This is a genomic window from Thermomonas fusca DSM 15424, assembly GCF_000423885.1.
In the GTDB taxonomy this organism is placed as follows: Bacteria; Pseudomonadota; Gammaproteobacteria; order Xanthomonadales; family Xanthomonadaceae; genus Thermomonas; species Thermomonas fusca.
The window spans coordinates 1-56,835 of sequence record NZ_KE384102.1; the positions used below are offsets into that span (position 1 = coordinate 1).

Annotated in this window: 47 protein-coding genes and 2 pseudogenes (1 of these 49 only partly in view); 24 read left to right on the forward strand and 25 right to left on the reverse strand. The window is 69.9% G+C overall.

The annotated features are described in order from the left end of the window. From G582_RS18365 to G582_RS0114250, 3 genes and pseudogenes are all read right to left on the reverse strand, one after another. Positions 1–203: pseudogene (locus G582_RS18365) on the reverse strand (IS1595-like element ISPels1 family transposase); the annotation flags it as partial. A 59-nt stretch (positions 204–262) separates the two neighbouring features. Next, positions 263–2,713: a sensor domain-containing diguanylate cyclase gene (locus tag G582_RS0114245; protein ID WP_028840391.1), complete on the reverse strand. Its 2,451-nt coding sequence runs from the start codon at positions 2,711–2,713 to the stop codon at positions 263–265. Further along, on the reverse strand, positions 2,710–3,519 hold the full coding sequence (locus G582_RS0114250; protein ID WP_028840392.1) for an alpha/beta fold hydrolase: 810 nt from the start codon (positions 3,517–3,519) through the stop codon (positions 2,710–2,712). Before G582_RS0114250 ends, G582_RS0114245 begins: the two co-directional genes overlap by 4 nt. Before the next feature lie 219 nt (positions 3,520–3,738). Between G582_RS0114250 and G582_RS16905 the strand changes: the two genes are divergently transcribed. Continuing rightward, positions 3,739–4,110 (forward strand): hypothetical protein, encoded by a 372-nt coding sequence (locus G582_RS16905; RefSeq protein WP_038054468.1) that lies wholly within the window; start codon positions 3,739–3,741, stop codon positions 4,108–4,110. Between the two features lie 145 nt (positions 4,111–4,255). On the opposite strand, the gene G582_RS16910 is transcribed toward G582_RS16905, so the two are convergent. Both G582_RS16910 and G582_RS0114265 read right to left on the reverse strand, forming a co-directional pair. Further along, positions 4,256–4,870, reverse strand: coding sequence for an exonuclease domain-containing protein (locus tag G582_RS16910; protein ID WP_051247324.1), 615 nt, complete (start codon positions 4,868–4,870; stop codon positions 4,256–4,258). Between the two features lies 1 nt (position 4,871). After that, positions 4,872–6,689 (reverse strand): putative nucleotidyltransferase substrate binding domain-containing protein, encoded by a 1,818-nt coding sequence (locus G582_RS0114265; RefSeq protein ID WP_051247326.1) that lies wholly within the window; start codon positions 6,687–6,689, stop codon positions 4,872–4,874. A 154-nt stretch (positions 6,690–6,843) separates the two neighbouring features. On the opposite strand from G582_RS0114265, the gene G582_RS0114270 reads away from it, so the two are divergent. Continuing rightward, positions 6,844–8,961 carry a M13 family metallopeptidase gene (locus G582_RS0114270; RefSeq protein WP_028840394.1) on the forward strand — a complete coding sequence of 706 codons (2,118 nt, stop codon included), beginning with the start codon at positions 6,844–6,846 and terminating at the stop codon, positions 8,959–8,961. Positions 8,962–9,103: 142 nt separating this feature from the next. Here G582_RS0114270 and G582_RS0114275 read toward each other — a convergent pair whose 3' ends face one another. From G582_RS0114275 to G582_RS0114285, 3 genes are all read right to left on the reverse strand, one after another. Then, entirely contained in the window at positions 9,104–9,316 is a 213-nt protein-coding gene (locus tag G582_RS0114275; protein WP_028840395.1) for a cold-shock protein, read from the reverse strand. Positions 9,317–9,545: 229 nt separating this feature from the next. Further along, the gene (locus tag G582_RS0114280; protein ID WP_051247364.1) at positions 9,546–9,836 is read right to left on the reverse strand and encodes an EF-hand domain-containing protein; all 291 of its coding nucleotides are present in this window, start codon (positions 9,834–9,836) and stop codon (positions 9,546–9,548) included. Between the two features lie 82 nt (positions 9,837–9,918). After that, positions 9,919–11,121 (reverse strand): DesA family fatty acid desaturase, encoded by a 1,203-nt coding sequence (locus G582_RS0114285; RefSeq protein WP_028840397.1) that lies wholly within the window; start codon positions 11,119–11,121, stop codon positions 9,919–9,921. A 92-nt stretch (positions 11,122–11,213) separates the two neighbouring features. Here G582_RS0114285 and mutM point away from each other — a divergent pair, with 92 nt between their 5' ends. The 3 genes from mutM to G582_RS0114300 are packed head-to-tail and all read left to right on the forward strand — an operon-like array spanning position 11,214 to position 15,534. Next, complete coding sequence (gene mutM, locus G582_RS0114290) at positions 11,214–12,041, forward strand: bifunctional DNA-formamidopyrimidine glycosylase/DNA-(apurinic or apyrimidinic site) lyase (RefSeq protein ID WP_028840398.1); 828 nt, start codon at positions 11,214–11,216, stop codon at positions 12,039–12,041. 52 nt (positions 12,042–12,093) lie between these two features. Further along, a complete protein-coding gene (locus G582_RS0114295) occupies positions 12,094–12,675 on the forward strand; it encodes an ECF-type sigma factor (protein ID WP_038054472.1) in 582 nt (193 codons plus the stop codon). Between the two features lie 30 nt (positions 12,676–12,705). Continuing rightward, the gene (locus G582_RS0114300) at positions 12,706–15,534 is read left to right on the forward strand and encodes a serine/threonine-protein kinase (protein ID WP_028840400.1); all 2,829 of its coding nucleotides are present in this window, start codon (positions 12,706–12,708) and stop codon (positions 15,532–15,534) included. Between the two features lie 21 nt (positions 15,535–15,555). On the opposite strand, the gene G582_RS0114305 is transcribed toward G582_RS0114300, so the two are convergent. The 9 genes from G582_RS0114305 to G582_RS0114345 all read right to left on the reverse strand — a co-directional run bounded on the left by G582_RS0114305 (position 15,556) and on the right by G582_RS0114345 (position 25,981). Then, positions 15,556–16,167, reverse strand: coding sequence for a YbhB/YbcL family Raf kinase inhibitor-like protein (locus G582_RS0114305; RefSeq protein WP_028840401.1), 612 nt, complete (start codon positions 16,165–16,167; stop codon positions 15,556–15,558). Positions 16,168–16,198: 31 nt separating this feature from the next. Further along, positions 16,199–17,230 (reverse strand): YheT family hydrolase, encoded by a 1,032-nt coding sequence (locus G582_RS16915; RefSeq protein ID WP_051247328.1) that lies wholly within the window; start codon positions 17,228–17,230, stop codon positions 16,199–16,201. Positions 17,231–17,239: 9 nt separating this feature from the next. After that, a complete protein-coding gene (locus G582_RS0114315; protein WP_028840402.1) occupies positions 17,240–17,977 on the reverse strand; it encodes a lysophospholipid acyltransferase family protein in 738 nt (245 codons plus the stop codon). Positions 17,978–18,109: 132 nt separating this feature from the next. After that, positions 18,110–18,553: a hotdog fold thioesterase gene (locus G582_RS0114320; protein WP_051247329.1), complete on the reverse strand. Its 444-nt coding sequence runs from the start codon at positions 18,551–18,553 to the stop codon at positions 18,110–18,112. A gap of 5 nt (positions 18,554–18,558) precedes the next feature. Continuing rightward, positions 18,559–19,167 carry a YkvA family protein gene (locus tag G582_RS16920; RefSeq protein WP_051247332.1) on the reverse strand — a complete coding sequence of 203 codons (609 nt, stop codon included), beginning with the start codon at positions 19,165–19,167 and terminating at the stop codon, positions 18,559–18,561. Between the two features lie 94 nt (positions 19,168–19,261). Then, positions 19,262–21,247: a phospholipase D family protein gene (locus G582_RS0114330; RefSeq protein ID WP_051247334.1), complete on the reverse strand. Its 1,986-nt coding sequence runs from the start codon at positions 21,245–21,247 to the stop codon at positions 19,262–19,264. A gap of 24 nt (positions 21,248–21,271) precedes the next feature. Further along, positions 21,272–21,745, reverse strand: coding sequence for a SixA phosphatase family protein (locus tag G582_RS0114335; protein ID WP_028840405.1), 474 nt, complete (start codon positions 21,743–21,745; stop codon positions 21,272–21,274). Between the two features lie 72 nt (positions 21,746–21,817). After that, positions 21,818–24,739, reverse strand: coding sequence for an ATP-binding protein (locus tag G582_RS17330; RefSeq protein WP_051247336.1), 2,922 nt, complete (start codon positions 24,737–24,739; stop codon positions 21,818–21,820). Between the two features lie 45 nt (positions 24,740–24,784). Then, positions 24,785–25,981, reverse strand: coding sequence for an EAL domain-containing response regulator (locus G582_RS0114345; protein ID WP_028840406.1), 1,197 nt, complete (start codon positions 25,979–25,981; stop codon positions 24,785–24,787). 101 nt (positions 25,982–26,082) lie between these two features. On the opposite strand from G582_RS0114345, the gene xerC reads away from it, so the two are divergent. Beyond that, positions 26,083–26,949: a tyrosine recombinase XerC gene (gene xerC / locus G582_RS0114350; protein WP_051247338.1), complete on the forward strand. Its 867-nt coding sequence runs from the start codon at positions 26,083–26,085 to the stop codon at positions 26,947–26,949. 20 nt (positions 26,950–26,969) lie between these two features. On the opposite strand, the gene G582_RS16930 is transcribed toward xerC, so the two are convergent. Both G582_RS16930 and G582_RS0114360 read right to left on the reverse strand, forming a co-directional pair. After that, positions 26,970–27,725 carry a glycosyltransferase family protein gene (locus tag G582_RS16930; RefSeq protein ID WP_051247340.1) on the reverse strand — a complete coding sequence of 252 codons (756 nt, stop codon included), beginning with the start codon at positions 27,723–27,725 and terminating at the stop codon, positions 26,970–26,972. After that, on the reverse strand, positions 27,722–28,504 hold the full coding sequence (locus G582_RS0114360; protein WP_028840408.1) for a glycosyltransferase: 783 nt from the start codon (positions 28,502–28,504) through the stop codon (positions 27,722–27,724). The genes G582_RS16930 and G582_RS0114360 overlap by 4 nt, the downstream gene beginning before the upstream one ends. 65 nt (positions 28,505–28,569) lie before the next feature. Between G582_RS0114360 and hslV the strand changes: the two genes are divergently transcribed. Next, positions 28,570–29,121, forward strand: coding sequence for an ATP-dependent protease subunit HslV (gene hslV / locus G582_RS0114365; RefSeq protein ID WP_028840409.1), 552 nt, complete (start codon positions 28,570–28,572; stop codon positions 29,119–29,121). A gap of 114 nt (positions 29,122–29,235) precedes the next feature. Next, entirely contained in the window at positions 29,236–30,609 is a 1,374-nt protein-coding gene (gene hslU / locus G582_RS0114370) for an ATP-dependent protease ATPase subunit HslU (protein ID WP_038054475.1), read from the forward strand. Positions 30,610–30,633: 24 nt separating this feature from the next. Here hslU and G582_RS0114375 read toward each other — a convergent pair whose 3' ends face one another. Next, positions 30,634–31,254 carry a thymidine kinase gene (locus G582_RS0114375; protein WP_028840411.1) on the reverse strand — a complete coding sequence of 207 codons (621 nt, stop codon included), beginning with the start codon at positions 31,252–31,254 and terminating at the stop codon, positions 30,634–30,636. A gap of 108 nt (positions 31,255–31,362) precedes the next feature. On the opposite strand from G582_RS0114375, the gene G582_RS0114380 reads away from it, so the two are divergent. The 6 genes from G582_RS0114380 to plsB all read left to right on the forward strand — a co-directional run bounded on the left by G582_RS0114380 (position 31,363) and on the right by plsB (position 44,738). After that, positions 31,363–33,357: a UvrD-helicase domain-containing protein gene (locus tag G582_RS0114380; RefSeq protein WP_028840412.1), complete on the forward strand. Its 1,995-nt coding sequence runs from the start codon at positions 31,363–31,365 to the stop codon at positions 33,355–33,357. An 80-nt stretch (positions 33,358–33,437) separates the two neighbouring features. Continuing rightward, positions 33,438–34,355, forward strand: coding sequence for a 5'-nucleotidase, lipoprotein e(P4) family (locus tag G582_RS0114385; RefSeq protein WP_028840413.1), 918 nt, complete (start codon positions 33,438–33,440; stop codon positions 34,353–34,355). A 227-nt stretch (positions 34,356–34,582) separates the two neighbouring features. Beyond that, positions 34,583–35,506: a hypothetical protein gene (locus G582_RS16935; protein ID WP_051247342.1), complete on the forward strand. Its 924-nt coding sequence runs from the start codon at positions 34,583–34,585 to the stop codon at positions 35,504–35,506. Positions 35,507–35,757: 251 nt separating this feature from the next. Next, positions 35,758–38,751: a TonB-dependent receptor plug domain-containing protein gene (locus G582_RS0114395; protein ID WP_028840414.1), complete on the forward strand. Its 2,994-nt coding sequence runs from the start codon at positions 35,758–35,760 to the stop codon at positions 38,749–38,751. Between the two features lie 215 nt (positions 38,752–38,966). Further along, positions 38,967–41,948 carry a GGDEF and EAL domain-containing protein gene (locus G582_RS16940; protein ID WP_051247345.1) on the forward strand — a complete coding sequence of 994 codons (2,982 nt, stop codon included), beginning with the start codon at positions 38,967–38,969 and terminating at the stop codon, positions 41,946–41,948. Positions 41,949–42,014: 66 nt separating this feature from the next. After that, positions 42,015–44,738, forward strand: a complete 2,724-nt coding sequence (gene plsB, locus G582_RS16945; RefSeq protein WP_083961239.1) for a glycerol-3-phosphate 1-O-acyltransferase PlsB — start codon at positions 42,015–42,017, stop codon at positions 44,736–44,738. Positions 44,739–44,759: 21 nt separating this feature from the next. On the opposite strand, the gene G582_RS0114410 is transcribed toward plsB, so the two are convergent. Continuing rightward, entirely contained in the window at positions 44,760–44,978 is a 219-nt protein-coding gene (locus G582_RS0114410) for a YdcH family protein (protein ID WP_028840415.1), read from the reverse strand. Positions 44,979–45,033: 55 nt separating this feature from the next. Here G582_RS0114410 and ttcA point away from each other — a divergent pair, with 55 nt between their 5' ends. The 4 genes from ttcA to G582_RS0114430 all read left to right on the forward strand — a co-directional run bounded on the left by ttcA (position 45,034) and on the right by G582_RS0114430 (position 48,433). Further along, positions 45,034–45,975 (forward strand): tRNA 2-thiocytidine(32) synthetase TtcA, encoded by a 942-nt coding sequence (gene ttcA, locus G582_RS16950; RefSeq protein ID WP_051247347.1) that lies wholly within the window; start codon positions 45,034–45,036, stop codon positions 45,973–45,975. A gap of 75 nt (positions 45,976–46,050) precedes the next feature. Next, positions 46,051–46,953, forward strand: coding sequence for a recombination-associated protein RdgC (locus G582_RS0114420; RefSeq protein ID WP_028840416.1), 903 nt, complete (start codon positions 46,051–46,053; stop codon positions 46,951–46,953). A 120-nt stretch (positions 46,954–47,073) separates the two neighbouring features. Then, positions 47,074–47,871 carry a M48 family metallopeptidase gene (locus tag G582_RS0114425; protein WP_083961240.1) on the forward strand — a complete coding sequence of 266 codons (798 nt, stop codon included), beginning with the start codon at positions 47,074–47,076 and terminating at the stop codon, positions 47,869–47,871. Positions 47,872–47,917: 46 nt separating this feature from the next. Next, entirely contained in the window at positions 47,918–48,433 is a 516-nt protein-coding gene (locus G582_RS0114430; protein WP_028840418.1) for a hypothetical protein, read from the forward strand. Positions 48,434–48,547: 114 nt separating this feature from the next. On the opposite strand, the gene G582_RS0114435 is transcribed toward G582_RS0114430, so the two are convergent. Then, complete coding sequence (locus tag G582_RS0114435; protein WP_028840419.1) at positions 48,548–49,405, reverse strand: alpha/beta fold hydrolase; 858 nt, start codon at positions 49,403–49,405, stop codon at positions 48,548–48,550. Continuing rightward, a complete protein-coding gene (gene hemH, locus G582_RS0114440) occupies positions 49,405–50,373 on the reverse strand; it encodes a ferrochelatase (RefSeq protein WP_028840420.1) in 969 nt (322 codons plus the stop codon). Before hemH ends, G582_RS0114435 begins: the two co-directional genes overlap by 1 nt. Before the next feature lie 133 nt (positions 50,374–50,506). On the opposite strand from hemH, the pseudogene G582_RS16955 reads away from it, so the two are divergent. From G582_RS16955 to tatC, 4 genes and pseudogenes are all read left to right on the forward strand, one after another. Then, a pseudogene (locus G582_RS16955) lies at positions 50,507–51,322 on the forward strand (lipid-binding SYLF domain-containing protein); the annotation flags it as partial. A gap of 43 nt (positions 51,323–51,365) precedes the next feature. Continuing rightward, positions 51,366–51,590 carry a Sec-independent protein translocase subunit TatA gene (gene tatA, locus G582_RS0114450; RefSeq protein WP_028840421.1) on the forward strand — a complete coding sequence of 75 codons (225 nt, stop codon included), beginning with the start codon at positions 51,366–51,368 and terminating at the stop codon, positions 51,588–51,590. An 18-nt stretch (positions 51,591–51,608) separates the two neighbouring features. Further along, complete coding sequence (gene tatB / locus G582_RS16960; RefSeq protein WP_051247351.1) at positions 51,609–51,926, forward strand: Sec-independent protein translocase protein TatB; 318 nt, start codon at positions 51,609–51,611, stop codon at positions 51,924–51,926. After that, positions 51,916–52,659 carry a twin-arginine translocase subunit TatC gene (gene tatC, locus G582_RS0114460; protein WP_028840422.1) on the forward strand — a complete coding sequence of 248 codons (744 nt, stop codon included), beginning with the start codon at positions 51,916–51,918 and terminating at the stop codon, positions 52,657–52,659. The genes tatB and tatC overlap by 11 nt, the downstream gene beginning before the upstream one ends. A gap of 25 nt (positions 52,660–52,684) precedes the next feature. Here tatC and G582_RS0114465 read toward each other — a convergent pair whose 3' ends face one another. Both G582_RS0114465 and G582_RS0114470 read right to left on the reverse strand, forming a co-directional pair. Continuing rightward, positions 52,685–53,611, reverse strand: a complete 927-nt coding sequence (locus G582_RS0114465) for a DUF2189 domain-containing protein (RefSeq protein ID WP_038054479.1) — start codon at positions 53,609–53,611, stop codon at positions 52,685–52,687. Positions 53,612–53,653: 42 nt separating this feature from the next. Next, positions 53,654–54,367 carry a glutamine amidotransferase gene (locus G582_RS0114470; RefSeq protein ID WP_028840424.1) on the reverse strand — a complete coding sequence of 238 codons (714 nt, stop codon included), beginning with the start codon at positions 54,365–54,367 and terminating at the stop codon, positions 53,654–53,656. Positions 54,368–54,449: 82 nt separating this feature from the next. On the opposite strand from G582_RS0114470, the gene glyQ reads away from it, so the two are divergent. Then, on the forward strand, positions 54,450–55,373 hold the full coding sequence (gene glyQ, locus G582_RS0114475) for a glycine--tRNA ligase subunit alpha (RefSeq protein ID WP_028840425.1): 924 nt from the start codon (positions 54,450–54,452) through the stop codon (positions 55,371–55,373). Positions 55,374–55,375: 2 nt separating this feature from the next. Then, on the forward strand, positions 55,376–56,835 hold the 5' portion of the coding sequence (gene glyS / locus G582_RS0114480; RefSeq protein ID WP_425476556.1) for a glycine--tRNA ligase subunit beta. It continues 700 nt past the right edge of the window; only the first 1,460 of its 2,160 coding nucleotides appear in the window; its start codon is at positions 55,376–55,378; its stop codon lies beyond the right edge, outside the window.

Genomic DNA, 56,835 nt, shown 5'->3' on the forward strand with positions numbered 1-56,835 from the left:
CGCTGAACGCCAGCGACTTGACCATGACGAACGATACGAGTGTCCGAGCAATGCGGGCACTTCGTCGGGACGCGATCGGACAGCAAACGCGCCACCAGCCCCTGAGACCGCTGGCCCTGCAGCTTTGCCAGAACCTGCTCCTGCTGGGCCGGTGTCAGCCGTTCCGCTTCTGCCAGCCAACGCTTGAGTTCACGTGCGCGCATCCCGGTCTCCCGCCGCCCGAAACCTTCGAGCCGTGACGAAACCATGCAGGTAGGCAGGCTCACAGATTGAGACGATCAACAATCAACGCGAACAGCGCCTTCTTCTTGGCCTCGTACATCGCCGCGTCGGCGCGCGCCATGACCTCGTCGAAGGATTCGCCCGCCTTTGCCAGCGCAACCCCGATGCTCAATGACGCGATGACCTGGCCACCGTCCCCCAGCGGGATCGGACGCTCGGCATCGACGCGGATCTTCTCCGCGATCTCACTGGCCTCGTGGAGTTCGCGGATACCGTCGAGGATGACCAGCAGTTCGTCCCCGCCCATGCGTGCACAGATGTCGCTGCTGCGGACGCAGGCACGGATGCGGTTGGCGAGCACCTGCAGGGTCAGGTCGCCCGCGGCATGGCCATGGACATCATTGACCGCCTTGAACCGGTCGACGTCACAGAACAGGACGGCACTGTCACCTCCCGAGCGGCGCTCGCCTGATCGCCGTTCGGCGAAGCGGTGCAATGCCTCGTTGCGATTGGCCAATCCAGTGAGCGCATCGAAACGCGCAAGCCGCGCAACGGCCGCCTCGGCCGCCACCTCCGCATCGATCGTCCGGAAACTGGCGACCTGCCCATCTCGCCTGCCATCCGTATCGATGTGGAGATTGGCATGCACTTCCGCCCAGTGGTAATGCCCCGACTGCGCCAGGACGCGCAACCGGAGCACGCGCGCGCCGGCCGCCTCGATGGCCGCCACCGCGGCTTTGGCCAGCGGCCGATCGTCCGGATGCACGAAATCGAGATAGGGACGGCCGATCCACTGCGCAGGCTCCCAGCCCAGCATCCGGCTCAACGACGGGGACACCCATTCGATGCCCCCCTCACGGATGAGGATGACGACGTTGGCCGAATTTTCCGCCAGCAAGCGGAAGTGCTGCTCCGACTTTGCGATGCGCTGGCGGGTCTCGAACCGGTCGGTGGTGTCCCGCCAGGTCAACGTCAGCTCGTCACCCATCCGTGAGCCGCGGATGTCGTACCGACGCACCAGGCCAAGCACTTCGTTCGCGTAGAGGAAATCGTCCAGGACCAGGGGCTCGCCGCGCTCCATCGTGCTGACGTACATCGCAAGCAAGCCGCAGTCCTTGATCCCCGGCATCGTCTCTATCAGCGAGCTGCCGATCAGCGTATCCGCGCTGCGGGACAGGTATTCGGTGGTGGCCCGGTTCACGTCCAGATAGACGAAATCGACGATCGAGCCCGCTGCGTCCCGTCGCGGTGCGAGCAGGGCCTGCGGATCGAGCATGCCGTCGACGCTGGCCCGGAGGCGGCGCTGCGACAACGCCAGGGCCTGCTGGGCCTCGATCTGCTCGTGCACGTCGCGGGCACTGCCGATCCACGCCGAAACGCGACCGGACGCATCAGGGACGGTGCGGATGCTCACTTCCAGCCAGCGACAGGTGCCGTCCTTGCGCACGAAGCGCGCGCGATACAGGAACCGCTCCCTGGCCCCGGTGCCGCCGTCGAGGCTCCGATCCGCCCTGCGCACAAGGCCCTGGTCGTCGGGATGGACGAAGGCCTCGAGCGGGCGGCCGACCATCTCGTCGTGCGTCCAGCCCAGTGCCGTCATCACCGAATCGGAAACCCATTCGAGTGTTCCGCGGGGCGACTGGCGGAACACGACGTCATCCGCGTTCTCCGCCAGCATGCGGTACTTGGCGCGAGCTTCCTCGGCCGCCTCCAGGGCGATCATCTGCACGGAGATGTCATCGAATACCCAGATCCGGCCCCGCGTCCCGGCACCGTCCAGGGGCGCGGTGGTGACCCGCACGTGGGTGGGGGCCCGGGCGAAATGCCAGACCACGCCCGATACCGTTGCATCGGGCTCGCGCGCAAGCCTGCCGGCGACAGCGGCCACCTCCGCTTGGTTCAGCGCACCGTCCTGGAACCTTCGCAGCGCTTCCGAGACGACCTTCGCCGGCAAGGCGCGGGCCGGCACGCCCAGCAGACGCTCTGCGGCCGGGTTGATCGTGGCTTCCTGGCGCAGGCTGTCGATGCTGACGATGGCCTGCTCAAGCAGGCCCCATATCGTCTGCAGACGGTCGTTCTCCATGCCCAGTCGCTGGCGCAACGTGAACTCGATCGCCGCCAGCCGCAGGCGATCGTCGATCAACGCCGCCAAGGCACGCGTCAGGTCTTCCGCCGGCGGCTGCGACCATGCCAACGTGACCTTCAGCAAGGAATCGGTCAGGCCCTGGGTCCATGCGTGCGTTGCCGGTGTCGGCAGCGCGAGCCGCAGCGCAACAGGCAGCTGGAAGGCCAGGCGCGCGGGGTCGGATTCAAGGACCGGCGCGCAGGCATCGTGGGGCGGGAGCGGTGTCCCCAGCCCCACCAGGCCCACAGGGGCGACGGCCAAGATGAAGGTCGATTCGCCGCTCGATGCCGTTTCGCTCAGGAGCACCGCGGCAGCGCCCGCAAGGAGGCGAACCTCTTCGAGCGCGCGCTCGATCCGGTCGCTCATGTGTCGTTTCCGAGTACGAACGGGGCGATCGCGGCGATCACCTCCTGCGGATCGACGACGTGCGGGAAATGTCCGTGGGCGCGCAAGGGCTGCAGGTGCGCGTCCGGCAGGGCTTCCGCGAACCATTGCGCGGTCGCCATCGGGACGGCGGGATCTTCGCGGCTCTGCAGGACGCGCACGGGTGGGCGGACGCGGGCAAGGAACGGGCGGATGTCGGCGCCGAACGCGGCGCGGAAGACGGTGGACGCGACCTCCGGGGAGTACCGGCGCAGCGAGGTGATGAAGTCGTCGGCGAAGCGCGGCGTCGAATCGTTGCCCATCAGCAACCGCCCGAACCCGCCGGCCCACAGCGCGAAGTCGGCATCAATGGCCTCGAACGCGTCGTCGATCTGCGCCCGGGTAAAGCCACCCACGTAGCCAGATTCGGGCTCGTCGACGTAACAGGGGCTGCCATTGAGCAACACCATCCTCGAGAACAGGCCGGGATCGGCAGCGGCCGCAAGCGCCCCGGCCATCGCCGACACCGAGTGGCCGACATAGACGATGTCGCGGACGCCCAGGGCCCCGCACAGCAGCGCGATGTCGTCGGAAAACCCCACGACCGACTGGTGCCGAAGCGGCGAAAACAGGGCAGGGTCGGCATCCGGCGAGCCGGCGATGGAAAACGTGATGCACTGGGCCCGCGGCGACAGCGCCGCCACGAGGGGATCCCAGTGGCTTTGGTTACCGCCCAGTCCGTGGGCGAAAAGCACGGTCGGACCGTCGTTCCCGACGATGCGCACCCGATGGGCACTGATTCTGTCCATGCGTATGGAGTCGGACTGGCTTGGTGTCGGAAATTTCTCGCGAGCCTAAGGGGATTCGACGAAAAAACCCACCCCCCGCGCACCCGGCGGGACCACGTCGGCTATCGGCCATACACGCGCATGCAGCCCGCCATCCCTGCCGCTGCCGCCATCTTCGCGCGCCATTGACATCGCAGGCCTATCCTCAACTCGCCGATAGGCATCAACCCGGAGACTGTTATGACGATCAAACTCGCAATTGTGGCCGTGGCGCTGGGTCTCAGCCTGACCGCGTGCAACCGCGACCAGGCCGCCGACTCGGCCAACGAAGCCCAGGCCTCCGCTACGGAAGCCCAGGAAGCGGCGAACAACGCCGCCACCACCGGCGACACTGCAGCAGCGGCGACCGCGCAGGCCGCGGCGGATGCAGCGGCGGCTTCGGCCGACGCAGCGGCCACTGCTGCAGGCAATGTCGCAGGCAGTGACATGACCCGTCGCGAAGACATGGCCGACGCTGCCGAGAAGGCGGCCGACGCCGCCGAGCAGGCACAGGACGCCGCGGAAGAAGCCAACGCTTCGGCGGACGGCAAGAACAACACCGACGGCAAGTAATCCCCGCAAGGGGTACCAGGCAGCGCCGCTGGGTACTCGTCGTGCCAGCGCGCGCTGCCTGGATTTTTCGCATCACCAGATGGATGGCTTCATGGCGTTGCGGCCACACGCTGCGATGGACCAGCAGCTGTCCCACAACCGGCTGCTATCCCGCCGGCCACCCGCGCGCCTGCAGCGCCAACCAGCACAACCCCACCGTGGTCGCATCGCCCAGCGCGCTGTGCCGCTCCACCATCGGCACGCCCAGCGTTTGCGCGATGTAGGCGAAGTCGAGGTTGACCGGCGCGTTCGGGCGCTGGCGGCGCTGCTGCCGCGCGACCTCATCGCCCAGGTCCACCACCGCGTTCGGCAGGTCGAAGCCGGTCAGCGTGCGCACGTGCGGGCGCAGCATGTCGAGGTCGAAGCCGAGGTAGTAGCCCAGCAGACGGCGGCTGCCCAGCCAGTGCAGGAAATCGCGCGCCACCTCCGTCACCTGCTCGCCTTCGCTGGCTTCATCGGGGGTGATGCGGTGGTGGCGGATGGATTCGATGCCGAACGCGCGCGCGGTGTGGACGCGGCGTTCGAAACGCTCCGACAGACAGACGCGGCCGCGCTGCACGGGCACCGCGGCCAGGCTGAGGATGTGATCGCTGGTGGGGTCCAGGCCGGTGGTTTCCAGGTCCAGGCTGACCCATTCGTCGGCCGGCGGCGGTTGCCACAGCGCAGCCCATTCGCCGCCGGCATGGCGCCTGCGCAACCACCAGCGGGTCAGCGGCACCATCTCAGTCGCCCAGGTGGAAGGCGATGCGCAGGTGCTGCTGGAACGCCTTGACCACGCGCAGCGCGTCGCGCAGCAGGTCGCGGTCGAGCCGGCGCAGCGTTTCGGGGCGCAGGTGGTTGCCCGGCGTTTCGCCGGCGTCCAGCGCGGCCAGCTGCGCGTCCAGCCGCATCCGCTGCAGCACCGACAGGGTCTGGGCAACGTCACGCCCCAGCGGCGCGTCCAGTGCGCCCGCCTGCACCAGCGCCTCGCAGCGGGCGAAGCTGTTGCGCTGGCCGATGCCGTGCTGCAGCGCCAGGCAGCGCAGCCCGTGCACGATCGGAAAGATGCCGCCGCGCTTGATGTCCAGCCCGCGCTCGTCCTGCCGCAGCTGGCCGAAGAACGATAGCGGGTTGTCGAACTGCAGCACCGCGCGCGCCATCGCGTGCAGCAGGCGCTCGTCGCCGCCCAGTGCCTGCAGCTGCGCGTCCAGCGGCGCGAACAGCGCGGCATCCCCGGCCACCGGTCGCGCATCGAGGGTGATCGACAGCGCCATCGTCGCCTGCGCGTCGTAGTTAGACCGCCAGCCCTGCAGGCGCGCGCGCCATTGCGCCGCGCTCATGCGCCAGCGCGGGTTGGACACCATCACCCCGCCGGGACAGGGCGGATAGCCGATCTCGCCCAGCACAAGGCTGAAGCCAGCCATCGCCGATTCCAGCGCCGCGCTGTCGCAGCCGTCGGCCAGCACCAGCGCGTTGTCCTGGTCGGTGCGTAGAAGCTGCTCGCGGCGGCCCTCGCTGCCCAGCACCAGCAGGCAGGCCTGGCGCTGCAGCGCCGGCGGCAGCAGCAGTTCGTACAGGCGCGCCATGATCCGGCTGTTGAGCGCGCTGACCAGCTCCATCAGCGCCGGCATGCGCACGCCCTGCGCGTGCAGGGTGCGCACCAGCCGGTGGATGCCGCGCGCGGCTTCGGCCACTTCCGCAACGCTGCGCGCGCGCGCCAGCCGCAGGGTGATGAGATGGGAATGACTGGCGTAGTGCGCCAGCACCTCGGCCATGCCGAGGGTGCCGACGATGGCCTCGCCGTCACGCACGGCGACGCGTTCGATGCGGCTTTCGGCCATCGTGGTCAGCGCCTGGAACAGCACGTCGGTGGTCTGCTGGGCCACCAGCGGCCGGCTGGCCAGCGAGCCGACCGGCGCGTCCAGCGGCGCGCGCGCGCGGGTCAGCGCGTCCAGCAGGTCGGTGCGGGTGACCACGCCGGGCTCGGGATGCGCGGGATCGTCCACCAGCAGGCAGTCCACCCGCTCCTCGCGCAGCCGCGCGCTGGCATCCGCGATACTCATCGTTGCCGGCACCCGCACCGCCGGCGCCAGTTCCGCGGCGCCGACCGGGGTGACCATCAGCTCGGCCAGTTCGGAATCGCGGCCGCGCCGCGCCAGCTGGCCCTTCACTGCCAGCCCTTCCTGGAACCACGCGGCGAACGCGGGATAGTCGGCCAGCAGCTGGCGGAACACCGGCGCCGGGATCAGGTAGCTGACCACGTCGGTGTCGGCGCGATAGCTGTGGCGCGCGCGTCCGGCCATCACCGCCCACGCGCCGAACAGGTCGCCGCTGCCATAGCCGGCGAAACGCTGCTCGTGGCCGGCGGCGTCCAGGTCGAAGGCCTGCACCCGCCCCTTGAGGATCACCACCACCCGTTCGGACGGCGTGCCGCCGCTGATGATGGTCTCGCCACGCGGGTGGAAGCCCATGTCCACCCTGGCGGCCAGACGCTGGCGGCCGGCCTCGTCCAGCAGGTCGAACGGCGGCTGGCTCAGGTCCAGCCCGGGCAGGCTCTCCATGCTGGCGCCTCCTCGCGCGGCGGCATCCTTCGGATCATGGCAGCGCCGCGCGCACGCTACAACGCGACCTTCGGCGCAGCCGGCTGACTTCCTGCACATGCCCGCCGGGCCGATTGGCGCAGGATAGCCGGGCATTTCCACCGAGGTTCCGCCCATGCACACCCGTTCCCTCCGTCGCGCGCCGCTGGCGCTGGCCCTTCTGTGCGCCTTCGCCGGCGCCACCCTTTCCGCCTGCAAGCCGGCCGACGATGGCGCCCCGAAGGCCGCGGCGCCCCCCGCCAGCGCGCCGGCCGCCGCCGGCGTCGGCATCGACCTGGCCGGCATCGACAAGTCGGTGCAGCCGGGCGACGACTTCTACGCCTACGCCAACGGCAACTGGCAGAAGACCACCGAGATCCCCGCCGACCGGGCCAGCACCGGCGTGTTCTACACCGTGTTCGAAAAGGCGGAGAAGCGCCTGGCCGACCTGGTGCAGTCGTTGCGCAAGCAGAACCCGGCCGCGGGCACCGACGCGCGGCGGATCGCCGACTACTACGCCGCCTGGATGGACGAGGCCGGCATCGAAACGCGCGGCCTGGCGCCGCTGCAGCCGACGCTGGACAAGGTGGAGGCAATTGCCGATGGCAAGGCGCTGTCGGCCTACCTGGGCGCCGGCCTGCGCGCCGACGTCGACCCGGTCAACGCCACCAACTACTACACCGAGCACCTGTTCGGCCTGTTCGTGGCGGCCGGGCTGGACGCGCCGGACAAGAACACCGGCTACCTGCTGCAGGGCGGCCTGGGCATGCCGGACCGCGAGTATTACCTGTCCGCCGACAAGGACATGGCTGCCAACCGCGCCGCCTACCAGGCCTACATCGCCGCGCTGCTCAAGCAGGCCGGCAGCGCCGACGCCGACAAGCAGGCGAAGGCGGTGTTCGACCTCGAGATGCAGATCGCCAACGCGCAGGCCAGCGTGGTCGACACCCAGGACATCCACAAGGCCAACAACCCGTGGCCGCTGGCCGAGTTCGGCAAGCGCGCACCGGGCATCGACTGGCCGGCGTTCTTCGATGCCGCCCAGCTGTCCGGCCAGCAGACGCTGATCGCGTGGCAGCCGGATGCCATCAAGAAGCTGTCGGCGCTGGTGGCCAGTGCGCCGCTGCAGACCTGGAAGGACTACCTGCGCTTCCACGCGCTCAACCGCAGCGCCGCCCTGTTGCCCAAGGCCTATGCCGACCTGCGTTTCGGCTTCTACGGCACCCAGCTGTCCGGCACCACCGCGCAGCGCGACCGCTGGAAGCGCGCGCTGGCCGCCACCGACGGCGCGCTGGGCGACGCCATCGGCCAGCTGTACGTGAAGCAGTATTTCCCGGCCAGCTCGAAGGCGCGGGTGGAGGCGATGGTGTCGAACATCCTGGCCGCATTTCGCGACGGCGTGGACCAGCTGGCGTGGATGAGCCCGGAGACCAAGCGCCTGGCCAAGCAGAAGGCCGAGACGATGAAGGTGGGCGTGGGGTATCCCGACCGCTGGCGCGACTACTCGGCGCTGGAAGTGAAAGCCGACGATGCGCTGGGCAATGCGCAGCGCGCCGAACTGGCCGAATACCGCCACCAGCTGGCCAAGCTGGGCAAGGCGCCGGACCGCGGCGAGTGGTGGATGACCCCGCAGACCGTCAACGCGGTGAACCTGCCGCTGCAGAACGCGATGAACTTCCCGGCCGCGATCCTGGAGGCGCCGTTCTTCGACGCCGGTGCCGACGATGCCGCCAACTACGGCGCCATCGGCGCGGTGATCGGCCACGAGATCAGCCACGGCTTCGACAACCTGGGCGCCGAGTTCGACGCCCAAGGCCGCCTGCACAACTGGTGGACGCCGGAGGACGCCGCCCACTTCAAGGCCGCGGCCGAACGGCTGGTCAAGCAGTACGACGCCTACGAGGCGCTGCCGGGGCTGCACATCAATGGCCGGCAGACGCTGGGCGAGAACATCGCCGACGTGTCCGGCCTGCAGGCGGCCTTTGTTGCCTACCACAAGTCGCTGGACGGCAAGCCGGCGCCGGTCATCGACGGCCTGAGCGGCGACGAGCGCTTCTTCCTCGCCTTCGCCCAGGCCTGGCGCAGCAAGGCGCGCGATGCCGCGCTGCGCTCGCAGGTGGTGGGCAACGAGCACGCCCCCGGCCAGTGGCGCGCGCTGACCGTGCGCAACATCGATGCGTGGTACGACACCTTCAAGGTGACCGAAGGCCAGAAGCTCTATCTGAAGCCGGATGAACGGGTGAAGATCTGGTAACTGCAGGAACCGGCGCAGCTCCACGGCGCCTCGCAGCAAAAACGCCGGCAATGCCGGCGTTGTTGTTGGGCCGCCCGGCGGATCGCGCGCATAAAAAAACCCGGCGCTAGGCCGGGTTTTTCGAATCACGCGTGGGCGTGGCTCAGAGCGGGCGGACCTGCTCGGCCTGCATGCCCTTCTGGCCCTTCACGGCCACGTAGGAGACCTTCTGGCCTTCCTGCAGGGACTTGAAGCCAGAGGATTCAATCGAACGGAAATGGACGAACAGATCGTCGCCACCGCCGTCCTGGGTGATGAAGCCAAAGCCCTTGGCGTCGTTGAACCACTTCACGGTGCCGGTTTCGGTCTGGGACATAGCAATACTCCTTGTAACGGATGAAATGCCGCGGATGCGGCGTTAACGCTGGCTGCAAGGAGATTGAGAAACGGGTGTAACGATGCAGGTAACTGCAACATTCAGGCCACGATTCAAGGTGACCCTTGTCATTCAGCGAGGCCACGGTAGGCCAATTCGTCGGGGAAAGCAATCCATTCGCGCAAAATCCGTTCAGCGAGCCCCGGGCGCCGGTGTCCGCGGCACCCGCTCAGCGCGGTGGCGCGGCCAGTTCTCGAACATCGAGGACTCCATCGCGGTTGGCGTCCTGCCAATGGAAGCGGGCGGCCAGCAATGCGCGATGGGCCTCGCGGGTGAGCGCCTCGCCGCGGCCACCAGGCTGCTCGGCGGCGGACAGAACGCCGTCGCGATCGCGGTCCATCCGCTCGAAGGCGTAGCTCATCCAGTCCTGATATTCATCCAGGCCGACGCGGCCGTCTCCGTTGCGGTCCATGCGCGCCAGGTAGTCGTGCGCGCGCTGGACCTGCGCCGGCAGCGCCATCGGCGCGAGCAGCAGCAGGACAAGGCCAGCGCGCCTCACGCGGTGCCCGGCGCCCGCGACGGAGCGCGGGCGGCGCGTGGCGTCAGGCCTGCGCCAGCGCATAGCCGCGCAGGCGCGCCGCGTAGTCCTGCAGCGCACGCACGCCGCTGGCCTCGGCCTCGGCACACCAGGCCTGCAGCTGGCGCAGGCGCTCGGCGGCATCGTGGCCGCGGCTTTCCAGCACGTCGGCCAGGCGCTTGCGGTGTTCGATCAGCGCCTGGATGCGCGGGCGCGCATCGATCCACGCCTGCAGCTGCGCGCGCGCCTCGGGATTCAGCCAACGGCCGTCGTCCACCATGCCCTTGCGCAGCTGGCGCGGCAGCAGCGCGCGCAGCCTGGCGCCAGCGGCAGCGGCCTCTTCCTTCAGCGCCGGCTTCAGCACGTTGCGCTGGTAGTCGGTCATCGCCTGGAAGCGGTGCGCCAGCAGCGCCCGCAGCGTCTCCGCATCCGGCATGGCGATGTTCGGACGCAGGTTCAGCGACGGCGCAACCCGCAGCACCTTGGCCAGGCGCAGCTTTTCCAGCAGCTTGATCGCCGCCCAGCCGATGTCGAACTCGAACCGGCGCAGCGCGAATTTGGCCGAGGACGGGAACGCGTGGTGGTTGTTGTGCAGTTCCTCGCCACCGATCCACACCGCCCACGGGGTGAGGTTGGTGGCGGTGTCGGTGGTCTCGAAGTTGCGGTAGCCCCACCAGTGGCCCAGTCCGTTGATGACGCCGGCGGCCCAGAACGGGATCCATGCCATCTGGATGGCCCACACGGCCACGCCCTTGGCGCCGAACAGCACCACGCTCAGCGCCAGCAGCAGCACCACGCCGGCATTGGAAAAGCGGGTATAGAGATTGCGCTCGATCCAGTCGTCCGGGCAGCCCTTGCCGTACTGCTCGATGTCGGCACGCGCCAGCCGCGCTTCGCGGTACATGTCCGCGCCCTTCCACAGCACGTTGCCGATGCCCTTGTGCATGGGGCTGTGCGGGTCTTCCGCGGTCTCGCACTTGGCGTGGTGCTTGCGATGGATCGCCGCCCACTCTTTCGTGATCATCGAGGTGGTCAGCCATGACCAGAAGCGGAAGAAGTGCGCGATCAGCGGATGGAAATCCACGCCGCGATGCGCCTGGCTGCGGTGCAGGTAGAGGGTGACGGTGAAGATCGTGATCTGGGTCACGATCAGCAGATACAGCAGCATCTGCCACCAGCCGAACTGGAGCAGGCCGCCAGCGAGGAAATCGAGCAGGGACGCGGACATCAGGTGACTCGTTCAGGAATAGGCGCGCGACAGCGCCCGCGAATGATGCCACGGCATGGCTGACTGCCGCCCCGCCGCGGCATCATGGGCGCATGCCCGAATTGCCCGAAGTCGAGACCACCCGCCGCGGCCTGCTGCCGCACGTCGTGGGCCAGCGCGTCGCGCACGTGCGGCTGCGCCGGCCCGACCTGCGCTGGCCGATCCCGCGCGAAGTGGAGGAACTGCTGCCGGAGCGGCGCATCGATGCCATCCGCCGGCGCGCCAAGTACCTGCTGCTGGACACCGACGCCGGCAGCGCGCTGCTGCACCTGGGCATGTCCGGCAGCCTGCGGGTGTTGCCGGAGGACACGCCGGTGCGTGCGCACGACCATGTCGACATCGCGCTCGAGTCCGGGCGCGTGCTGCGCTTCAACGACCCGCGCCGGTTCGGCTGCCTGCTCTGGCAGGCGCCGGGCGAGGTCCATCCGCTGCTTGCGGGATTGGGCCCGGAGCCACTGTCCGATGCGTTCGATGGCGCGGCTTTCAACGGGGACTATCTGTTCGATCTCAGCCGCGGCCGCAAGGCGCCGGTGAAGACCTTCCTGATGGACCAGTCGGTGGTGGTGGGCGTGGGCAACATCTACGCCGCCGAAGCGCTGTTCACTGCCGGCATCTCGCCGCTGCGCGCCGCCGGCAAGGTCTCGCGCGATCGCTACGCGGCGCTGGCGGAAGCGGTGAAGGCGATTCTGGGCCATGCCATCGCCCGCGGCGGCACTACCCTGCGCGACTTCATCAGCCCGGACGGCGCGCCGGGCTATTTCGAGCAGGAACTGCTGGCCTACGGCCGCGGCGGCCAGCCCTGCCCGCGCTGCGGGCGCGCGCTGAAGCAGGCCAGCATCGGCCAGCGCGCGACGGTGTGGTGCGGGTTCTGCCAGCGATGACCGGGCGCATTCGCTATAGTCCCGGCGTCCCCCGACGCCCCTGCCGATCCGAATGACCTCTGCCGGCGACATCACCGTGCTGCTGGACGCCGCCCGCGACGGCGACCGTTCGGCGCTGGACCGCGTGCTCTCCACCCTGTACCAGGAGCTGCACGGCATGGCGCGCCGACAGCTGGCCGGACAGCAGTACGGCCATACCCTGGACGCCACCGCGCTGGTGCATGAGGCCTATCTGAAGCTGGTCGGCCGCGGCAGCGGCAACGCGCAGTTCGATGACCGCGCGCACTTCTTCGCCTATGCAGCCTCGGCGATGCGCTCGGTGATCGTCGACTACGCGCGACAGCGGCTGGCGCAGAAGCGCGGCGGCGACCTGCATCGGGTCACCGAGCTGCCGGAAAACCTGGAGGGCGGGCTCAGTCTGGACGAAGACATGCTGGGCCTGGACACCGCGCTGAACCGGCTGTCGTCGGTCGATCCACGGCTGACCCAGGTGGTGGAACTGCGCTATTTCGCCGGCCTGTCGGAGCTGGAAATCGCCGCCCTGCTGCAGCGCTCCGAGCGCAGCGTGCGCCGAGACTGGCAGAAGGCGCGAATGTTCCTGCTGGCCTCGCTGCAGGAACCATCGCGCAGCTGACCGCAAGGTCGGCGGACGCGGGGGAGCCGCATGGACATCGAGCGCTGGCAACGCCTGTCCCCGCTGCTGGACGCACTGCTGGAGCTGCCCGCCGACCAGCGCGAGGAGCACCTGCGCACGCTGCACGACGAAGACCCGGCACTGGCCGCCGAACTGGCGCGCCTGCTGACCCTCGATGCCGGCGATGCCAGCTTCCTCGACAGCCCCGCGATGAGCCTGCCCGCCGGCGCCATGGCCGGCGTGCGGCTGGGCCCGTACCGGCTGGAGCGGCTGCTGGGCGAAGGCGGCATGGGCCAGGTCTGGCTGGCCGATCGCGCCGACGGCATGTACGAGCGCAAGGTCGCGCTCAAGCTGCTGCGGCCGGGGCTGGCCAACCCGCAGCTGCGCCAACGCTTCGACCGCGAACGCGACATCCTGGCGCGCTTCGCCCATCCGCACATCGCCCGCCTGCTCGACGCCGGCATCGACCACAACGGCCAGCCCTATCTGGCGCTGGAGTACGTCGAGGGCGAGCCGATCACCAGCTACTGCCAGTCGCGCCAGCTCGACATCCCGGCGCGGCTGGACCTGTTCCGCCAGGTCTGCGAAGCGGTCAGCCACGCGCATGCCAACCTGATCGTCCACCGCGACCTGAAGCCGTCGAACATCCTGGTGACGCCGGCCGGGCAGGTGCGCCTGCTCGATTTCGGCATCGCCAAGCTGCTCGACGTGCAGCCGCTGCCGGTGGAGCAGACCCGCACCGGCGTGCGCGCGTTCACCCTGCACTACGCCGCGCCGGAGCAGATCCGCGGCGAGCCGGTCACCACCATGACCGACGTGTATTCGCTGGGCGTGGTGCTGTACGAGCTGCTGACCGGCAGCAAGCCGTATCGGCTGAAGCGGCAGACCGACGCGGAATGGGAGGAAGCCATCCTCGACGGCGTCCCGCAGCGGCCCTCGCAGGCGGCGCTGCGTGCCGAGCCCGAGGCCAGCCGCCCGTATTCGCCGGCGCGGCTGGCGCGCGAACTGGCCGGCGACCTCGACAACATCGTGCTGAAGGCCTTGGCCAAATGCCCGACCCGCCGCTACGTCTCCGCCGAGGCGCTGTCGCACGATCTGCTGTGCTATCTGCGCGGGCGGCCGGTGCTGGCGCGCGGCGAAAGCTTCGGCTACCGCACGCGCAAATACCTGCAGCGCCACCGCTGGGCGATCGGCACCGCGGCGGCGATCCTGGCGGTGCTGAGCGCGGCGCTGGGCGTGGTCGGCTGGCAGGCCCAGCGCGCGCTGCGCGAGGCCGCGCGCGCGCAGGCGATGCAGCGCTTCGTCACCGAACTGTTCCAGGACGCCGGCAGTTCCTCCAACACCCCGATCGACCTGCGCAGCCTGCTGGACATGGGCATCCTGCGCGGCGAACGCAGCCTGGCCCGGCAGCCGGAGGCGCGCGCCGAGCTGTACGGCGCGGTGGCCCAGCTGCGCCTGGGTCTGGGCGACTACCGCGAGGCGCGCGAACTGCTGGCGCGCCAGTCACGGCTGCTGCCGTTGCTGCCGGATGCACCGGCCAGCCTGCGGCTGGAGTCCGCCACCCTGAACGGCAATGTGTTCCAGCAGCTGGGCGAGCCGCGCACCTGCACCGCGCGGATGCAGCCACTGGAAACCATGGCCCAGCAGGAAGAACCGCGACTGCCGCTGCAGTCCGCCGCGTTCTATGCCCAGCTCGGCCGCTGCCGGCGCGAGCTGGGCGACTTCGACGCCGCCCGCCGCCTGCACGCGCGCGCGCTGGAGCTGCGCCGGCGCGAGAAGGACGAGGCCGGGATGGCCGAAACCCGCCTCGACATGGCCAACCTGGAGTCGGCGATGGGCCAGCCGGCCGAGGCCATCCGCACGCTCGTGGACGCCCTGGCGCAGCTGCGCCGGACATTGGGCGGGCACCACCCGCAGGCCATCAACATGCTGCGCGCGTTGTGCTCGCTGGAACGCGCCACCGACACCCTGGAAGCCGCCAGCCGCGACTGCCACGCCTCCCTGCAGCTGGCCCAGGAACTGCACGGCAACAACCACCGTGCCACCGTCGATGCCAACCGCCAGCTGGCCGCGCTGTACGTGGACATGGGCCGCTTCCGGGATGCCGAAGCGATTTTCACCGAGACCACCGCATGGATGGGCGCGCGCCTGGACCCGCACCATCCGGACATGGCACGCGCCTACAACAGCATGGCGGTGGTGGCCTGGGAGCGCGGCGACATTGAGCGCGCGGTGGCCTACCAGCAGCGGGCAGTGGAGGCCTGGCGCAAGTCCGGCAATGCCGGGCTGATCGCCGCCGGCGTGTTCAACCTGGCGATGATCCTGCACGACGCCGGGCGCGACCACGAAGCGTTGCCGCTGGCACGCGAAGCGGCGGCGTTGCGTGCCCGGCAGTACGGCGCCAGCCACGCACTGGTGGGCGATGACGAACGCCTGCATGGCGAAATCCTGGCCGTGCTGGACCAGCGGGTGGCCGCGCGGGCCGCGCTGGAAAAGGCGGTGCGGCTGACCCGCGCAGGCTTCGGCCCGCGCCACTCGCATACCCGCCGCGCCGAGATCTCGCTGGCGCGGCTGCAGGCGCAGCAGGGAGATGGACTGGCGCTGGCGCGGCTGATCGCGCTGGGCGATACCCGCAGCAGCGACCTCGAGCAGCGCAAGGCGGCCTGGCTGGCACGCGCCTACGCCGCGGACCTGCAGTGCCGTGCGCGGCCGCGGGTGGCGCGGATGGCGCTGGACGCGGTGCTGGCCGACATGCGCCCGCTGCTCCCGGAAGGCGGTGCGATCCCGCGCGAAGTGCAGCGGCTGCGCGCTGGCTGCGGCAGCGGCCGACCGGCCGGCGCGACCATCGCCAGGCGCTGAGCGCCGCCGCGCCGGCGGGCGTCAGCCCGGCTGCAGGCTGTAGGTCCCGTACAGCGCCGCCTCGGCCAGCACGTGTCCCTGCATGGCGCGCAGCGCATCGCCGGCCGTGAAGCCGTCGGCGAGGCCCAGGCTGGGCACGTCGAGCGCGAACACACGGAAGAAGTAGCGATGCGTGCGCAGGTCGTGCGCCGGCGGATAGGGGCCGTCGTAACCGAAGTAGCGCCCGCCCATGGCGGCATCGCCGGCGAACCAGCCGGTGTAGTCGTTCAGCCCGCGCACGCCGCCGCCGGCGCGACCGGCCGGCTTGCCCTTCGCGGTGAATCCGTCACTGCAGCTGCCGGCAGCCATCTCGCGGACATCCGCGGGGATGTCCGCCACCGCCCAATGCACGAAGTCGCCGCGCGGATGCGCCACCGGGATCGGGGTGGCGGCATCGGCCACCAGCGCGCCGTCGGTGGGGGCATCGGTGTCGATGCACAGCAGCACGAACGAGCGGGTGCCGGCGGGCGCGTCGTCCCAGGCCAGGTGCGGATTGCGGTTGCCGCCGAAGCCGTCCTTGCCGTCGCGCGCGCCCAGCGCGAATTCGGCCGGGATCGGCTGGCGGTGCTGGAAGCTGTCGCTGTGGATGCGCATCGGGATTCCTCGCTGGCAACGTTCGCCGATTCTAGGACGGCGGCCGCGCCGGCGCCGCCTGCACAGCGTCGATGCCCGCGGCGGCAGCCAGCTTCGCGGCCACCCAGCGCTCCGCGTAGCCGTCCAGCGTCACGCCCTCGATGAAGCCGCAGTGGCCGCCGTGCGGCGCCAGCTCCAGCGCGATGTTGGGATAGCCGGCGATGCGACGGAACTCGTCGGCCGGGATCACCGGATCGTCCTCCGCCATCAGCACGTCGGCCGGCACCGGCAGCGCCTGCAGGCGGTCGCTGGCGACGGAATAGCCGTCGAAGTACGCGTCCAGATGCGGGAAGCCGGTGTTGTGCGCCACCATCCATGCGGTCAGCGCGCGCATGCGCAGGCGCAGCACCTCGTCGCCGAAGGTATGCGCTTGCGGGAAAAGCGCCCGCTTGCGCGCCAGCGAACGCCGCCATTTGTACTCGAAGTGGCGCATGTAGAACGCCGGCCCGGCTTCCATCGCATCCATGGTCCGCGCCGGGTCCAGCAGCGGACACACGGCCGCCACCCGCCGCAGCGGTACCCCTGCGGCAGGCGCATGCAGGGCCAGGCGCAGCGCGAAGTTGCCGCCCAGCGAATAGCCGGCGGCGACCAGCGGCAGCGCCGGCCAGCGGTCGGCCAGCGCGCGTGCCGCGCCCACCACCTCATCAAGGCGATTGGAATGGAACAGGCCTTCGTTGAGGTGATGGCTGTCGCCGTGGTCGCGGAAGTCCAGCCGGAACACCGCGAAGCCCGCCTGCAGCAGGCGCGCCGCGGTCAACTGCATGTAGCTGGATTCGGCGCTGCCTTCCCAGCCATGCAGCAGCAGCGCCAGCGCGCGCGGCGCCGCGGCCTCCGGCAGGCTGGCGACGCCCTGCAGGCGCACGCCGTCGCCGGCATCCAGCACCAGCGCGTCATGGCGCGCGCGAACCTGCTGCAGGCGTCGGCGCGCCCGCGCCTCCCGCAGCGGGCTGGCGGCGAGCACCGACTGCATATGCGGATTGCGCAGCCAGGCCGGCGGATCGAAGGTGGAGGGCAGCAACGGCATGCGCCCGCCTCAGGCCTCGGACATCGCGCGCAGGACGCGCTCGCGCGCCACCCGGGCGATGCCGCGGCGGCCCTCGTGTTCGCCCGGCAGGATCGGCGGCATGAAGCACACCCGCAGCGGCCGCGACGGTTCGCCGAGCAGGCGCACCAGATTGCCGATGAAATGCTCGCGCGGGGCAAACGCGACGATCGGCTGCGCCTCGCAGCGCGCGCCGTAGCACAGCGCCACCGGCTGCACCGGCGCATCGGCCTCCACCGCAGCGGTGAAGATGCGCGCATGGAAGGCGCCGAGTTCGCGGCCGTCGCGGGTGCCGCCCTCGGGGAACGCCGCCACCGCGCGGCCGGCGCGCAGGCGCTGCGCCATCTCGGCCATCACCAGCCCCAGCGAATCGCCGTTGCCGCGCTGCAGGAAGATGGTTTCGGCATGGGTGGTGACCCAGCCCACCACCGGCCAGCGGCGGATTTCCGACTTGGCGATGAAGCCCATCATGTGCTGCGAGTGCAGGGCAATGATGTCGATCCAGCTGACATGGTTGGCCACGAACAGGGTGCCGCCCGGCAGTGGCGTGCCGATGCGCTGCACACGCATGCCGAACACGCGCAGCAAGCCGCCCGCCCACCAGCGCAGGATGCCGTGCGACAGCGGCCCGCCGTTGCCGAGGGCCATCAGCAGCAGGGTGATGGGCAAGTGGATCAGGACGTGCCAGGCGAACAGCGGCAGGCGGTAGCAATAACGGAACGCGCGCATGGGCGACGGTGGGGGCGCCGGGGGAAAGGCGACAAGTGTAAGGGCGGATCCGGCAATGCCGGCATTTGCGTCAGCTGCCGGCGCGTGTCGCGGGACGGACAGCCCGCGCAGCCACCGCCCTACCGCGCACCGTTAGGCGGAAGCCGGCGGCTGCGGCAGCACCGCCAGGGTGATCCGGCTGATGCAGACCGGCCGGCCATCCTCGTCCTCGATGTGGATCTCCCACACCTGGGTGCTGCGGCCGATGTGGACGGGACGGGTGGTGCCGGTGACGGTGCCTTCGCGCACCGCGCGCAGGTGGTTGGCGTTGATCTCCAGCCCCACCACCGCGCTGCCGCCGGCCAGCAGCGCGCCGGCGCTGCTGCCCAGGGTTTCCGCCAGCGCCACCGAGGCGCCGCCGTGCAGCAGGCCGTAGGGCTGGTGGGTGCGCGCATCCACCGGCATGGTGGCGCGCAGGTAGCCGTCGCCCAGTTCGGTGAAGACGATCCCGAGCGCTTCCATCAGCGTCCCGGCGGAGCGCGCGTTCAGCACCGCAAGGGAGGTGCCATGCGGCCAGGCGAAATCACCCGCGGCCATGCGGCTCAGCGCACCGTGAACACGCCGGGGCGCCAGGCGCGGATGTAGGACTCGCGCCCGTAGCCGCTGCTGCGGCCGTAGCCTACGCCGAAGTCGCGCTCGCGGCGCGTGTGCATGCGCTCCAGCAGCTCTTCGCGGCGGCTGTCCAGCCAGTCGGTGCGTCCAAGCGTGGCCGGGTCGGTGCCGAGGCGCTTGGCTTCGCGGGCGCGGTAGTCGCAGAAGTCGTCGTAGGCATCCAGCTCGTGCGCCAGCTCGCGCACCGACAACTCGATCATCACCGCGTCGTCGAGGAAACCGAGCACCTGCACGGCGTCCGGGATGATGTCGTTCGGGTCGGCGAAATACGCCAGCGCCGACAGCACCCGCTGGCAGTCGGCGTCGGGCATCGCCCAGGCCTGGTCACGCACCATCGCGATCATGTCGTCCAGACGCAGCAGGCGCTGGCGGATGAAGTCCGGCAGTTGGGACTTCTGCGCGTCGTCCAGCAGCGCGACCGCCGCAGCCACGATTTCCTCGGCGCTCTTGCCTTCCACCGCCTTGCGGGAACGCTCGGCTGCCGCCTGGAAATGGGCCAGATCGTGGTCGTTGAGCTCGAAGTTCAGGGTGATCGACATGTGGGCCCCGGAAGGCAATGAAAATGAGTTTGGCAGACTAGGACGCGCGCGCGGGCGCGTCAATCGCCATCCGTCACGGCCGCCTGCGCCGCGCTCACAGGATCGGCGAGAGCCCCGAACCGAACGCGGTGAACGCGCGGACGCCCAGCCATTTCAGGCCGATGTCGACCTCCGGAAAATCGCCGACCGGCTGGTTGCAGCGGCGGAATTCCAGCGCGAACGGCGACGGCGGCTCCAGCTTCGGCGGGCAGTCCGGGCCCGGCACGTAGTCATAACTGGTGGCGTACTTGTACGGCCACAGGTCGAACACCGGCATCCGCTCGGACAGCTTCGACAGGTTGTATTCGATGCCGGAAAAGATCGGCGCGTCGTCGCGGCGGCCGATGGTCCACGCGTTGGCCGGGGCCATGTCGCGGCGGATGCTGGCGGCCAGCGCCGCGGCGAAGCCGGGATCGGCGATCACCACCGCGCTCTCGGTGTTCAGCCTGTCGCCGCGCGGGTCGAAGTTGTGGGTGCCGACCACGCCGACGCGGCCGTCGATCACCAGCGACTTGGCATGCATGCCCATGCGCAGGCCGGCGCGCTTGAGTCGCACCGGCAGGCCACCGGAAGAGGCGAACGGCGACGGCCGCCCGGCCTCGCTGGCCGGCTCGCTGCGCAGCCCGCGCTCGGCCAGCTGGCGTTCGCGCAGGCTGCTGGCGCGGGTACGCACCGGTACCGCCGGCGCAGGTGCGGGCAGGTCGACGTGGGCCAGGCCGGCGCCGGTGGCGCCCAGCTCGAACGGCGCATCGGCCGGGAACGGCTTGAATTCGTGGATCTCGAAACCGAAGTCGCGCAGGTAGCGGCGCTTGTACTTGTAGGACAGCGCGTAGGCGATGAAGGCGTCGGTGGAGGCCAGGCTGTTGGTCGAGACCAGCACGCGCGGCGGCTGCGGCCGCTGCCGCAGTTCGCGGAACAGCGCCTGCGCCGGCTTCGACAGCACCAGGTACGGGGTCTGCAGCAGGATTTCGCGCTCGGCGCCGGCGATCAGCCCGCGCAGGCCGTGGCTGGTATCCGACGCAGGATTGACGGCAGTCCCGGCAGCGGCATCGGCCACCGCCACGGCGCCGTCCCGGCCGTGCTTGGCGGGCAGGTCGGCAAGGAACGCCACCCCCTGCACCGGCAGCGCCGGTGCCACGAAGCGCGCGCGCAGCACATCGTCGTCCGCCACCTCGGCCAGCAGTGCGCGCACCCGCGCCGGGTTGTGAAAGACGTGGTGCGGCGCCGGCGGCGGGCCGTGCTCGCGCAGGTAGCGGGCCACGTCGCCCAGCTGCTCCGCCGGCACGCTGCGCTTCGATGCCCAGAACGCCTGGAAGTTCGCCGCCATGTCGGCCACCGCCGGCCCGGCCAGCAGCAGGTCGCGGTCGCGGAAATTGAACTCGTCGCCCCAGTCGTAATAGTCGTCCTGGTAGTTGCGCCCGCCGACGATGCCGACCGCATCGTCCACCACCAGCAGTTTGTTGTGCATGCGCCGGTTGAGTTGACCCCAGCAACAGGCCGCCGCCACCGCGTACATCGGCAGCGACAGCCGCGCGCGGTCCAGCACCGGGTTGTAGACGCGCAGCTCCAGGTTGGCGTGCAGGGAGGTCAGCGCTGCCAGCGTCTCCACCTTGCGCAGTGCCGCCAACTGGTCGATCAGGATGCGCACCTTGACGCCGCGGAACGCCGCCGCCTGCAGCTCGTCCAGCACCAGCTGGGCGGAATCGTCCTCGTCGAAGATGTAGGTCTGCAGGCCGATGCTGTGACGGGCGGCGCGGATCAGGTGGATCCGCACCAGCAGCGCGTCGGGGGCGTTGTCGAGGATCAGCGCGCGATGCCGCGGTGCCGCCGTGGTGGAGGCGGCCAGGGTGTCGCGCGCCATCGCCAGCAGTGGCGACGGCAGCGCGCAGGCGTCGGCGCGCGCGCAGTCCACCCGGGTGCTGCGCGCGCTGACCGCGACTTCGGCGGCGGCGCTGCGCTGCTGCGGCGACAGCGTGGCGCAGCCGGCCAGCAGCAGGGCCAGCAGCCCCGCCAGCGCGCGGCCGGGGCGGCGGCGACTCATCGGCTCACGGCTCTGCGGCCGGGCTCACGGCCACCAGAAGCGCGACAGCCGCGCCACGCCGGGCTCGATCGCCGCATCGACCGGGAATTCCAGCACCGCGACCCCGCCCGGCGGCATGCCGCGGTAGTCGCCGGACTGGCCGCTGTGCAGCAGCGCCGCCAGCTGTTCCAGGCCGGGGTTGTGGCCGACCAGCAGCAGCCGGCGCGCGTCGCGGTGGGCATCGGCCAGCGCGATCAGGGTACCCGGGCTGGCGTCGTAGATCGCCGCCTCCTCGCGCACGTCGGTGCAGCCCAGCTCGCCCAGCGCGGCCAGGGTCTGGCGGGTGCGCGCGGCGCTCGAACACAGCACCCGGTCGGGCTGCAGGGCATGCTCGCGCAGCCAGTCGCCGGCCGCCTGCGCCTCGACGAGACCGGCCGCCGACAGCGGGCGCTGCAGGTCGTCCTGGCCGGCTGCAGCGGCATCGGCGTGGGCATGGCGGAGCAGGATCAATTCGCGCATCTGAAGGGTCCTTCCTCGGCCGCGGCGGCCGGTTGCAGGCAGGGTACACCGCCGCCGGCCGATCGGATCGGCTTATCCGGGATACTGCCGGGCGACCTGATCGCGCAGCCGCCAGTGGGCGGCGTGCAGGGCGTCCTCCAGCGCCGCCAGCCGCTCGCGGGCACCGCCGCGCAACGCGTTTTCCAGCGCCGCAGCCGCCTCCGCCAGCTCGACCGCGCCGACCAGCCGCGCCGCGCCCTTCAGCCGATGGGCCTGGGTCGCCAGCGCCGGCAGGTCACCGGCTTCGCGCAGCCGCTCCAGCGCCTCCATGTCGTCGCGGGTGCAGCGCAGATAGTCTTCCAGCAGCGCGCGGATGTCGTCCGGGCGGTCGCCGGCCAACTCCCGCAGCACGCCCGTGGCCAGCACGGTTTCGTTCTCCTCCGCCTCGCTCGCGGCCGGCGGTGACGGCGGCGGTGCGGCATCGATCCCCGCTGCTGGCGCGACCGGCGGCAACAGCGACGCAGGCGAGCCATTGGCGGTATGTGGCAGCCAGCGCTGCAGGCAGACGCCGAGGCTGGCGATGCCCACCGGCTTGGTCAGGTAGTCGTCCATGCCCGCGCCCAGGCAGCGCTCGGCCTCGCCCTTCAGCGCCGAGGCGGTCAGTGCCACGATCGGCGTGCGCGGCAGGCCGCGGCCGAGCTCTTCGGCGCGAATCGTGCGCGCCAGCTGGTAGCCGTCAATGCGTGGCATGTGGACGTCGCTGAGCAGCAGCGCATAGCGCCCGCTGCGCCAGCGCTCCAACCCCTCGATCCCGTCTTCGGCGGTTTCCGAGGCGTAGCCCGCCAACGACAGCTGGCGCTGGATCACCAGTCGATTGGTGGCATGGTCGTCGACCAGCAGCACCAGACTGCGCTCCGCCTCCGCTTCCTCCAACGCCGGCAGCGGCCGCGGCACGAAGCCGGGCGCATGCCGACCCGGCAGGGTCAGCTCCGGCAGTTGGTCCGCCGGTGCCCGCGCCAGCTCCAGCTTCAGGCGCATGGTGGTGCCCTTGCCGGGCGCCGATTCCATTTCGATGTGGCCGCCCATCAGCTCGGCGATGCGGCGGCTGATCGCCAGCCCCAGGCCGGTGCCGCCGAACCGGCGGGTGGTGTCCACCTCCGCCTGCGAGAACGGCTTGAACAGCCGCGCCTGCGCCTGTTCGCTGATGCCGATGCCGGTGTCGGTGACGCTCAGCTCCAGCAGGTCGGTGCCCAGCGTGCCTTCGGCCGGTGCGTGGCGCAGGAGCTTCACCGCCACGGTCACCATGCCGTGATCGGTGAACTTGATCGCGTTGGACAGGAAGTTGCCCATCACCTGCCGCAGCCGCACCGGGTCGGCGCGGTGCGCCGGCGCCACCTGCGGATCGACCTGGCTGTCCAATACCAGGCCCTTGCTGGAGGCCGAGCCGGAGAAGCTGGCGGCGACGCTGCGCACCAACTCCGGCAGCGAGGTCGGCACCGGCTCGATTTCCATCTTGCCGGCCTCGATCTTGGAGAAGTCGAGGATGTCGCCAATGATCCGCAGCAGGGTTTCCGCCGAAGCCTGGATGATGCCCAGCGAACGCCGCTGTTCCGCGTCCAGGTGGGTGTGGCCGAGGATTTCGATCATCCCGGTGACGCCGATCATCGGGGTGCGGATCTCGTGGCTCATCGCCGCCAGGAACGCGCTCTTGGCGTGGCTGGCTTCGCGCGCGCGCGTCTCGCTGTCGCGCAGCGCGCGTTCCAGCCGCTTCTGCATGGTCAGGTCGGTGCCTACCGCCAGCAGCCCGACCATCGCGCCGGTGTCGTCGCGCATCGCCGACAGCGCCAGCAGCACCGGCAGGGTGCGGCCGCGCTGGTGGCGCAGGGCGAACTCGCGCGGCGGCTCGCGGTGCCGGGCCAGCTCGCGCAGCGCCGTCCAGTCCGGCGGCACGGTGCGGCCGTAGGCTTCGCTGAGCGAGCGCGCCAGCGCCCCCAGCGCCTCCGGGTCCAGCACCACGTCAAGCTTCTCGCGCCCCAGCAGCGAACCGGCCGGCCAGCCCAGCAGCTTTTCCGCGAACGGATTGACCTGCGAGAACACGCCGTCCTCATCGACCGCGATGATCGCCGTCTGCGCGGCCTCCAGCAGCAGCCGCTGGAACTGTTCGCGCCGCTCCAGCGCCACCCGCGCACGGTCGATCCGGCTCAGCTGTTCGGTCAGCTGGCCCTCGATCCGATGCACGTGGTCGCGCATGCCGAGGAAGCTGTCCATCACCTCGCCCAGCTCGCCGCGCGGCAGGTAACGCGGCTGCGCGGTGTAGTCGTTCTGGGTCATCCGCCGCGCCAGCCAGGTCAGGCTTTCGACGCCGCGGTAGCCGTCGCGCAGGATGCGGCGGCCGAACAGCAGCGCCAGCAGGAAGCAGGCCAGCGACAGCCCGATCCGCACCCGGCTGACCCAGATCCCGTGTTCCAGCGCGCTCTGCGTCAGCATGTCGGCGCGCGTCTGGCTGCGCGTGGCTATGCGCTCCAGCCGCTGCACCAACGGGTCCACCGCCGGGTACAGCTCGCGGTCGGCAAAACGGCCCAGCGCGAGGATGTCGCGCTGGTGCAGGATCGTGCGCAGGCTGGCGGCGGCCTTGTCGGCGCGCGGGCGCGCGCGCAGTGCCTGTTCCAGCAGCGCACGGCTTTCGTCGTCCAGCGGCATCGCCTGCAGCGCGCGCCACTCGCGATCCATCGTCGCCTGCGCCTGCCCGATCCGCTGCCCGGCCTGGTCCCAGTCGATCAGGTAATTGCGGGTGCGGAAGGTGACGCCCACCATCTCCGTGCCGTAGGCGTCGGCCAGCCGGCGGATCCGGCGCATGCCCACCAGCACGTCGTCGCGCATCGCCTCCATCGAACGCTGCGCGTAGTGCTGGCCGACCTCGTCCACCGTCACCACCAGCGCGCCGGTGAGCAGGAACAGCCCGAACAGCCCCAACAGCTGGTGGCGGATGCCGAGGCGGGACAGGTCCAGGCGCACGGCGTCAGCGGGCGTTCGGGCCGGAGCGGCGACCGACGGCCACAGTCACAGCACCGGGCGGCGCCAGCGCGCGATCGCCGCCGGCAACTCGCTGCCCGGCACCGGCCGCCCGATCAGCCAGCCCTGGGCGATGTTGCAGCCCAACTCGGCCAGCAGCTGCCAGTCCTCCACGGTTTCCACGCCTTCCGCCACCGTGGTCAGGTTGAGCTTGCGTGCAAGATCCAGGCTGGCCTCCACCACCGCCCGCTTGCGCGGCTGCGAATGCGCGGAAAACACGAATTCCTTGTCGACCTTGAGTTCGGTGAACGGCACCTGCGCCAGCTGCGCCAGCGAGGAATAGCCGGTGCCGAAGTCGTCGATCGACAGGCCGAAGCCCTTCAGCCGCAGCCGCGCCAGCACCCCCAGCCCGCGCGCGGCGTCGGTCATCACCGAACTCTCGGTGATTTCCAGCACCACGTCTTCCGGGCTGACCGCATGGCTTTCGACGATGGCCTGGTAGCGATCGGCAGCCGCCGGATCCGCCAGCGCCAGCGGCGAGACGTTGACCGACAGCTTCAACCGCATGCCGTCGCGGCTCCAGCGCTGCAGCCAGCGGCAACCCTCGTCCAGCATGCGTTCGGTGAGCGCGTCGGCGCGGCCTTCGCGCTCCAGCAGCGGCACGAACAGCACCGGCCGCACCACGCTGCCGTCGGGGCGTTCCCAGCGCGCCAGCGCCTCCACCCCCACCACCTTGCCGTTGCCGAACTCCACCTGCGGCTGGAACCACGGCACGATCTCGCCGTTGCCCAGCGCTTCCAGCAACGCCGGCACGGTGAAGTCCGCCTCGCTTTCGTCATGCTGTTCGCCGACGTGGTCGCCGAACCGCACCAGCACTTCCTCAAGCTTGTCGCGGGTCAGCGGCTTCTCCACGCTGCCCAGCACCCGCAGCCCGTAGGCGCGGGCCATCGTCTGCACGGTATGCAGCAGCGCCGGATCGAGCGCGCTGACCACCACCACCGCGCGCGCCAGCCGCTCCTGCGCGATCTGGCCGATGCATTCGATGCCGTCCATGCCGGGCATGTCCAGGTCCACCAGCACCACGTCGGGCGGCGCCGGCTGCCGGCGCAGCAGGTCCAGCGCATCCAGCCCGTCGGCGCCTTCCAGCGCGCGTTCGACGCCCAGCTCCGCCAGCAGGCGCAGCGCGATGCGGCGCTGGAAGCCGTGATCCTCGACCACCATCACCTGCAGTTCCGACCAGTCCATGCCCTCTCCCCGGATGCATGCGGTGAGCGGCAAGCCTACCGCAGCATGTGGGGTCTTGGGAGTGGGCGGTCGCACCAGCCCGGGGCGCTTACACTCGACCCATGGTCATCGCTGACTTCCTGGCCCATCTGGCAGTCGAACGGCAGAGTTCGGCGCACACCCTGGACGCCTACCGCCGCGACCTCGCCGCGCTGGCCGGCTGGGCGAACGGCCGCGACCTGCTGGCGCTGGATGGCAACGACCTGCGCGCCTTCGTCGCCGCCGAACACCGCCGCGGGCTGTCGCCGAAATCGCTGCAGCGGCGGCTGTCCGCCTGCCGCAGCCTGTATCGCTGGCTGCTGAAGCAGGGCCGGCTACCGGCCAGCCCGGCCGAGGGCGTGCGCGCGCCGAAGCCGCCGCGCAAGCTGCCGCAGGTGCTGGACGTGGACGAGGCGGTGCAGCTGGTGCAGCTGCCCACCGACGCGCCGCTGGGCCTGCGCGACCGCGCGCTGCTGGAGCTGTTCTATTCGTCCGGGCTGCGCCTGTCCGAGGTCTGCATGCTGCGCTGGGGCGACCTGGACTTCGAGGCCGGGCTGGTCACCGTGCTGGGCAAGGGCAGCAAGCAGCGCATCGTCCCAGTGGGTTCGCACGCGCGCCGCGCGCTGCTGGACTGGCGTGAGGCGTCGGCCGGCAGCGGCGCCGGCTTCGTGTTCCCCGGCCGCGGCGGCGCCCGGATCAGCGCGCGCGCCATCCAGCTGCGGATCAAGCAGCTGGCGCTGCGCCAGGGCATGTTCAAGCGCATCCATCCGCATCTGCTGCGGCACAGCTTCGCCAGCCACGTGCTGGAATCGTCGGGCGACCTGCGCGGCGTGCAGGAACTGCTGGGGCACGCCGACATCGCCACCACCCAGATATACACCCACCTGGATTTCCAGCACCTCGCCAAGGTCTACGACGCCGCCCATCCGCGCGCCAAGCGCAAATCCTGAACCGGCGGCTTTGATGTCGATCATTGAGCCGGCAGCGGCTGCAGGATGTGCCAGCTGTCCACCTGCAGCGCGGTGTCGTAATGCGCATCCAGCCCGCGCCGCCGTACCGCCGCGACGAAGGCCGCATAGCGCGCTTCGATACCTTCCGCCCAACGCGCCACTTCCGGCGCGGCGGCATGGATGCGGCGCAGGTACAGCGGCTGCGGCACGTGTACCACCGCACAAATTTCCGACAGCCGCAGGCACAGGTCGTAGTCGGCGGCATCGGGATGGGCGTCGGTATAGCCGCCGGCACGCCGGTAGGCGGCGGTGCGCAGCAGCCGCAGCGGCCCGGTCATCCAGTCCAGCAGCAGCGCCTCCGGCGAATACGGCAGCTCGCACAGCGGCCCGGGGCCGAGCACGCGCCCGCCTGCATCCATCAGCACGTGCCGGCTGTAGGCCATTCCCGCGTCGGGCCGCCAGGCCAGCGTGGCGTGCAAGCCGGCCAGCGCAGCCGGCGCCAATGCATCGTCGGGGTCCAGCACGCACAGGTATTCGCTGTCGATGCCATCCGCGGCCAACGCCAGCGCGGCGACTTCGCTCGCACCCGCCGGCCCGACGCAAAAGCGCGGATCCGCGGCGGCCACCCGCGCCGCCAGCGCACTGGCAGCTTCCCCCACCGGACACAACACGCCACGCCAGCCGTCGAAGGCCTGCGCCTGCAGGCTGGCCAATGCTGGGCCGAGGAAAGGCGTCGCGCTGCGCAGCGGCAGCAGTACGCTGATCGACGCGGTCACGGTGCCGGCACCGCGATGGCCTTCGGCCGCAGCACGTGGCGGGCGCGGAGGCCCAGCGACAGCGCCTGTTCCCGATCAAGACCGCGCCGCCGCAGCGCGCGCTGGGCGGCGGCGAAGCTGGCCTGCACCTGGCGCAGGCGGCTGGACTGCGAGATCGAGCCGCGGCGGATGCGGTAGCGGTACAGGGGCTGCGGCAGGTGGCCGACCGGGTAGCGCTCGGACAGGCGCAGGCACAGGTCGTAGTCCTCGGCATAGGCGGCCGCCGGGTCGAAGCCACCCACCGCGCGATAGGCGTCCGCGCGCACCAGCCGGAACTGGAAAGTCATGAACTCCACCAGCAGGCCCGCCGGCGAGTAGGGCGTCAGGCTGCGCCGGCCCGGCCCCAGCACGTTGCCTGCCTCGTCGATTTCCACGTACTGCGAATAGCCCATGCCCAGCGCCGGCTGCGCCTGCAGCAATGCCAGCATCGCCGCCAGTGCCTGCGGCTCCAGCGCGTCGTCACTGTCGAGGGTGCCGAGGTAGGCGCCGCGCGCCTGCGCCAGCGCCGTCGCCAGCGCCGCCGCCTGGCCATGGTTGCGGCCGTCGCCCAGCAGGCGGAAGCGCGGATCGCGCGCGGCGTAATCGGCGGCGATCCGGGCGCTGCCGTCGCTGCTGCCGTCGTCCCACAGCAGCGCTTCCCAGTCGCTACAGGTCTGCGCCAGCAGGCTGTCCAGCGCCGCTGGCAGGAAACGTTCGGTGTTGAAGATCGGCATCGCGATGCTGACCAGCGGTGGCGCCATGGCCCTTCCATCCTGCTTGAAGCCGGGGCGCGCGCCCCCAGATAGCCGGTTCAACGGAGAAAACGATGGATCCCAGCCAGAACCCCAACGTGTTCCACGCCACCACCATCTGTTCGGTGCGCCGCAACGGCCAGGTGGTGATTGCCGGCGACGGCCAGGTGACGCTGGGCCACACGGTGATGAAGGCCAACGCGCGCAAGGTGCGCCGGCTGGGCAAGGACGGCCGCGTGCTGGCCGGTTTCGCCGGTGCCGCGGCGGATGCGTTCACCCTGTTCGAGCTGTTCGAAGCCAAGCTGGAGAAGCATGGCCAGTTGACCCGCGCGGCGGTGGAGATGGCCAAGGATTGGCGCACCGAGCGCCGCTTCGGCAAGCTCGAGGCGCTGCTGGCGGTGGCCGATGCCGATACCTCGCTGGTGATTTCCGGCACCGGCGACGTGATCGAGCCGGAAGACGGCCTGATCGCCATCGGTTCCGGCGGTATGTACGCGCTGTCCGCGGCGCGCGCGCTGCTGGCGCACACCGAACTGGATGCAAAAACCATCGCCACCGAAGCGCTGGGCATCGCCGGCGACATCTGCATCTACACCAACCGCAACATCGTGGTCGAGACGCTGTAGCGCCTGCGATCCACTCACCCGGCGCTGTGCCGGGGGCGACCCGATCAACCAAGCGAGTATCGGGGAGCGACTTGATCGGGTCGCCCCCGGCACGGCGCAGCCAAGGAAGCACCGATGACCGACTCCTCCTCCATGACCCCGCGCGAGATCGTCGCCGAACTCGACCGCCACATCATTGGCCAGCACGCCGCCAAGCGCGCGGTGGCCATCGCCCTGCGCAACCGCTGGCGGCGCGCACAGCTCGCGCCGGAGCTGCGCAACGAAGTGATGCCGAAGAACATCCTGATGATCGGGCCCACTGGCGTCGGCAAGACAGAAATCGCGCGCCGGCTTGCGACTTTGGCCAACGCGCCGTTCGTGAAGGTGGAAGCCACCCGCTTTACCGAGGTCGGCTACGTCGGCAAGGACGTCGAGCAGATCATCCGCGACCTCGCCGACACCGCAGTCAAGCTGTACCGCGACCAGGCCAAGCAGCGCGTGCGCACGCAGGCCGAGGAACGCGCCGAAGACCGCATCCTCGATGCGCTGCTGCCGAAACGCGAAACCGCGCCGGGCTTCGGATTCAACCCGGCGCAGACCACCACCATCGACATCGGCGCCGAGCCGTCCGCGCAGGAATCGTCGACCCGGCAGAAGCTGCGCAAACAGCTGCGCGCCGGCGAACTGGATGCGCGCGAGATCGAACTCGACATCAGCATGAACATCGGCGTGGACATCATGGCGCCGCCGGGCATGGAGGAAATGGGCCAGCAGCTGCGGCAGATGTTCAGCCAGATCTCCGGCGGCAAGACCCACAAGAAGAGCATGACCATCCAGGCCGCGCGGCCGCTGCTGATCGAGGAAGAGGCCGGCAAGCTGGTCAACGAGGACGACGTGCGCGAGGCCGCCATCGAAGCCTGCGAGCAGCACGGCATCGTCTTCATCGACGAGATCGACAAGGTCGCCAAGCGCAGCGAGGGCATGGGCGCGGACGTGTCGCGCGAAGGCGTGCAGCGCGACCTGCTGCCGCTGGTGGAAGGCAGCACGGTCAGCACCAAATACGGCCCGGTCAAGACCGACCACATCCTGTTCATCGCCAGCGGCGCCTTCCATCTCGCCAAGCCGTCCGACCTGATTCCGGAAATGCAGGGCCGCTTCCCGATCCGGGTGGAACTGTCGGCGCTGGGCAAGGACGAGTTCGTCCGCATCCTGACCGAACCCAAGGCCGCGCTGACCCGGCAGTACGTGGAGCTGATGCAGACCGAAGGCTTGGCGCTGCGCTTCGAGGCCGAGGCGATCGACCGCCTTGCCGAGATCGCCGCGCACGTCAACGAGCGCCAGGAAAACATCGGCGCACGCCGCCTGCACACGGTGCTGGAGCGGCTGCTGGAAACCCTGAGCTTCGAGGCGCCGGACAAGGGCGGCAGCGTCACCGTCGACCGCGCCTACGTCGACGCCCAGCTGGGCGAACTGGCGCAGGATCCGGACCTGAGCCGCTACATCCTGTGACGCCGCCGCGCGGGCGCGCCGCCGTCAGAGCGGCAGCGGCGCCTGCAGCGGTTCGATGCTGCCTTCGCCGCGCATCACCTTCTTGAACTCCTTGCGCGACACCGAGACGTAGCGCTCGTTGCCGCCGATCTCCACCTGCGGACCGTCCTGCAGCGCGCGCCCTTGGGCGTCGATGCGCACGTTCATGGTCGCCTTGCTGCCGCTGTGGCAGATGGTCTTGATCTCGGACAGCTCGTCCGCCCACGCCAGCAGGTACTGGCTGCCCTCGAACAACTCGCCGCGGAAATCGGTGCGCAGGCCGTAGCACAGCACCGGGATACGCAGCGCGTCCACCACTTCGCTGAGCTGCCACACCTGCGGCTTGGTGAGGAACTGCGCCTCGTCCACCAGCACGCAGTGCAGCGGGCCGCGGGCGGCGATGTCGGTTTCCACGATCCGCTGCAGGTCGGCATCGCGGTCGAACGCAATGCCATCGGCCTGCAGGCCGATCCGCGAGGCCACGGTGCCGCTGCCGGCGCGGAAATCCAGCTTCGGGGTCAGGATGGCCACCCGCATGCCGCGCTCGCGGTAGTTGTACGCGGACTGCAGCAGGGTGGTGGTCTTGCCGGCGTTCATCGCCGAGTAATAGAAATAGAGCTTGGCCATCGGGCGGGGCAGTGGGATTTGGCGAATGGGTGGAATGCAGGGGCGCAGGCCGCGGACGGCGATGCCAGAATAACCGCCCGCGTCCTCGCAGCTTCCCACTTCCGCTCCATGCACGGTCTCAACCCTCCGCAACGCCAAGCCGTCCTGCACACCGAAGGCCCCCTGCTGGTGCTGGCCGGCGCGGGCAGCGGCAAGACCCGCGTCATCATCGAGAAGATCGCCCATCTGGTGCAGAGCGGGCGCTATCCGGCGCGGCGGATCGCCGCGATCACCTTCACCAACAAGTCCGCGCGCGAAATGCGCGAGCGCGTCGGCAAGCGCATCAAGGGCGATGCCGCGCAGGAACTGACCGTCAGCACCTTCCACGCGCTGGGGCTGAAGATCATGCAGATCGACCACGCCAAACTGGGGCTGCGGCGCGGGTTCTCGATCTTCGACGCCGACGATTCCGCCTCGCAGATCAAGGACCTGCTGCCGCCGGGCAGCAAGCCGGACGCGATCGAGGCGATGAAACAGCTGATCAGCCGCGCCAAGAACGCCGGGCTGTCGCCCGAACAGGCGGCGGAAGCGGCGCGCAGCAGCCGCGAGCGCGAGGCCGCGGCGCTGTACGCGCGCTACCAGCAGCGCCTTTCCGCGTTCAACGCGGTGGATTTCGACGACCTGATCCGCCTGCCGGTGCAGCTGCTGGAGAACGACGAGGACGCGCGGATGGGCTGGCGCGAGCGCATCGGCTACCTGCTGGTGGACGAGTGCCAGGACACCAACGACGCCCAGTACCGCCTGCTCAAGGCGATCGCCGGCGACGCCGGCCAGTTCACCTGTGTGGGCGACGATGACCAGAGCATCTACGCCTGGCGCGGCGCCAACCCGGACAACCTGCTGGCGCTCGGCAGCGACTACCCGGCGTTGGAGATCATCAAGCTGGAGCAGAACTACCGCTGCTCCAACCGCGTGCTGCGCGCCGCCAATGCGCTGATCGCCAACAACCCGCACGAGCACCCCAAGACGCTGTGGAGCGAGGCCGCCGACGGCGAGCGCATCCGCGTCTGGGAGTGCCGCGATGCCGCCCACGAGGCGGACAAGGTGGCGGCGGAGATCCAGTTCATCACCAAGCAGCACGCGGCACCCGACGGCACCCTGCCGTGGAACGAGGTCTGCATCCTGTTCCGCGGCAACCACCAGAGCCGCGCGCTGGAGAAAGCGCTGCAGCTGCTGCGCATCCCCTACCACCTGAGCGGCGGCACGGCCTTCCTGGACCGCGGCGAGGTGAAGGACGTGCTTGCCTGGCTGCGCCTGCTGGCCAATCCCGACGACGACGCCGCCTTCCTGCGCGCGGTGCAGTCGCCCAACCGCGGCGTCGGCGCCGGCACGCTGGCGAAGCTGGGCGAGCTGGCCAACCAGAAGCACCTGCCGCTGGCCCGCGCCGCCGAGTCGATGGCGGTGGCGCAGCAGCTGCCGGCGCGCGCCGCCAACGCGCTGCAGGGCTTCGCCGCCATCGTGCAGGGGCTGCGCGCGGATGCCCGTACGCTGCCGCCAGCGGAACTGGTGCGCAAGCTCAACGAGCGTTCCGGCCTGCTGGCTGCGCTGCGCGCCACCTGCAAGGACGAAGCGCAGTTCCAGGCGCGCCGGCGCAACCTCGACGAACTGGCCGACTGGTTCGACGGCCCCAAGACCTCCGGCCCGGGCGAACTGGCGGCGGCACTGGCACTGCTATCGCACGCCGACAAGGGCGATGCTGGCAACCAGGTGCGGCTGATGTCGATGCACGCATCGAAGGGTCTGGAGTTCCGTTTCGTGTTCATCGTCGGGGTGGAAGACGGCAACCTGCCGCACGAAGCCAGCATCGAGGAAGGCCGCATCGACGAGGAGCGACGCCTGTTCTACGTCGGCATCACCCGCGCCAAGGAGCGGCTGTGGCTGTCGCATGCCAAGGAAGCCCAGCGCTGGGGCGACAAGCTGCGGCTGTCACCCAGCCGCTTCCTGGACGAACTGCCTGCGGCGGAAGTGCAACGCGATGGCGCCGACCCGGAAGCCGAAGCGGTGCAGAAAGCCGAGCGCCGCCGCGCCAGCTTTGCCGACATCCAGGCGATGCTGGCGGACTGAACGACGCGCCGGAAGCCGTCATCCCTGGCGGGTAAACTCGCCCCATCTCGCCCCATCTCGCCCCACCCCGAAGACCGCCCATGCCCTTGCGCCGCACCCTCACCGTTTCCCTGTTCGCAGCCACCCTGGTCCTGTCCGCCTGCCGGACGACGCCCGTCGCTCCGCCGCCTGCCCCGGAGGCGCCTGCCACGCCCGCCGCACCGGCTGCGCCGGAGGCAGCTGCCGCGCCGCATGACAATCTCAATGCCGTGGTGTGGATGCAGCGCACGGCGGAATACGGCGCGGTGACCGAGACCATCTACCACGCCGCCGTCAGCCACCTGGACCGGGCCCTGAAGGACCGCCAGTGGGATGCGCTGGTGCCGGGCGAACGCGCCAACGCCGCCACCGGCCTGCGGCCGGCGGTGGTGATGGACGTGGACGAAACCGTGCTGGACAACTCGCCCTACCAGGCGCGGCTGATCCACGATGGCCAGGACTACAACGAAGTCACCTGGGACCAGTGGGTGGCGGAGGCGAAGGCCAAGCCGGTGCCGGGGGTGGTCGATTTCGCCAAGGCCGCCAGCGCGCGCGGCGTGACCATTCTCTACATCTCGAATCGCGCCACCCACCTCAAGGACGCCACCATCGCCAATCTGCGCGCGGTCGGCATGCCGGTGAAAGATGATGGCGTGTTCCTGGGCCTGGGGACCTTCGTCGAGGATTGCGAGCAGAACGGCAGCGAAAAGGACTGCCGGCGCCGCTTGGCCGGCCAGCAGTACCGGGTGTTGATGCAGTTCGGCGACCAGCTGGGGGACTTTGCGCAGATCGTCTCCAACACCCCGCAGGCACGCGCCGACCTGGCCGGCCGGTACCGGGCGTGGTTCGGCGAGCGCTGGTTCATGCTGCCCAATCCCAGCTACGGCAGCTGGGAGCCGGCCCTGTTCAACAACGCGTGGAGCGAGCCCGCTGGCGCGCGTCGCCAGTCCAAGCTGGATGCGCTGGATATTGCAAAATAAATCAGGCAGTTACGCAGAGAAACTTCATACGTTGCATTAAGTACCGGATGCAGTTAGGCTGCCGGCATCCGGCCCGCCGGAGCCATGCCACAACTGTCGTCCACCGGCACTGCCGGATTCGAGGAGGCCCAGCGCCTCCTCTTTTTCTTTCTGATCCTGTTGATCGGCACGCAACCGTGGCCGCTGCCGCGCTTGCGCCGACAGGCGCACCCGCCGACACTCCGCCGATGCCTGCCGCGGATATCGCCAACCGCTACCGACGCTGCGCGCTGGTCCTGTGCCTGGGGCTGGCGCTGCCGTGGTTGCCGGCCTGCCAGCGTGGCCCGGGCCCCAACCCTGCCGCCGTGGATACGGTGGCGCAGGCCGCAACCCGCCCCGCCGATGCCGTGCATGTGCTGCGCGACCGCCTGCTGGCACGCGATGGCGCCGGCTTCGCCCGGCTGGCGGTGCCACCGGCGCTGCACACGCAGCTGCAGGCTGCGTGGGCTCGCGGGGAAAGCCGCTGGCCGCTGGACGAGCTGCCGCTGGATACCCACATCCCACGGATGCTGGTCGCCCTGCAGGCACCACACGCCGACAAGGCGCTGATGGCGACCTACCGCCGCCAGTTCGCCAATGCCGACAAGGACATCGACCAGGCGGTACGCACGCTGGTGGTATTCGGCGGCGAATATGTGCGGAAAGACGCGGACTACAGCGAGGAAGAACGCGCGCACATCACCCAGGCCATCCAGGCCTTGGGGGACTGGGCGCTGGCGGCGCCGTTGGCGGACCCCAAGCGCGCACGGCCGTTCTTCACCACCCTGGCTGCAGCCGCGGTGCGCAGCGGGCTGGAGGGCAAGGCAGGCAACGCGGCGTTCGCCAGCCTTGGCATGACCCAGAGCCTGAACCGGCTGTCGCCGTTCTTCGCCACCCTACTGGCCCAGCTGCGCCTGCAATACGGCCTGGATGTCGACGCCGCGCTGCGCAGCCTGCACGTCAGCCTGCTCCAGCAGACCGGCGACAGCGCCCAGTTGCGCCTGCAATACACCTTCGCCGGTACCCGCATCGACGCGCTGGCCCCCGCGGTGCGCATCGACGGCCACTGGTACTTGGCCAATTTCGTGCGCCGCGCGGAGCAGTCGCTGGGCGGTCCGCGCCCCGCTCGCTGAGCGTAGTCGCCGCAACTTCACGCCGCACTGCAACATGATTCGCCGCATGCATCATGCTGGGCCACGTTTCCGGCATATTTTCGCGGCGCAAATAGAACAATCTCCGGGGACTTGGCGGAATTGCGCTATTTCGCGGCACCTCTTGCTGTTTTTTTCATGAATTGGGAACGACAACTTCACGAGTCAGTAACTTCTTGATAGGGTCTGGCCGTCCATGTGGACCACGACATGACTTTTGGGGAGTTGAAATCATGCAATTCAAGACCAACCGGCTGCGGGATGCAGTTCTGGCGGCACTTGTACTGGGCAGCGGCACCGGCATCGCCCACGCCCAGGACGCCAATCAGGGGCAGGAAAAGGCCAAGACCCTCGACACCCTGGTGGTGACCGGTTCACGCATCCGCCAGGTGGACGTCGAAACCAGCCAGCCGGTGACCTTCATCACCCGCGACGACATCGAGAAGCAGGGCTTCCAGTCGGTGGCGGACATCCTGCAGAACATCACCGCGACCGGCACCCCGCCGCTGTCGCGCGCCTCGCCGCTGTCGTCCGGTGAATCCGCCGGTGGCACCTTCATCAGCCTGCGCAACCTTGGCGCAGCGCGCACCCTGGTGCTGTTGAATGGCCGCCGCCTCGGCATCACCACCAGCGGCCTGGCGGACATCTCCACCATCCCGGCCTCCGCGGTCGAGCGCATCGAAGTGCTGAAGGACGGCGCCTCGTCGATCTACGGCTCCGACGCGATCGCCGGCGTGATCAACGTGATCACCCGCCAGAACTTCGAAGGCGCGATGGCCAGCGCCTACTACGGCGTGTACAGCGAAGGCGACGGCGCCATCCGCAAGGGCGACATGGTGATGGGCTTCGGCAGCGACAAGGGTTCGCTGGTGCTGTCCGCCGAGTGGCGCAAGGAAGACGGCGTCGGCGCGACCGACCGCTGGTTCACCCGCGACCCGCGCGGTCCGCTGCACCCGACCGACAACTGGACCACGGTAGGCGGCTACGGTGGTTTCGTCACCACCGCCACCACCGCGATTCCCGGCATCCCGACCGGCACCCGCGTGGTGCTGAAGCCGGGCGGCAACCCGCGCAACCCGGCCGACTACATCCGCCAGAACACCAACACGGGCAGCTGCGCCGGCGCCACCGCCAGCACCGGTTGTACGCCCGGCAGCATCGAACACAAGACCAATACACTCGAGCAGACCGACCTGCGTACCCCGCTGGAGTCGAAGTCGATCAACATCGACGGCAGCTACTTCCTGACCGAGAACATCACTGCCAGCGTCGGCATGCTCTACAGCAACCGCTCCTCCGAGCGCACCGTGGCCGGCTACCCGATGCAGGCAGCTTCGTTCAACACCCCCATGTCGGCGCAGAGCTACTTCAACCCGACCGGCGCGACCATCAGCAACTGGTGGCGGCGTACCTGGGAAGTGCCGCGCGTGTCCGGCTCCGAGCTCACCACCTATCGCTTCCTGGCGTCGGTGGAAGGCAGCTTCGAGCTGATGGCCGACAAGCCGTGGGACTGGGACATCAGCTACATGCACAACAGCAACGAGCTGATCCAGTCCAGCTACGGCAACCTCAACCTGGCCAACGTCCGCAACGCGGTGGGCCCCTCCTACCTCGACGGTAGCGGCCAGGTCCGCTGCGGCACCGCCGCCGCCCCGATCGCCGGCTGCCAGGCTTGGAACCCCTTCCTGCCGTATGGCGCCAGCGGTCCTGGCTCGCTGACCGGCAACCAGGCGCTGCAGGACTACCTGTTCCAGGAAGAGCACGCGACCGGTGAAACCACCACCAAGATCTGGGCGGCCAACCTGACCGGCTCGCTGTTCAGCCTGCCGGCCGGCGATCTGGGCTTCGCGTTCGGCGCCGAATACCGCAAGGAAAGCGGTGCCTTCACCCCCGACGCACTGGCGGTGACCGGCGGCTCCACCAACCTGGCGGCCAAGCCCACTCAGGGCGGCTACAACGTCAAGGAGTTCTACGTCGAAGTGCAGGCGCCGCTGCTGCGCGACATGTTCCTGGCCAAGGACCTGACCCTGAACTTCGCCAGCCGCTACTCGGACTACAACACCTTCGGCGACACCACCAACAGCAAGCTTGGCCTGGTGTGGAAGCCGATCGACCAGCTGATGGTGCGCGGCACCGTGGCCGAGGGCTTCCGCGCCCCGACCATCGCCGACCTGTATGGCGGCGGCTCGGAGACGTTCTCGTTCTTCACCGACCCCTGCGACACCCTGTTCGGCAGCTCGGCGCAGAACGCCACTACACGCGGCAACTGCACCAACGGCGTCGGCGGCAATGGTGCCCTCGGCGCACTGGCCAGCACCTACCGCCAGCGCAGCCAGACCGGTCTGGCCGGTTCGCCCAACACGCAGACCCCGATCGCCTTCACCAGCGGCGCCAACCCGCTGCTGCAGCCGGAAACCTCCAAGACCAAGACCCTTGGCATGGTCTGGAGCCCGGAGTGGGTGGAAAGCCTGAACTTGGCGTTGGACTGGTGGCACATCCGCATCGACAACACCATCGTAGCCGACAGCCCCAGCAACATCCTCAACGACTGCTACGTGCAGGGCCTCGCGTCCCGCTGCAGCGCCGCCCTGTTCACCCGTGGTGCCGACGGCACCCCGCACGTGACCTTCGGCAGCCGCAACGCCGGCTATCGTGAAGTCGAGGGCTTCGACTTCGACGTCAGCTATCGCTGGAACTGGGAGTCGATCGGTGCGTTCCGGGTGACCTCCAACAGCACCTATACGGTGAAAGACGTGCTGATCTCGACCAACGACCCGCGTTACCCGGTGTCGTCGGTGGGCGTGACCAGCACCTTCCGCATCCGCTCGAACATGAACCTGAGCTGGGAGCGCGGCATCTGGGGTGCAAGCTGGATGACCCGTTACTACTCCTCGATGGCGGAAGGCTGCACGTACTTCGTCCCGGGCCTGAACGAGGCCAACCTGGAGTGCAACCAGATCCAGTACGCCCCGACCGGTGGTTACGTTGCCGGTACCACCAACCCGGCCAGCGCCATCCGCCGTCGCAACGTCCACGGTGCCACCGTGTTCAACGACGTGCAGCTGCGCGTGAAGCTGCCGTGGGACGGCAACGTGTCGATCGGCGCCAACAACGTGTTCAACAAGATTGGCCCGACCATGTACACCCAGCCGAGCGCCAACGTGAACTACTACGGTGGCTTCGACATCGGTCGCTTCATGTACGTGAAGTACACCCACAAGTTCTGATCCAACGCGGCTGCAAGCCACACCAAGCCGCCCTTCGGGGCGGCTTTTTTTTGGCGCATCCCCCAACACCGGGCGAGGCAGCTATCGCGGTGGCCAAGCCCGCCGGCGATACGCGCGCGACGCAAGAAGCGCGGGCATCGGCCGATATACACTGCTGTACAGCCGCCCGCCGCAGTCGCGGGCGGCCTCCAGTGGGACCACCGCGGGGCAATCGCATGATCGATCCAGGGCAGGCAATCACGGGTGCAGGCGCGGACAGCGCCGCGGGCGCTACCGCCTTTGCCGCCTCCGGCCTGTCGATCCTGACCGCCACCGAGGTGCGCGCCGCTGCCGCTGCGCTGGTGGACGCCCTGACCAGCTGCGGCGTCGCCGCCGAGGCGGTGGCCTGGACCGACCACGGCGAGCTGCTGTTCGAGCCCGCGGATGCCGACACCATGGGCCGTCGCGGCGCCGCCGAGGCTGCCTTCGCCGGCCGGCCATTGGCCGCAGGCAGCGCCCCGGATACCCAGCTGCTGCCTCCCGGTGCGGCCGACGCCGGCGCGGTGTTGCTGGCCGCGCCCGGCGCCCTGGCGACGCTGGACAACACCGCCAGCCGCCTGCTCGCGCTGGCCGGGCGGCGCCTGTCCGAGCTGTTCTCGATCCAGCGCCTGCACGCCTCGGTCAAGGACCTGGAACAGGCCGAGCAGCTCCAGCATGCGCTGTTCGCGATTGCCGACATGGCTGCCTCCGACCGCGACATGCAGAGTCTGCTGCGCGGCCTGCACCAGATCATCGGCCGGCTGATGTACGCCGAGAATTTCTACATCGCCCTGTACGACCGCCAGCACGAAACCCTGCGCTTCATCTATTTCGCCGACGAGAAAGACGCCGGCATGTACGAACCGGAACGGAAGATCCCGATCGCCGAACTGGGCGGCAGCCTGACCCTGGGGCTGATCCGGCACGGCCGTGCGGTACGCGGCGCGTCCGAACAGGTCGCCGCGATGCTGGGGCTGTCGTGGGAGAACAAGCTGGGCACGCCGTCGGTCGATTTCATGGGCGTGCCGATGCGCCGCAACGACGACGTGGTGGGCGCACTGGTGGTGCAGAGCTACCGCGAAGGCGTGGGCTACACCCAGTCCGACTGCGCGGTGCTCGGCTTCGTCGCCGAGCACGTGCTCAACGCGGTGGAGCGCAAGCGCGGACAGGAAGCGCTGGAGCGGCGGGTGGCCGACCGCACCCGCGAGCTGGCCGATGCCAACCTGCAGCTGCAGATGCAGATCGCCGAACGCGAGCGGGCGGCGCACCTGCAGGCCACGCTTTACAAGATCGCGGCGCTGGCCAACAACCAGGAACGCGACGAGGATTTCTACCGCAGCCTCCACCAGGCGGTGGCCGAACTGCTCTACGCGGAGAATTTCTACATCGCGCTGCTGTCCGCCGACGGCACCCAGCTGGAGATCCCGTATTCGGTCGACGTGGCCGGCGACGAGCGCGGCAACCGCCCGCTGGGCCGCGGCCTGAGCGAATACGCGCTGCGCCACGGCAGGACGCTGCTGATCGACGACCAGGGCGTGCGCGACCTGGTCGCCGCGGGCGAGATGGACGCCAGCCACCACGCCAGCCGCACCTCCGCGGTGTGCTGGCTGGGCGCGCCGCTGCTGGGCGCGGACGGGGTGATGGGCCTGGTGGTGGTGCAGAGCTACCGGCCGGACCTGGTGTACAGCAGCGAGGACGCCGAACTGCTGACCTTCGTCGCCCACCAGATCGCCAGCAGCGTGCAGCGCCGCCGCCACGCCGAAGCCCTGCAGTCGCTGAACGCCGAACTGGAACAGCGGGTGCACGCACGCACGCGGGAGTTGCGGCGCGAGATCTCGGTGCGCGAGCAGGTGGAAGCCCAGCTCAAGCACCAGGTCATGCACGACCCGCTGACCGGCCTGCCCAACCGGCTGTACCTGCGCGACCGCCTCGAGCGGGCGCTGTCCAGCCAGCAGCGCAACCCGCAGCACGCCTTCGCCCTGCTGTACCTCGACGTCGACCGCTTCAAGCTGTTCAACGACAGCCTGGGCCACCTGGCCGGCGACGCGGTGCTGCGCGAGGTTTCGCGCCGCCTGCTGGACTGCGTGCGCGGCCCCGACATCGTCGCCCGGCTGTCAGGCGACGAATTCGCGATCCTGCTGGAGGAAGGCGTCCAGCCCGCCACCGCGGTGAAGATCGCCCAGCGCATCCAGTCGCGCATGCAGGCCGCGGTGCAGGTGGGCGAGCGCGACCTGCTGGCCTCGGTCAGCATCGGCATCGCCATCAGCCACCCGCGTTACCAGACCATCGACGAGATGCTGCACGACGCCGACGTGGCGCTGTACCGCGCCAAGGCCACGGGCCGGCAGCGCTTCGTGCTGTTCGACGAGCGCCAGCAGAAGGCGGCGATGAACGTGCTGGAACTGGAGCTGCAGCTGCGCCAGGCGCTGCATGCAGGCGAGTTCGTGCCCTATTTCCAGCCCATCGTCCGCCTCGACGACGGCGGCACGGTGGGCTACGAGGCGCTGATCCGCTGGCAGCACCCCACCCGCGGCCTGCTGGGGCCCGGCGAATTCCTGCCGGTGGCCGAGGAGAGCGGCCTGATCGAGGCGATCGACTGGCACATGTACCGGCTGGCCTGCACCGCAGGCGCAGCGCTGGTCGCGGACGACGGCTTCATCAGCATCAACATCTCGCCGCGCCATTTCCAGTACGAGGATTTCGACCAGCGCCTGCTGGACCTGCTGCAGGAGACCGGGTTCCCGCCGGCACGGCTGCGCATCGAGGTCACCGAAAGCACCCTGCTGGGGGACCCCGAGGCCGCCGCGCGGATCCTGCAGCGGCTGCAGGACGCGCAGGTGGGCGCCGCGCTGGACGACTTCGGCACCGGCTACTCCTCGCTCAGCCATGTCCACCGGTTCCCGCTGCGTTCGATCAAGATCGACCGCTCGTTCACCAGCGACCTCGACCAGCCCGATGCGCGCCGCAGCCTGGCGATCATCGAGGCGGTGCAGGGCCTGGCCCGCTCACTGGGCCTGAACGTGGTGGCGGAAGGGGTGGAGACGGAAGCCCAGCGGCAGGCGCTGCTGGCGACCGGTTGCGCATACGCGCAGGGATTCCTGTTCGGGCGACCGCAGCCGGCCGGGCACTGGCAGGCCGCGGCGGCGGCGGCCACGGCCATCGCCCCCGCAAAAGCGTGAACGGCGTCACATGAAACCCGCCCGGCGCAGGCAGCTGCCGGCGCCTGCCGACGGCGGGCGTCCATAATGACGGCGATGCCAGATCGCCAGACTCCCGCCCAGGTCGGCCTGTTCGACCCGCCGACCGCAGATGCCGCTGCCGCCATGCGCGCCGCCGGCACGAACACCCGATCCGACGCCGAGCCCGGCGGCGAACCGCTGCCGCTGCCCGGCTTCCTGCCGCCATCCGCTGCTTCCGCCGCGCCGGCGCCGCGCCCCGCCAAGGTCAAGCTGCCGCTGTGGGCGCGCCTGCTCGGGCGGCCGCTGCATCCGTGGCTGAAGCTGGACATCGAGACCGACCCGCAGGTGGGCGCCGATGGGCGGCCGATCTGCTACGTGCTGGAAGACTACGGCCTGTCCAACGCGCTGATCCTGGCGCGGGCCTGCCGCGAGGCCGGGCTGCCGCCGCCGCTGCAGCCCATCGCCGGCGACCCGCTGGGGCGCAAGCGCGCCTACGTGGCGCTGTCGCGCCGCCACGCCAACGCGCTGGGGCTGCTGCCGGGCGCCGAGCACAAGACCCATTCCGGTTCGCTGGCACGGCTGCTGGCCGCGCATGGCAATAACCCGGCGCTGGACGTGCAGCTGGTGCCGGTGTCGATCTTCGTCGGCCAGGCGCCCAAGCGCAGCAGCGGCTGGTTCTCGGTGCTGTTCTCGGAGAACTGGACCCTGGTCGGCCGCTTCCGCCGGCTGCTGGCGATCCTGCTGAACGGCCGCGACACCCTGGTGCAGTTCGCCGCGCCGATTCCGCTGCGCGACATCGTCGCCGAGCAGCTGCCGCCGGAACGCACCGTGCGCAAGCTCTCGCGCGTGCTGCGCACCCACTTCCGCCGCGTGCGCGAGGTGGTGATCGGCCCCGACCTGTCGACCCGGCGCATGCTGGCCGACCAGGTGCTGTCGGCGCCGCTGGTCAAGGACGCCATCGCCGACCAGGCGCGGCGCGACAACAGCAAGCCCGAGGAAGCGTGGAAGAAGGCCAACGCCTACTTCTGGGAAATCGCCGCCGACTACTCCAATACGGTGGTGCGCTCGCTCAGCTTCCTGCTGACGTCGGTGTGGAACCGCATCTACCGCGGCGTGCTGGTCCACCACCTCGACCAGTTCAAGCAGAAAGCGCCGGGCCATGAAGTGGTCTACGTGCCCAGCCACCGCAGCCACATGGACTACCTGCTGCTGAGCTACCTGCTCTACAGCCACGGCATCGTCGCCCCGCACATCTTCGCCGGCATCAACCTCAACCTGCCGGTGGTGGGCACCGTGCTGCGCAAGGGCGGCGCGTTCTTCGCCCGCCGCAGCTTCAAGGGCAACGCGCTGTATTCGGCGGTGTTCCGCGAATACATGGCGCAGCTGGTGGCCGGGGGCTACTCCATCGAATACTTCATCGAAGGCGGGCGCTCGCGCACCGGCCGGCTGCTGCAGCCGAAGGGCGGCTCGCTGGCGATGACCGTGCGCGCCTACCTGCGCCAGCCGACCCGGCCGCTGCTGTTCCAGCCGGTCTACATCGGCTACGAGAAGCTGATGGAGGGCGGCAGCTACCTCGACGAGCTGTCCGGCAAGCCGAAGGAAAAGGAGTCGATCTGGCAGCTGCTGACCGGCATCCCCAAGGTGCTGCGGAGCAACTACGGCCAAGTAGTGGTGAACTTCGGCGAACGCATCCGGCTCGACCAGATCCTGGCCGAGCACGCGCCGGAATGGGACGGCAAGCCGGTGGGCGACGACGAAAAGCCGGCCTGGTTCGCGCGCACCGTCGATGCGCTGGCGCAAAAGATCCAGGTCCACGTCAACCGCGCCGCCGACGTCAACCCGATCAACCTGCTGGCACTGGCGCTGCTGTCCACGCCCAAGCACGCGATGGGCGAAGCCGACCTGCGCGCGCAGATCGCGCTGTCCAAGACGCTGCTGGTGGAGGTGCCGTATTCCGACTGGGTGACGGTGACCCCGCATTCGCCGGAGCAGATCATCGCCCACGGCGAGGAGATCGGCCTGATCACCCGCACCAGCCATCCGCTGGGCGACGTGCTGGGCGTGGAAGGCGACAACGCGGTGTTGCTGAGCTATTTCCGCAACAACGTGCTGCACCTGTTCACCGCCTCCTCGTGGATCGCGGTGTGCTTCCAGAACAACCGCCGCATGGGCCGCCGCCAGCTGCAGCAGATCGGCCGCACCCTGTATCCATTCCTGCAGGCCGAACTGTTCCTGCCTTGGGACGAGGACACCTTCGCCAGCCGCATCGACAGCACCATCGAGGTGTTCATCCGCGAGGGCCTGCTGGAGCAGGCCAGCGACGAGGACGGCGGCATCCTGCAGCGCAACGCCGGCCAGAGCGACGAGGTGTTCCGCCTGCGCGCGCTGGGCCACACCCTGCAGCAGGCGTTCGAGCGCTATTACATCGCCATCTCGGTGCTGGTGAAGAACGGCCCCGGCATCCTCGGCGCCGGCGAGCTGGAGAGCCTGTGCCAGCTCACCGCGCAGCGGCTGTCGCTGCTGTACGCGCCGGCCGCGCCGGAGTTCTTCGACAAGTCGCTGTTCCGCGGCTTCATCCAGCAGCTGCGCGAACTCAAGCTGGTCTGGCCCAATCCGGAGACCAGCAAGCTGATGTTCGACGAGCGCCTCAACGCCTGGGCCAAGGACGCGCGGGTGGTGCTGGGGCGCGAGCTGCGCGCGACCATCGAGAAGATCAGCCCGGCCAGCGCGCGCACCACCGGCGAGATCCCGGCGCTGCCGGCGGAGGACGCTGACACCTCGTCGTCGTGAGGATGCGTCCTGGCCGGCGGCTTACGCCGGCTCGTCCGGGATCAGCGCGTTCTCCAGCCAGGCGATCTGGTCCTTCAGCAGCAGCTTGCGTTTCTTCAACCGCTTCAGCATCAGCTCGTCGGCCTGGATGTCGGCCTGCAGGCGCGCGATGGCTTCGTCCATGTCGCGGTGCTGCTGGCGCAGGTCCACCACGCGCCGCGCCATGCGCGACAGTTCGGCCGGATCGGTGGGCTGGTTCATGTGCCGAGCATAGCGCGCCCGGATGCCGCCGGCGGGCGGGTAAAATGGCGGTCCGATGAATATTTCCGCGCCCCCGCTTAGCGACCTTCCGGCCCCCAGGCGCAAGCACGAGGCCGACAAGCTGGCCAAGCGCCTGCGCCACCAGGTGGGCAAGGCGATCGCCGACTTCGGCATGATCGAGGACGGCGACAAGGTCATGGTCTGCCTGTCCGGCGGCAAGGACAGCTACACGATGCTGGACGTGCTGCTGCAGCTGCGCAAAAAAGCGCCGGTCGATTTCAGCATCACCGCGGTCAACCTGGACCAGAAGCAGCCGGGCTTCCCGGAGCACGTGCTGCCGGAATACCTGCGCTCGATCGGGGTGGACTTCCACATCCTCGAGCAGGACACCTACTCGGTGGTCAGCCGGGTGATCCCGGAAGGCAAGACGATGTGCTCGCTGTGTTCGCGGCTGCGCCGCGGCGCGCTGTACACCTACGCCGAGCAGCACGGCTTCACCAAGATCGCGCTGGGCCACCACCGCGACGACCTGGTCAACACCTTCTTCCTCAACCTGTTCTTCCACGCGAAGTTGAGCGGCATGCCGCCGAAGCTGCTCAGCGACGACGGCAAGCACGTGGTGATCCGCCCGCTGGCCTACGTGCGCGAGGACGATATCGAAGCCTACGCCGAGGCGAAGGGCTTCCCGATCATCCCCTGCAACCTGTGCGGCTCGCAGGAAAACCTGCAGCGCAAGCAGGTCAAGAAGATGCTGGCGCAGTGGGAGAAGGAGACGCCCGGCCGCATCGAGACCATGGCGCGTGCGCTGGGCGACATCCGTCCGTCGCAGCTCAGCGACCCGAAGCTGTTCGACTTCCTCGCCCTCGGCAAGCGCGGCGACGCGGCGCTGCCCGATGCGCATGCCTGGCTGGCTGGCGCCCCCGCCGAGCCGGAGCCGGTGGCGATGGCGCTGCATGCCGTGCGCAACCACGACGGCCTGGACATCCTCAAGTCCTGATCCCGCGCCACGCTTCCCGCACTTCCACCCGGCCGCCGCCCATCCGCTGGCGATGGCCTTTCCACAGGATTCCCGATGTTCTTCCGCAACCTGACCCTGTTCCGCTTCCCCGCTTCACTGGAGCTGTCCGACCTCGAACCGCAGCTGGCCGAATGCGCGCTCAAGCCGGTCGGCCCGCTGGAGCTGTCCTCGCGCGGCTTCGTCGCGCCGATGGGCCAGCACCACGACGGCTTTCAGCACCTGTGCGACGGCGCGCGCTGGCTCACCGTGGGCGGCGAGGACAAGCTGCTGCCCGGCGCGGTGGTCAACGACCTGCTGCAGAAGAAGCTGGCCGCGATCGAGGAGAAGGAAGGCCGCAAGCCCGGCGGCCGCACCCGCAAGCGACTGAAGGACGAGCTCATCACCGAGCTGCTGCCGCGCGCGTTCGTACGTCCGGTCCGCAGCGACGCGCTACTGGACAGCCAGCTTGGCGTGATCGCGGTGGACACCTCCTCGCGCAAGTCGGCCGAATCGGTGGTGTCGGAAGTGCGCCGCGCGCTGGGCAGCTTCCCGGCGCTGCCGCTGAACGCCGAAGTGGCGCCGCGCGCCATCCTCACCGGCTGGCTGGCCGGCGACGCGCTGCCCGACGGGCTGGCGCTGGGCGACGAGTGCGAGCTGCGCGACCCCACCGACACCGGCGCGGTGGTGAAGATCCAGCGCATGGAGCTGTCGGGCGAGGAAATCAGCAAGCACCTCGAGGCCGGCAAGCAGTGCACGCGGCTGGCGCTGGTGCTGGACGACCACGTCAGCTTCGTGATCGGCGAAGACCTGATCGTGCGCAAGTTCAAGCTGCTGGACGGCGCGGTGGACCAGATGGAAGCCACCGAGCACGACGACATCGTGGCCGAACTGCAGGCCCGCTTCGCGCTGATGACCGGCGAGTTCAAGCGCCTGTTCGCCGTGCTGGAGAAGGCGTTCAAGCTCAGCAAGGCGGAGTGAGATTTTCTCCTCCCCTTGCGAAGCAAGGGGAGGCAGGGAGGGGGTTGCTCCGACGGCAAGCACACCTCTCCACCCCTCCCCTTCGCCTTTGGCGAAAGGAAGGGGGCTTAGAATCTCCCAATGCGTTCCCTGTTCCGCCTGCTGCCCGCCCTGCGCACCGCGCCGACGCCCCGTGCACCGCGGCGCGAGCAGGTCAGTTTCCAGCTCGACGCGCAGCGCAGCATCGACCTGCTGCGCGTGCGCGACCCGCGCGCGAAGCGGATCAAGCTGAGCGTCGACGAGCGCGGCGCACGGCTCACATTGCCGCAGCGCGCCAGCCGCGCCGAGGGCGAGCGCTTCCTGCACGAACATCGCGGCTGGCTGGCCGCGCAGCTCGACCGGCAGGCCGATGCCGCCGGCAATGGTCTGGTGCGCGACGGCACCGCCACGCTGCCGCTGCGCGGCATCGAGCTGCCGCTGCGCTGGCAGGGCGGGCGCGCCACCCGGCTGGAGGCCGACGACGACAGCGGCCTTCGCTTCATCGCCCCGGCCAATGCCGGCGACGCCGCGCTGCGGCGCGCGCTGAAGGATTTCTACGAAGCGCAGGGCCGTGCCGACACCGGGCGCTGGCTGCCGAAGTACCTGCCCGACATGCCGCGCACGCCGCGCCGCATCGTGTTCAAGCGCACCTCGTCGCTGTGGGGCTCGCTGGCCCCCGACGGCACCCTGGCGCTGGATCTGGCCCTGCTGCTGGCGCCGCCGCCGGCCTTCGAATACGTGCTGGTGCACGAGCTCTGCCACCTTTTGCATGCCGACCATTCGCCGCGCTTCTGGGGCGAAGTGGAAGCACGGTTCCCGGCGTGGCGCGACGAGCGCGATTTCCTGCGCGCCGAAGGGCGTGCGCTGAAGGCCAGGCTGCGCCAGCTGCTGGCCGGCTGAGGTGGCGATTCACGTATCCTCCGGTGACGACAACGCCGGGGAACCCATGTCCATGATCCATACCCATCGCCGCCTGCTGGCCCTCGCCCTGATCGCCGCGATCGTGGCCCTGCCCGCCTGCAAGAAAGCCCAGGACGCCGCGGTCGAAGCGGCGATGGAAAAAGCCACCGGCATGAAGGTGGACAAGGACGGCAACGCGGTCACCATCAAGACGGAGAAGGGCGACCTCAAGGTGGCCACCGCCGAGGATGGCGGCAGCGTGCCGCTGCCGGCGGGTTTCCCCTCCGACATCTACCTGCCGGACGGGCACAAGGTGGCCAGCGCGATGGAGCTGGGCGGCGCGCAGATGGTCAACCTGACCACCGCGGCCGACATGGCCGCCGTGCATGCCGCCGCCGACAAGGCAATGCAGGACGGCGGCTGGAAGCGCGAGATGGCCATGCAGACCGGCGACAGCAGCAGCCTTGCCTACAGCAAGGACAAGCGGCAGGTGTTCTACCAGCTGATGAAGGGCGAGGAAGGCGGCACTCAGCTCGCGATCCGCGCCGGTACCGACGAGTAACCGCTGCCGGCGGTGACGCACCGCGCGCCGCGACCGCCGCTTCGGGACAGCACGGCGCATCGCAACGCAGCAGGGCGCACCTGCGACGGTGCCGCCGCAGCGCCCGTCGGGCTGCTAGCGCGCCATCAGGAAATCGTGGATCGCGCCGGCCACCGCGTCCGGCTGCTGCATGTGCAGGTGGTGGCCGCCGGCCATCGCCAGCAGGCGCCCATGCGGCAGCAGCCCGACCCGCCGGCGGCGCTGCGCATCGGGAAAATAGGGCTGGGCGGGGTCGGCAAACACGGCCAGGGTCGGACAGGTGATGGCGGCCAGCATGTCGTCGATCTGCGCCTCGGTCAGGCGGCTGAGGCTGGGCAGGGTCAGGCGCTGGTCGCTGCTCCAGGTATAGCCACCGGCCACCGGACGCACCCCGCGCTCCACCAGCAGGCGCAGCAGCGCTTCGTCCAGCCCGCTGCCGGGCACCCGGCCGGCGTGCAGGCGCGCGCGCGTGGCGGTGTCGATGTCGGGGAACACGCGCAGCCGCTTGTCCGCCACCAGCCGCTGCGCGGCCACCGCTTCGCGCATCCGTGACGCGGTGTGCTCCGGCGCCTCCGCCAGCGCGCCCAGCATCTCGATCACCGCCAGCCGTTCGATCCGCTCCGGGCAGGCGGCGGCGATCATGCTGGCGATGCCGGCGCCCATCGAATGCCCGAGCAGGTGGAAGCGGTCCCAGCCCAGCGCGTCGGCGGCATCCAGCACCGCGGCGATGGCGACGCTGAAGGAATACTCCGCGCCCGGCGCCAGATGCGCGCTGCGACCATGGCCGGGCAGGTCCAGCGCGACCAGATCGAAGCCGCGCAGGTACGGTGCCATCGGCAGGAAGCTCGCGGCGTTGTCCAGCCAGCCGTGCAGGGCCAGCACGCGCGGGCCGCGGCCATCGTTGCGCAACGCGGCCAGGCGGCCCAGCGCGACGTCGAAACCGGTCTCTTGCATCAGGCCCAGCCCACGTCGCCGCGCGCCAATGCGGCCAGCGCATCGGCATGCGCGCCGCCCGCGTTCAGGCAGGGGATGTAGCGCAGGGCCTCGCCCCCGGCGGTGCGGAAGGCGGCGTCGTTCTCCACCGCGATTTCTTCCAGTGTCTCCAGGCAATCCACGGCGAACCCGGGGCAGACCACGTCGACGCGACGTACGCCGTCGCGCGCCAGCGCTTCCAGGGTTGGCTGGGTATACGGCTCCAGCCAGCGTTCGCGGCCAAAACGCGACTGGAAGGTCAGCAGCAATTCGTCGCGCCGAACGTCCAACGCCGCAGCGATCGCGCACGCGCTGGCCTCGCACTGGTCGGCGTAGGGATCGCCACCGTCCACCAGCCGCCGCGGGATGCCGTGGAAGGACAGCAGCAGGCGCTCGCCGCGGCCGTGCGCGGCCCAGTGCGCGCGGATCGACTCGGCGATCGACGCGGCCCAGCCGGCGTCCAGGTGGTAGTCGTGCAGCACCTCGACCTGCAGGTCGGCCGCGGCCACGGCCACCGCGTCGGCCACGCTGGCGGTGGTGGTGGTGGAGTACTGCGGGTACAGCGGCAGCACCCTCACCTGGCGCACGCCCTCGGCGCGCAGGCGGTCCAGCACCGTGCGTACCGACGGCTCGCCATAGCGCATCGCATGCACCACCCGACGGTCCGGCAGGCGCGCGGCCACCGCCTTGGCCAGCGCGGCGGTATGCACGGCCAGCGGCGACCCGCCCTCCATCCAGATCTGCGCGTACTTGTGCGCCACCTTCGGGCTGCGCAGCGGCAGGATGATGAAGTGCAGCAGCGGGCACCACAGCCAGCGGGTCAGCTGGACCACGCGGTGGTCGTGCAGGAACTGCGCAAGGTAGCGGCGTACCGCCGGCGCGGTGGGCGCGGCGGGGGTGCCGAGATTGACCAGCACCAGCGCGGGGGCGGAATCGGGGGACGTCGACATGCGCATAGGATCGCATGGCCGCCCGCGTACCATGCGCTGACTTAATGTCGATTCATGGCCGCCGCGCCACGATGCGGTTTCGCCCCCGCTTTTCCACAAGACCATACAGTCCACGCAGACCACGGAGACCACGATGACTGCGACCCCGCGACGCCTGACCCTTGCCCTTGCCGTGCTGCTGGCTGCCGGTGCCGTCGTCGCCGGTTCACGCGAGGACGTACGCGCCGACGACGCGGTGCGGGTGGTGCGGCAGATCCAGTCCATCCCCGAAGCGTCGATCCCGGACCGTCTGCTGGACGATGCCAAGGCGATCGTGGTCGTGCCCGACACCATCAAGGCCGGCTTCATGCTGGGCGGCCGCCGTGGCCTCGGCCTGATGGCAACCAAGGCCGCCGATGGCAGCTGGACCAACCCGGTATTCGTCAAGCTGGCCGGCGCCAGCTTCGGGTTGCAGGCCGGCGTGCAGTCGGCCGACGTGATCCTGGTGTTCCGCAGCGAGCGCGGGCTGGACAACCTGGTCAACGGCAAGATCACCCTCGGCGCCGATGCCGGGGTGGCCGCAGGCCCGGTTGGCCGCAACGCCGCCGCCGCCACCGACGGCGCGCTGAAGGCAGAGATCTGGTCGTGGTCGCGCGCGCGCGGGCTGTTTGCCGGCGTGGCCCTGGACGGCGCAGTGTTGTCGATCGACAACGGCGCCAACCGCACCGCCTACGGCAGCGGCGTGACCCCGCGGATGATCTTCGAGGGCCGCGCGCCGCAGGCGCCCTCGGCCGCCATCGTCGCCTTCCGCGATGCGCTGGAGGAAGCCACCGCCGCCGCCCGCTACGCGCGCCGGGGTGCCGCAGCGCCTGCCGCGCCTGCAGCCCCCACGCCGGCCGCCGCTTCGGTGCAGCTGCTGGACGCCGGCAACCCGGCCACCACCACCCCGCTGCCGCCGGCCACCAAGCCGTAAGCTAGAATCCGAGGTCTTCCCCTACAACCACGGTGCATCCATGGGCGGCTTCAGCATCTGGCATTGGCTGATCGTGTTGGTCGTCGTGCTGCTGGTGTTCGGCACCAAGCGGCTGACCTCCGGTGCGCGCGACCTCGGCAAGGCGGTCAACGAGTTCAAGAAGGGCATGCACGGCGACGAGGACGACAAGCCGGCCGCGCGGATCGGCGAGGACAAGGCGCCGTCTTCGGCCGAGCAGCGCGAACGCGACGACACGGCACGCTGACGCCGCCAGGCGGCTTCGATGTTCGATTTCTCCCTCGGCGAGATGCTGGTCGTCGCCCTGGTGGCGCTGGTCGTACTGGGCCCGGAGCGGCTGCCGAAGGCGGCGCGCTTCGCCGGCCTGTGGGTACGCAAGGCGCGCGCGCAGTGGCACGCGGTGCGCAGCGAGCTGGAGCAGGAGCTGGCCAGCGAGGAACTGCAGCGCAGTCTGCGCGAAAGCCAGCAGGCACTGCGCGACGCCGAGGCGCGTCTGCGCGAGGCCACCGCGCAGGTGCAGGCGGACGCGCCGCGCGCACTGGACCCGCCGGCCACCAGCGACGGGGAACGCCGTGACGGCTGAGCACCACGACAGCGAACGCCCGCTGATCGCCCACCTGCTGGAACTGCGCACGCGCCTGCTGCGTGGCGTGGCCGGCCTGGGCGTCGCGCTGGCCTGCCTGCTGCCATTCGCCAACACCCTGTACGGCTACCTGGCCCAGCCGCTGCTGGCCAAGCTGCCCAAGGGCGGCCAGCTGATCGCCACCCAGGTCGCTTCGCCGTTCTTCGCGCCGATGAAGCTGGCCTTCTTCGCCGCACTGGTGGTGGCGATGCCTTGGCTGCTCTACCAGGCTTGGGCCTTCGTGGCGCCGGGGCTGTACCGGCGCGAGAAGCGGCTGGCGCTGCCACTGCTGAGCTCGGCGCTGCTGCTGTTCTACGCCGGCTGCGCGTTCGCCTATTTCCTGGTGCTGCCGATGGTGTTCGGATTCATGGCGCGGGTGACGCCGGACGGCGTGGCGATGATGACCGACATCAGCGCCTACCTCGATTTCGTGCTGGTGATGTTCCTCGCCTTCGGCCTGTCGTTCGAACTGCCGGTGGCGCTGGTGATCCTGTCCCTGCTGGGCTGGGTGACCCCGGCGCAGCTGCGCGAAGGCCGCGGCTACGCGGTGGTGGGCATCTTCATCGTTGCCGCGGTGCTGACCCCGCCCGACGTGGTCAGCCAGCTGATGCTGGCGATCCCGATGTGCCTGCTGTACGAGGCCGGCATCCTCGCCGCGCGCCTGGTCGCGCCACGCGAGTCCCAGCCGGCGTAGGCGCCAGGCCCGCGCGGACGCGGGCTCAGGCTTCGAAGCCGTGCACCTGCACCACAGGCGGCGGCATGCCCGCATCGCCGAAGGTGTCGCGCCAGGCGAGGTAGGCCGCGCCCACCACCAGCACCAGCACCACCCCGGCAAAACCGAGCATGGTCAGCATCGTCAGCAGCGCGCCCAGCGCCGGATGGATGGCGCCGCCCAGCACCGCCAGCAGGCTGGCCAGCAGCGCCACCACCACCGCCGCCAGCAGCAGCGCGCCGACGAACAGCACGCCGGCCACTAGATTGGCACCGATGTTGCTGACCGAGGCGCGCAAGGCATTGCGCAACGCATCGATCAGGCCATTGCCGGAGAACAGCATCAGCGGGATCGCGAACAGCATCAGCGCGTAGCTGAAATAGTTGAAGACCAGTTGCACCAGGAACAGCAGGCCGCCGTTCTGCGGCTGCGGCACCGCGGGCGTGGCGCCCTGCATCGCCGCCTGCATCGCCTCAAGATAGTCGCGCCAGTAGTCGCTGCCGGCCACGGCCACCATCAGCACGCCGCCGACCACCGCCAGCGCCACCTGCACCAGCCCCAGCCACGCCAGCTGGCGGCCTTTGCCGCTGCGCAACGGCACGAACACGTCGCGCGCATGCGCCGGGCGCCCGGCCTCGGTCTCTCGGATCACGTGCATCAGCCCGCCCAGCAGCACCGGCACCAGCAGCATGACTGCCAAGGTCAGCGGCACCGCCACCGCCATCACCAGGCCGAGACCCGGCGGCTGACCGCTGGCCTTGCTGCCGGCCAGCAGCAAGCCCATCAACAGGGCCAGCGCCAGCACCGCCGCGTACAGCGCGATGATCGCCAGCGCCGCCGCCCCGAACACCGCGCGCGGATTCCTCGCGCCCAGGTCGATGGCCTGACGGAACCACACCAGCCCCTGGCTGGCCGGCAATCTGCGAATGTCCATGTTGCGCCCCGGAAAGAGGCACACAGGATACCGGAGCGCGCGTCAGCGCCGGGCGCGGCGGACGAACCGGCGCAGGATTTCGCGCGCGTGCGGCGCCGCGCCGACCTCGCGCGCCAGCCGCTTGCCGCAACGTCCCTCGCGGGCCAGCGCATCGGCACGGGCATGGATATAGCCGCGCATGTGGCCGGCGCTGAACTCGGGATGGAACTGCAGGCCCCAGGCCGCGTCGCCCCAGCGGAAGGCGTGGCAGGCGTCGTGGTCGTTGCGGGCCAGCACGGTGGCGCCCGGCGGCGGCTGCAGCACGCTCTGCAGGTGGGTGGCCTGGGCGGCAAAGCGCACCGGCAGGCCGGCGAACAGCGGGTCGTCCTGCGCCTGCGGGTGCAGGTCGATGTGCACGGTGCCCATCTCGCGGCCGTTGGGATTGTCGTCGACGGTGCCACCCAGCGCGTGCGCGATCAGCTGGTGGCCGTAGCAGATGCCCAGCAGCGGCAGCCCGGCGTGCGCGGCCTCGCGCAGCCAGCCGGCGCTGCGTTCGCTCCAGTCGTGGCGCTCGGTGACCATTGCCGCCGAGCCAGTGACGATCGCGCCGGCGAAGCCATCGCGGCGCGGCAGTGCGTCGCCGCGCTGGACATCCACCACCACCGCGTCGTCCCGTCCCAGTCCGGCGGCCACCCGGATCCAGTGGGCGAAGCTGCCGTGGCGGCGCATCGACGGGGTGGGCTGGCCGGTTTCGAGGATCAGGAAGGGCGTGGTCATCGGCGTTGGCGGGCGGCGTGGCGGCGGGCGGCAAAACAGGCGCCCTTATACTAATCCGCTACCTCGCACTTCCCAGCCCGACATGGCCGTTCCGATCACCTTCCAGCAACTCGTCTCGCGCCTCAACGCCTACTGGGCGGAACAGGGCTGCGTCCTGATCCAGCCGCTGGACCTCGAGGTCGGTGCCGGCACCTTCCACCCGGCCACCTTCCTGCGCGCGCTCGGCCCGGAGCCGTGGAACGCCGCCTACGTGCAGCCCAGCCGCCGCCCCACCGACGGCCGCTACGGCGACAACCCCAACCGCCTGCAGCGCTACTACCAGTTCCAGGTGGTGATGAAGCCCAGCCCCGACAACATCGTCGAGCTGTACTTCGACTCGCTGAAGGCGCTCGGCATCGACCCGCTGGTACACGACCTGCGCCTGGTCGAGGACAACTGGGAATCGCCCACGCTCGGCGCCTGGGGCCTGGGCTGGGAAGTCTGGCTCAACGGCATGGAGGTGACCCAGTTCACCTACTTCCAGCAGGCCGGCGGGCTGGAGTGCCGGCCGGTGCTGGGCGAGATCACCTACGGGCTGGAACGCCTGTGCATGTACCTGCAGAACTGCGACAACGTCTATGACCTGGTGTGGACCTACGGCCCCGACGGGCTGCCGGTCACCTACGGCGACGTCTACCACCAGAACGAGGTGGAGCAGAGCACCTACAACTTCGAATACGCAAACGTGGCCGAGATGTTCCACCGCTTCGATGCCTGCGAGAAAGAGGCGATGAAGCTGGTCGAAGCCGGCCTGCCGCTGCCGGCCTACGAGCAGGTGACCAAGGCCAGCCACAGCTTCAACCTGCTGGACGCGCGCCGCGCGATTTCGGTGACCGAACGCCAGCGCTACATCCTGCGCGTGCGCAAGCTGGCGCAGGCGGTGGCGGAAAGCTATTACGCGCAGCGCGAGAAGCTGGGCTTCCCGGGATTGAAGAACAACGCCGCCAACACGGAGGTCGCGGCATGAACATGCAACCGTTGCTGATCGAACTCGGCACCGAGGAACTCCCGGTCAAGGCCCTGCCCGGGCTGGCGCAGGCGTTCTTCGACGGCGTGCTGGCGGCGCTGGACAAGCGCGGCGTGGCGGTGGAGCGCGGCGACGCCAAGCCGCTGTATTCGCCGCGCCGGCTGGCGGTGCTGCTGCCCGGCGTGGCGGTGGAGCAGCCGGAACAGACCTCCGAGGTACTGGGCCCGTACCTCAATATTGCGCTGGACGCGAACGGCGCGCCCACCAAGGCGCTTGAAGGCTTCGCCGCCAAGGCCGGGGTTGAATGGACGGCGCTGGAAAAAACCAGCGATGCCAAGGGCGAGCGCTTCGTGCACCGCGCCACCAAGCCCGGTGCGCGCACGCTGGACCTGCTGCAGGGCGTGCTGGACGAGGCGCTGGCCGGGATGCCCATTCCCAAGCCGATGCGCTGGGGCGCCCACACCTACGGTTTCGCCCGCCCGCTGCACTGGCTGGTGGCGCTGCTTGGCAACGAAGTTGCCGATCTCGAAGCGCTCGGCATCCGCGCCGGCCGCCAGACCCGCGGCCACCGCTTCCACGCGCCGCAGGCCATCGCCATCGCCCAGCCGCAGGACTACGTGGCCGCGCTGCTGGATGCCAAGGTGCTGGTCGATGCCGACGCGCGCCGCGCGCGCATCATCGATGACGTCGAACGCGCGGCGCAGGCCGCCGGCGGCAACGCGCGCATCGACGCGGGCAACCTGGAACAGGTGAACTGCCTCAACGAATGGCCGGTGGCGGTGGCCTGCGCGTTCGACCGCGAGTTCCTGGCGGTGCCGCAGGAAGCGCTGGTCGAGACCATGGAGGCCAACCAGAAGTTCTTCCCGGTGCTGGATGCCAACGGCAAGCTCACCGAGAAGTTCATCGGCATCGCCAACATCGAGTCGAAGGACGCTTCCGAAATCCGCAAGGGCTACGAGCGGGTGATCCGCCCGCGCTTCAGCGACGCCAAGTTCTTCTTCGACGAGGACCTGAAGCAGGGGCTTGCGTCGATGGGCGAGGGCCTTGCGACCGTGACCTACCAAGCCAAGCTGGGCAGCGTGGCCGACAAGGTGGCGCGCGTGGCCGCGCTGGCCGAGGCCATCGCCGCGCAGGTCGGCGCCGACCCGGCGCAGGCACGGCGTGCGGCGGAGCTGGCGAAGAACGACCTGCAAAGCCGCATGGTCAACGAGTTCCCCGAATTGCAGGGCATCGCCGGCCGCTACTACGCGCAACGCGCGGGCGAGCCGGACGAGGTGGCGCTGGCCATCGACGAGGCCTACCGCCCGCGCTTCGCCGCCGACGACATCGCCGCCTCCACGCTGGGCAAGGTGCTGGCGATCTCCGAGCGGCTGGACACGCTGGCCGGCGGCTTCGCCGCGGGCCTGAAGCCGACCGGCAACAAGGACCCGTTCGCGCTGCGGCGCAATGCGCTGGGACTGGC

What these genes read in the sequence shown, in the direction of transcription:
- glyQ (WP_028840425.1), top strand. Translation starts at nt 54,450, where the DNA reads ATGGCCGTTCCGATCACCTTCCAGCAACTCGTCTCGCGCCTCAACGCC.
- G582_RS0114265 (WP_051247326.1), bottom strand. Translation starts at nt 6,689, where the DNA reads ATGGAGAGCCTGCCCGGGCTGGACCTGAGCCAGCCGCCGTTCGACCTG.
- G582_RS16910 (WP_051247324.1), bottom strand. Translation starts at nt 4,870, where the DNA reads ATGGTGCCGCTGACCCGCTGGTGGTTGCGCAGGCGCCATGCCGGCGGC.
- G582_RS0114375 (WP_028840411.1), bottom strand. Translation starts at nt 31,254, where the DNA reads ATGGCCAAGCTCTATTTCTATTACTCGGCGATGAACGCCGGCAAGACC.
- G582_RS0114380 (WP_028840412.1), top strand. Translation starts at nt 31,363, where the DNA reads ATGCACGGTCTCAACCCTCCGCAACGCCAAGCCGTCCTGCACACCGAA.
- hemH (WP_028840420.1), bottom strand. Translation starts at nt 50,373, where the DNA reads ATGTCGACGTCCCCCGATTCCGCCCCCGCGCTGGTGCTGGTCAATCTC.
- G582_RS0114330 (WP_051247334.1), bottom strand. Translation starts at nt 21,247, where the DNA reads ATGAGTCGCCGCCGCCCCGGCCGCGCGCTGGCGGGGCTGCTGGCCCTG.
- G582_RS0114465 (WP_038054479.1), bottom strand. Translation starts at nt 53,611, where the DNA reads ATGGACATTCGCAGATTGCCGGCCAGCCAGGGGCTGGTGTGGTTCCGT.
- hslU (WP_038054475.1), top strand. Translation starts at nt 29,236, where the DNA reads ATGACCGACTCCTCCTCCATGACCCCGCGCGAGATCGTCGCCGAACTC.
- G582_RS16940 (WP_051247345.1), top strand. Translation starts at nt 38,967, where the DNA reads ATGATCGATCCAGGGCAGGCAATCACGGGTGCAGGCGCGGACAGCGCC.
- hslV (WP_028840409.1), top strand. Translation starts at nt 28,570, where the DNA reads ATGGATCCCAGCCAGAACCCCAACGTGTTCCACGCCACCACCATCTGT.
- xerC (WP_051247338.1), top strand. Translation starts at nt 26,083, where the DNA reads ATGGTCATCGCTGACTTCCTGGCCCATCTGGCAGTCGAACGGCAGAGT.
- tatA (WP_028840421.1), top strand. Translation starts at nt 51,366, where the DNA reads ATGGGCGGCTTCAGCATCTGGCATTGGCTGATCGTGTTGGTCGTCGTG.
- tatB (WP_051247351.1), top strand. Translation starts at nt 51,609, where the DNA reads ATGTTCGATTTCTCCCTCGGCGAGATGCTGGTCGTCGCCCTGGTGGCG.
- G582_RS0114470 (WP_028840424.1), bottom strand. Translation starts at nt 54,367, where the DNA reads ATGACCACGCCCTTCCTGATCCTCGAAACCGGCCAGCCCACCCCGTCG.
- G582_RS0114385 (WP_028840413.1), top strand. Translation starts at nt 33,438, where the DNA reads ATGCCCTTGCGCCGCACCCTCACCGTTTCCCTGTTCGCAGCCACCCTG.
- ttcA (WP_051247347.1), top strand. Translation starts at nt 45,034, where the DNA reads ATGAATATTTCCGCGCCCCCGCTTAGCGACCTTCCGGCCCCCAGGCGC.
- G582_RS0114305 (WP_028840401.1), bottom strand. Translation starts at nt 16,167, where the DNA reads ATGCGCATCCACAGCGACAGCTTCCAGCACCGCCAGCCGATCCCGGCC.
- G582_RS0114250 (WP_028840392.1), bottom strand. Translation starts at nt 3,519, where the DNA reads ATGGACAGAATCAGTGCCCATCGGGTGCGCATCGTCGGGAACGACGGT.
- G582_RS0114285 (WP_028840397.1), bottom strand. Translation starts at nt 11,121, where the DNA reads ATGTCCGCGTCCCTGCTCGATTTCCTCGCTGGCGGCCTGCTCCAGTTC.
- plsB (WP_083961239.1), top strand. Translation starts at nt 42,015, where the DNA reads ATGACGGCGATGCCAGATCGCCAGACTCCCGCCCAGGTCGGCCTGTTC.
- mutM (WP_028840398.1), top strand. Translation starts at nt 11,214, where the DNA reads ATGCCCGAATTGCCCGAAGTCGAGACCACCCGCCGCGGCCTGCTGCCG.
- G582_RS0114300 (WP_028840400.1), top strand. Translation starts at nt 12,706, where the DNA reads ATGGACATCGAGCGCTGGCAACGCCTGTCCCCGCTGCTGGACGCACTG.
- G582_RS0114420 (WP_028840416.1), top strand. Translation starts at nt 46,051, where the DNA reads ATGTTCTTCCGCAACCTGACCCTGTTCCGCTTCCCCGCTTCACTGGAG.
- G582_RS0114425 (WP_083961240.1), top strand. Translation starts at nt 47,074, where the DNA reads ATGCGTTCCCTGTTCCGCCTGCTGCCCGCCCTGCGCACCGCGCCGACG.
- G582_RS0114345 (WP_028840406.1), bottom strand. Translation starts at nt 25,981, where the DNA reads ATGGACTGGTCGGAACTGCAGGTGATGGTGGTCGAGGATCACGGCTTC.
- G582_RS0114320 (WP_051247329.1), bottom strand. Translation starts at nt 18,553, where the DNA reads ATGGCCGCGGGTGATTTCGCCTGGCCGCATGGCACCTCCCTTGCGGTG.
- G582_RS0114280 (WP_051247364.1), bottom strand. Translation starts at nt 9,836, where the DNA reads ATGGCGCTGCCGGCGCAGGTCCAGCGCGCGCACGACTACCTGGCGCGC.
- G582_RS0114245 (WP_028840391.1), bottom strand. Translation starts at nt 2,713, where the DNA reads ATGAGCGACCGGATCGAGCGCGCGCTCGAAGAGGTTCGCCTCCTTGCG.
- G582_RS16920 (WP_051247332.1), bottom strand. Translation starts at nt 19,167, where the DNA reads ATGTCGATCACCCTGAACTTCGAGCTCAACGACCACGATCTGGCCCAT.
- G582_RS0114275 (WP_028840395.1), bottom strand. Translation starts at nt 9,316, where the DNA reads ATGTCCCAGACCGAAACCGGCACCGTGAAGTGGTTCAACGACGCCAAG.
- G582_RS16935 (WP_051247342.1), top strand. Translation starts at nt 34,583, where the DNA reads ATGCCTGCCGCGGATATCGCCAACCGCTACCGACGCTGCGCGCTGGTC.
- G582_RS0114360 (WP_028840408.1), bottom strand. Translation starts at nt 28,504, where the DNA reads ATGGCGCCACCGCTGGTCAGCATCGCGATGCCGATCTTCAACACCGAA.
- G582_RS0114435 (WP_028840419.1), bottom strand. Translation starts at nt 49,405, where the DNA reads ATGCAAGAGACCGGTTTCGACGTCGCGCTGGGCCGCCTGGCCGCGTTG.
- G582_RS0114395 (WP_028840414.1), top strand. Translation starts at nt 35,758, where the DNA reads ATGCAATTCAAGACCAACCGGCTGCGGGATGCAGTTCTGGCGGCACTT.
- G582_RS16905 (WP_038054468.1), top strand. Translation starts at nt 3,739, where the DNA reads ATGACGATCAAACTCGCAATTGTGGCCGTGGCGCTGGGTCTCAGCCTG.
- G582_RS0114270 (WP_028840394.1), top strand. Translation starts at nt 6,844, where the DNA reads ATGCACACCCGTTCCCTCCGTCGCGCGCCGCTGGCGCTGGCCCTTCTG.
- G582_RS0114335 (WP_028840405.1), bottom strand. Translation starts at nt 21,745, where the DNA reads ATGCGCGAATTGATCCTGCTCCGCCATGCCCACGCCGATGCCGCTGCA.
- G582_RS0114295 (WP_038054472.1), top strand. Translation starts at nt 12,094, where the DNA reads ATGACCTCTGCCGGCGACATCACCGTGCTGCTGGACGCCGCCCGCGAC.
- G582_RS0114430 (WP_028840418.1), top strand. Translation starts at nt 47,918, where the DNA reads ATGTCCATGATCCATACCCATCGCCGCCTGCTGGCCCTCGCCCTGATC.
- G582_RS0114410 (WP_028840415.1), bottom strand. Translation starts at nt 44,978, where the DNA reads ATGAACCAGCCCACCGATCCGGCCGAACTGTCGCGCATGGCGCGGCGC.
- G582_RS16915 (WP_051247328.1), bottom strand. Translation starts at nt 17,230, where the DNA reads ATGCCGTTGCTGCCCTCCACCTTCGATCCGCCGGCCTGGCTGCGCAAT.
- G582_RS0114315 (WP_028840402.1), bottom strand. Translation starts at nt 17,977, where the DNA reads ATGCGCGCGTTCCGTTATTGCTACCGCCTGCCGCTGTTCGCCTGGCAC.